Annotated in this window: 42 protein-coding genes, 1 pseudogene and 2 riboswitches; of the genes and pseudogenes, 20 read left to right on the top strand and 23 right to left on the bottom strand. The window is 64.6% G+C overall.

The genetic code is table 11. The annotated features are described in order from the left end of the window. The first annotated feature begins 293 nt into the window (after positions 1–293). The gene (locus tag V7P99_RS10335) at positions 294–1,283 is read left to right on the top strand and encodes a complex I NDUFA9 subunit family protein (protein ID WP_333794733.1); all 990 of its coding nucleotides are present in this window, start codon (positions 294–296) and stop codon (positions 1,281–1,283) included. An 88-nt stretch (positions 1,284–1,371) separates the two neighbouring features. Here the strand turns inward: V7P99_RS10335 and V7P99_RS10330 are convergent, their stop codons facing one another. Continuing rightward, the gene (locus V7P99_RS10330; protein WP_333794732.1) at positions 1,372–2,040 is read right to left on the bottom strand and encodes a tetratricopeptide repeat protein; all 669 of its coding nucleotides are present in this window, start codon (positions 2,038–2,040) and stop codon (positions 1,372–1,374) included. Between the two features lie 159 nt (positions 2,041–2,199). Here V7P99_RS10330 and coaBC point away from each other — a divergent pair, with 159 nt between their 5' ends. The 4 genes from coaBC to V7P99_RS10310 all read left to right on the top strand — a co-directional run bounded on the left by coaBC (position 2,200) and on the right by V7P99_RS10310 (position 6,699). Then, positions 2,200–3,468 (top strand): bifunctional phosphopantothenoylcysteine decarboxylase/phosphopantothenate--cysteine ligase CoaBC, encoded by a 1,269-nt coding sequence (coaBC, locus tag V7P99_RS10325; RefSeq protein WP_333794731.1) that lies wholly within the window; start codon positions 2,200–2,202, stop codon positions 3,466–3,468. Positions 3,469–3,589: 121 nt separating this feature from the next. Next, entirely contained in the window at positions 3,590–4,123 is a 534-nt protein-coding gene (dut, locus tag V7P99_RS10320) for a dUTP diphosphatase (RefSeq protein ID WP_333794730.1), read from the top strand. A 116-nt stretch (positions 4,124–4,239) separates the two neighbouring features. Next, on the top strand, positions 4,240–5,232 hold the full coding sequence (gene cysK, locus V7P99_RS10315; protein ID WP_333794729.1) for a cysteine synthase A: 993 nt from the start codon (positions 4,240–4,242) through the stop codon (positions 5,230–5,232). Between the two features lie 63 nt (positions 5,233–5,295). Next, positions 5,296–6,699, top strand: a complete 1,404-nt coding sequence (locus V7P99_RS10310; RefSeq protein WP_333794728.1) for a PDZ domain-containing protein — start codon at positions 5,296–5,298, stop codon at positions 6,697–6,699. A gap of 83 nt (positions 6,700–6,782) precedes the next feature. On the opposite strand, the gene V7P99_RS10305 is transcribed toward V7P99_RS10310, so the two are convergent. From V7P99_RS10305 to gloB, 3 genes are all read right to left on the bottom strand, one after another. After that, on the bottom strand, positions 6,783–8,768 hold the full coding sequence (locus V7P99_RS10305; RefSeq protein ID WP_333794727.1) for an NYN domain-containing protein: 1,986 nt from the start codon (positions 8,766–8,768) through the stop codon (positions 6,783–6,785). Between the two features lie 211 nt (positions 8,769–8,979). Next, complete coding sequence (locus tag V7P99_RS10300) at positions 8,980–9,399, bottom strand: cupin domain-containing protein (RefSeq protein WP_333794726.1); 420 nt, start codon at positions 9,397–9,399, stop codon at positions 8,980–8,982. 96 nt (positions 9,400–9,495) lie between these two features. After that, complete coding sequence (gloB, locus tag V7P99_RS10295) at positions 9,496–10,266, bottom strand: hydroxyacylglutathione hydrolase (RefSeq protein ID WP_333794725.1); 771 nt, start codon at positions 10,264–10,266, stop codon at positions 9,496–9,498. A gap of 120 nt (positions 10,267–10,386) precedes the next feature. Between gloB and V7P99_RS10290 the strand changes: the two genes are divergently transcribed. Next, positions 10,387–11,100: a methyltransferase domain-containing protein gene (locus tag V7P99_RS10290; protein WP_333794724.1), complete on the top strand. Its 714-nt coding sequence runs from the start codon at positions 10,387–10,389 to the stop codon at positions 11,098–11,100. A 155-nt stretch (positions 11,101–11,255) separates the two neighbouring features. Here the strand turns inward: V7P99_RS10290 and metW are convergent, their stop codons facing one another. Both metW and metX read right to left on the bottom strand, forming a co-directional pair. After that, positions 11,256–11,888 (bottom strand): methionine biosynthesis protein MetW, encoded by a 633-nt coding sequence (metW, locus tag V7P99_RS10285; RefSeq protein WP_333794723.1) that lies wholly within the window; start codon positions 11,886–11,888, stop codon positions 11,256–11,258. Then, complete coding sequence (metX, locus tag V7P99_RS10280; protein ID WP_333794735.1) at positions 11,888–13,075, bottom strand: homoserine O-acetyltransferase MetX; 1,188 nt, start codon at positions 13,073–13,075, stop codon at positions 11,888–11,890. The genes metW and metX overlap by 1 nt, the downstream gene beginning before the upstream one ends. A gap of 88 nt (positions 13,076–13,163) precedes the next feature. After that, positions 13,164–13,242: riboswitch (SAM riboswitch) on the bottom strand. A gap of 217 nt (positions 13,243–13,459) precedes the next feature. Between metX and V7P99_RS10275 the strand changes: the two genes are divergently transcribed. Further along, positions 13,460–13,753, top strand: coding sequence for a hypothetical protein (locus V7P99_RS10275; protein ID WP_333794722.1), 294 nt, complete (start codon positions 13,460–13,462; stop codon positions 13,751–13,753). A 100-nt stretch (positions 13,754–13,853) separates the two neighbouring features. Here V7P99_RS10275 and V7P99_RS10270 read toward each other — a convergent pair whose 3' ends face one another. After that, a complete protein-coding gene (locus tag V7P99_RS10270) occupies positions 13,854–14,618 on the bottom strand; it encodes a hypothetical protein (protein WP_333794721.1) in 765 nt (254 codons plus the stop codon). Positions 14,619–14,996: 378 nt separating this feature from the next. On the opposite strand from V7P99_RS10270, the gene V7P99_RS10265 reads away from it, so the two are divergent. Continuing rightward, positions 14,997–15,383 (top strand): hypothetical protein, encoded by a 387-nt coding sequence (locus V7P99_RS10265; protein WP_333794720.1) that lies wholly within the window; start codon positions 14,997–14,999, stop codon positions 15,381–15,383. Positions 15,384–15,416: 33 nt separating this feature from the next. Here V7P99_RS10265 and V7P99_RS10260 read toward each other — a convergent pair whose 3' ends face one another. After that, positions 15,417–16,379, bottom strand: coding sequence for a hypothetical protein (locus V7P99_RS10260; protein WP_333794719.1), 963 nt, complete (start codon positions 16,377–16,379; stop codon positions 15,417–15,419). A 544-nt stretch (positions 16,380–16,923) separates the two neighbouring features. On the opposite strand from V7P99_RS10260, the gene hisC reads away from it, so the two are divergent. The 4 genes and pseudogenes from hisC to crcB all read left to right on the top strand — a co-directional run bounded on the left by hisC (position 16,924) and on the right by crcB (position 20,455). Further along, positions 16,924–18,024 carry a histidinol-phosphate transaminase gene (hisC, locus tag V7P99_RS10255; RefSeq protein ID WP_333794718.1) on the top strand — a complete coding sequence of 367 codons (1,101 nt, stop codon included), beginning with the start codon at positions 16,924–16,926 and terminating at the stop codon, positions 18,022–18,024. Further along, positions 18,021–19,004 carry a prephenate/arogenate dehydrogenase family protein gene (locus V7P99_RS10250; protein WP_333794717.1) on the top strand — a complete coding sequence of 328 codons (984 nt, stop codon included), beginning with the start codon at positions 18,021–18,023 and terminating at the stop codon, positions 19,002–19,004. Before hisC ends, V7P99_RS10250 begins: the two co-directional genes overlap by 4 nt. 173 nt (positions 19,005–19,177) lie before the next feature. Further along, positions 19,178–19,762, top strand: a pseudogene (locus tag V7P99_RS10245) (gamma-glutamylcyclotransferase); the annotation flags it as partial. Between the two features lie 176 nt (positions 19,763–19,938). Then, positions 19,939–19,999: riboswitch (Fluoride riboswitch) on the top strand. Between the two features lie 75 nt (positions 20,000–20,074). After that, the gene (gene crcB / locus V7P99_RS10240; protein ID WP_333794715.1) at positions 20,075–20,455 is read left to right on the top strand and encodes a fluoride efflux transporter CrcB; all 381 of its coding nucleotides are present in this window, start codon (positions 20,075–20,077) and stop codon (positions 20,453–20,455) included. A 66-nt stretch (positions 20,456–20,521) separates the two neighbouring features. Here crcB and V7P99_RS10235 read toward each other — a convergent pair whose 3' ends face one another. From V7P99_RS10235 to ftsE, 6 genes are all read right to left on the bottom strand, one after another. Next, positions 20,522–21,004: a hypothetical protein gene (locus V7P99_RS10235; RefSeq protein ID WP_333794714.1), complete on the bottom strand. Its 483-nt coding sequence runs from the start codon at positions 21,002–21,004 to the stop codon at positions 20,522–20,524. A 260-nt stretch (positions 21,005–21,264) separates the two neighbouring features. After that, positions 21,265–23,721, bottom strand: a complete 2,457-nt coding sequence (locus V7P99_RS10230; RefSeq protein WP_333794713.1) for an adenosylcobalamin-dependent ribonucleoside-diphosphate reductase — start codon at positions 23,719–23,721, stop codon at positions 21,265–21,267. Positions 23,722–23,872: 151 nt separating this feature from the next. Beyond that, complete coding sequence (locus V7P99_RS10225; protein WP_333794712.1) at positions 23,873–24,607, bottom strand: lysophospholipid acyltransferase family protein; 735 nt, start codon at positions 24,605–24,607, stop codon at positions 23,873–23,875. 31 nt (positions 24,608–24,638) lie between these two features. Continuing rightward, a complete protein-coding gene (locus tag V7P99_RS10220) occupies positions 24,639–25,280 on the bottom strand; it encodes a YdcF family protein (protein ID WP_333794711.1) in 642 nt (213 codons plus the stop codon). Positions 25,281–25,573: 293 nt separating this feature from the next. Next, positions 25,574–26,719, bottom strand: coding sequence for a cell division protein FtsX (locus V7P99_RS10215; protein WP_333794710.1), 1,146 nt, complete (start codon positions 26,717–26,719; stop codon positions 25,574–25,576). After that, positions 26,703–27,359 carry a cell division ATP-binding protein FtsE gene (gene ftsE / locus V7P99_RS10210; protein WP_333794709.1) on the bottom strand — a complete coding sequence of 219 codons (657 nt, stop codon included), beginning with the start codon at positions 27,357–27,359 and terminating at the stop codon, positions 26,703–26,705. The genes V7P99_RS10215 and ftsE overlap by 17 nt, the downstream gene beginning before the upstream one ends. 324 nt (positions 27,360–27,683) lie before the next feature. Between ftsE and hpt the strand changes: the two genes are divergently transcribed. Both hpt and V7P99_RS10200 read left to right on the top strand, forming a co-directional pair. Further along, positions 27,684–28,235 carry a hypoxanthine phosphoribosyltransferase gene (hpt, locus tag V7P99_RS10205; protein WP_333794708.1) on the top strand — a complete coding sequence of 184 codons (552 nt, stop codon included), beginning with the start codon at positions 27,684–27,686 and terminating at the stop codon, positions 28,233–28,235. A gap of 43 nt (positions 28,236–28,278) precedes the next feature. Continuing rightward, positions 28,279–28,638, top strand: a complete 360-nt coding sequence (locus V7P99_RS10200) for a response regulator (protein ID WP_333794707.1) — start codon at positions 28,279–28,281, stop codon at positions 28,636–28,638. Positions 28,639–28,654: 16 nt separating this feature from the next. Here the strand turns inward: V7P99_RS10200 and V7P99_RS10195 are convergent, their stop codons facing one another. Continuing rightward, positions 28,655–29,776, bottom strand: coding sequence for a TRAP transporter substrate-binding protein (locus V7P99_RS10195; RefSeq protein WP_333794706.1), 1,122 nt, complete (start codon positions 29,774–29,776; stop codon positions 28,655–28,657). A gap of 144 nt (positions 29,777–29,920) precedes the next feature. Between V7P99_RS10195 and mobA the strand changes: the two genes are divergently transcribed. After that, complete coding sequence (mobA, locus tag V7P99_RS10190) at positions 29,921–31,141, top strand: molybdenum cofactor guanylyltransferase MobA (RefSeq protein WP_333794705.1); 1,221 nt, start codon at positions 29,921–29,923, stop codon at positions 31,139–31,141. A gap of 95 nt (positions 31,142–31,236) precedes the next feature. Here mobA and V7P99_RS10185 read toward each other — a convergent pair whose 3' ends face one another. Both V7P99_RS10185 and V7P99_RS10180 read right to left on the bottom strand, forming a co-directional pair. Then, entirely contained in the window at positions 31,237–31,557 is a 321-nt protein-coding gene (locus V7P99_RS10185; RefSeq protein WP_333794704.1) for a hypothetical protein, read from the bottom strand. 110 nt (positions 31,558–31,667) lie between these two features. Beyond that, positions 31,668–33,368, bottom strand: coding sequence for an OFA family MFS transporter (locus V7P99_RS10180; protein ID WP_333794703.1), 1,701 nt, complete (start codon positions 33,366–33,368; stop codon positions 31,668–31,670). Positions 33,369–33,585: 217 nt separating this feature from the next. On the opposite strand from V7P99_RS10180, the gene moaA reads away from it, so the two are divergent. The 3 genes from moaA (at position 33,586) to V7P99_RS10165 (ending at position 35,894) form a co-directional block, all read left to right on the top strand. Further along, positions 33,586–34,632, top strand: a complete 1,047-nt coding sequence (gene moaA, locus V7P99_RS10175; RefSeq protein WP_333794702.1) for a GTP 3',8-cyclase MoaA — start codon at positions 33,586–33,588, stop codon at positions 34,630–34,632. 196 nt (positions 34,633–34,828) lie between these two features. Next, positions 34,829–34,972 (top strand): hypothetical protein, encoded by a 144-nt coding sequence (locus V7P99_RS10170; protein ID WP_333794701.1) that lies wholly within the window; start codon positions 34,829–34,831, stop codon positions 34,970–34,972. Between the two features lie 325 nt (positions 34,973–35,297). Next, entirely contained in the window at positions 35,298–35,894 is a 597-nt protein-coding gene (locus V7P99_RS10165) for an NnrU family protein (RefSeq protein WP_333794700.1), read from the top strand. Positions 35,895–36,070: 176 nt separating this feature from the next. Here V7P99_RS10165 and V7P99_RS10160 read toward each other — a convergent pair whose 3' ends face one another. The 5 genes from V7P99_RS10160 to V7P99_RS10140 form a co-directional block, all read right to left on the bottom strand. After that, positions 36,071–36,886, bottom strand: coding sequence for a DUF4167 domain-containing protein (locus V7P99_RS10160; protein WP_333794699.1), 816 nt, complete (start codon positions 36,884–36,886; stop codon positions 36,071–36,073). Positions 36,887–37,424: 538 nt separating this feature from the next. Then, positions 37,425–38,333: a peptide chain release factor N(5)-glutamine methyltransferase gene (gene prmC, locus V7P99_RS10155; RefSeq protein ID WP_333794698.1), complete on the bottom strand. Its 909-nt coding sequence runs from the start codon at positions 38,331–38,333 to the stop codon at positions 37,425–37,427. Continuing rightward, on the bottom strand, positions 38,323–39,408 hold the full coding sequence (gene prfA, locus V7P99_RS10150) for a peptide chain release factor 1 (RefSeq protein ID WP_333794697.1): 1,086 nt from the start codon (positions 39,406–39,408) through the stop codon (positions 38,323–38,325). The genes prmC and prfA overlap by 11 nt, the downstream gene beginning before the upstream one ends. 30 nt (positions 39,409–39,438) lie before the next feature. After that, complete coding sequence (gene ptsP, locus V7P99_RS10145) at positions 39,439–41,700, bottom strand: phosphoenolpyruvate--protein phosphotransferase (protein ID WP_333794734.1); 2,262 nt, start codon at positions 41,698–41,700, stop codon at positions 39,439–39,441. 167 nt (positions 41,701–41,867) lie between these two features. Further along, a complete protein-coding gene (locus tag V7P99_RS10140; RefSeq protein ID WP_333794696.1) occupies positions 41,868–43,130 on the bottom strand; it encodes an aspartate kinase in 1,263 nt (420 codons plus the stop codon). A gap of 314 nt (positions 43,131–43,444) precedes the next feature. Between V7P99_RS10140 and ubiG the strand changes: the two genes are divergently transcribed. Both ubiG and V7P99_RS10130 read left to right on the top strand, forming a co-directional pair. Then, complete coding sequence (ubiG, locus tag V7P99_RS10135) at positions 43,445–44,230, top strand: bifunctional 2-polyprenyl-6-hydroxyphenol methylase/3-demethylubiquinol 3-O-methyltransferase UbiG (RefSeq protein ID WP_333794695.1); 786 nt, start codon at positions 43,445–43,447, stop codon at positions 44,228–44,230. Between the two features lie 250 nt (positions 44,231–44,480). Further along, a complete protein-coding gene (locus tag V7P99_RS10130; RefSeq protein WP_333794694.1) occupies positions 44,481–45,683 on the top strand; it encodes a pyridoxal-phosphate-dependent aminotransferase family protein in 1,203 nt (400 codons plus the stop codon). A gap of 49 nt (positions 45,684–45,732) precedes the next feature. Here V7P99_RS10130 and V7P99_RS10125 read toward each other — a convergent pair. Next, positions 45,733–45,992 (bottom strand): hypothetical protein (locus V7P99_RS10125; protein ID WP_333794693.1); only part of this gene is annotated, 260 nt, incomplete at its 5' end.

The following is a 45,992-nucleotide window of genomic DNA, read 5'->3' as shown; positions in this document are numbered from 1 at the left end:
GCCTCGCGGCGCTGCTACCTGAAAGCAGTGCGTCTACCAATTCCGCCATCTGGGCAAGCCGGTGAGCCGGCAAGCGCCTTGAGTTAGGGGGAGCCGCGGCCGTTGTCAATCGCGGCGCGCATCCCTGTCCGGTGCGCGATCACCGCAATGCGCTCGGTAGAGAGAGATTGGGCTGGCCAGGGTTCGGGCGCATGGGCTAGATCCTGCATGCGCGTCCAAGCCCGCCACCGCCGGCACGGCCGGGTCCAGGGTGCGCCATCTCTTGGCATGGGGTGCCAGGGCGGGAAAGAAAAATGGCGGCACAAGACAGCAGAAACGAGTTGGTTACGATATTCGGCGGATCAGGCTTCATCGGCCGCTACGCCGTCCGCGCGCTGGCGCGCAAAGGATACCGCATCCGGGCCGCCTGCCGGCGCCCGGACTTGGCGGGCTTCCTGCAGCCGATGGGGGACGTGGGCCAGATTCAGCCCGTGCAGGCAAATCTGCGCTTTCCTGATTCGGTGAACCGTGCCGTCGAAGGCGCTCATGTCGTCGTCAACTGTGTCGGCGTTCTTTCGCCAACCGGTGCGCAGACCTTCGACGCCGTGCACGACGAGGGCGCACGCGCCGTCGCCCGCGCCGCACGTGAAGCGGGCGCCCGCCGCCTCCTCCACATTTCGGCGATTGGCGCCTCCGCCACGTCTCCGTCGCGCTATGCGCAATCCAAGGCCGCCGGCGAGGCAGCCGTGCTCGAGGAATTCCCCGACGCCATCATCCTGCGGCCCTCAGTCGTGTTCGGGCCCGAGGATGACTTCTTCAATCGCTTCGCCTCCATGGCGCGGATTTCGCCGGTGCTGCCGCTGATCGGCGGCGGGCAGACGCAGTTTCAGCCGGTTTTCGTGGGCGACATCGCGGCCGCGCTCGCCGCGGCGGCCGAGGCTGATGGTGCCGGACGCCCGGGAACGATCTATGAGCTTGGCGGGCCGGAGGTACTCTCGTTCCGTGAGCTCCTCGAGCGGACGCTCGAGTATGCGGGGCGCCGCCGCGGCTTCCTTCCGCTCCCATTCTGGCTCGCCAAGCTACAGGCGCTGCTCACGTGGCCGCTGCCCAACACGCTGCGCCCGATCACGGTGGATCAGGTGCGCCTACTCCAGTCCGACAACGTGGTCAGCACGTCCGCCCGCGATGAGAAGCGCACCCTCGCCAGCCTCGGCGTCACCCCGGCCCAGTCGATCGGCTCAATCGTGCCGGCTTATCTCGAGCGCTTCAGGCCGAAGGGGCAATATTCCCGTTATAGAGGGTAACAGGCACCCGAAGCCCACTACAGAAGCCCGCGGGAGCACCACAGGCTCTCAAGGCGAAGCGAAGCTGGGATCCTAAGAAGCTGGGATCCTAAGATGTAGCGGCCCGGCATTCCTCGTCCGCCGGAAGCGGATCGCACGTCTTGGATGCGACACAGACTTCGAGAGCACGCCGCACGTCGCGTGTGTAAAGCCCATCGATGGGCCCCGTGTACACGCCGTTGGCCTCGAGCCCGCATTGATAGAGCTTGACCAGGTGCTCGCCGCCAAACCGCATGGCCTGCTCATAGTCGCGCAGCGCCGGACGAAGCTCGCCACGGGCCTGGCGAATGTGGGCCCGCGTATCGTGAGCATGCGGGCTCGCCGGCGAGAGCTCGAGTGCACGCTCCACGTCGGCCAGTGCGTCGCCCAGCCGGTCGAGCTTGTAGAGCACCCAGGCGCGATTGTTGAGCGCCATGGCGGAGGCCGGATCCAGCTTGATGGCCATGTCGTAGTCCGGCAGCGCCTGCGTCAATCCGCCCTCGAGCGAGAGAGCGAGCGCGCGCATGGCGTAGGCGAGGCTGCGGGTGCCGTCATCGAGCTGCGGCGTCTCGATCAGCGCCGAGCAGCCAGCGATCCGCTTCTCGTTGTTCTCGCTGAAACACTCCGCAATGGTGCTGGCCGGCGCCGCAACTGTCACGGAGTACGCTGCGAGAAGGATCGCAGCAACGCTGAGAGCTGCCAACCACCGATGATAATGATGCCGATCCCGGAGCGTCATTCGGTAACCATCCGGTTCCGCCCCCCGGAAAGATGAGGTGGCGATGTATGATATCATGGTATGATTTGAGTGAGCCGCAATTGCGGCACCCCACGGCAGCAGCCATACCTGCTAGCGATCAACCGATCTTTAACGACGCACTCCCTGCCTGAGATCCCTATGAAGCGCGTTCTGCTGGTCATCGGTGGTGGCATCGCCGCCTACAAATGCCTCGATTTGATCAGGCGTTTGCAGGAGCGCAGGATCGCCGTGCGCTGTGTCATGACCGGCGCGGCGCAGGCGTTCATCACGCCGCTCGCTGTCGGCGCCATCAGCAACGAGCGGGTCGCGACGGATCTTTTCGATCTCGAAGGCGAGCGCGAGATCGGGCACATCCGCATGGCTCGCGAAACGGATCTCATCGTCGTCGCGCCGGCGACAGCCGACCTTCTCGCACGCATGGCACACGGCCACGCGGACGATCTGGCGACTGCGGTGCTGCTCGCCACGCGCGTGCCCGTCCTTGTCGCCCCGGCCATGAACCCGGCGATGTGGGATCACCCCGCCACCCGGCGCAACGTGGCCCGCCTCGAAGCCGACGGCATCGCGTTCATCGGTCCGAACGCCGGTGAGATGGCGGAGAAGGGCGAGGCCGGCGTCGGTCGCATGGCCGAGGTTTCCGAGCTGGTGGCGCGCATCGAGAATCTCCTGACACCAGGCGCGGGCGGCAAGGGGGAGATCGGTTTTCTCAGCATCTCGGCGGCGAAGGGTGCGCGGCCCCTGCTCGCCGGGCGTCACGTGCTCGTGACCAGCGGTCCGACGCATGAGCCCATCGATCCCGTGCGCTACATCGCAAACCGGTCCTCGGGGAAACAGGGTCACGCCATCGCAGCCGCCGCACACCGGCTCGGTGCACGCGTGACGCTCATCTCCGGGCCGGTACAGATTCCCGTTCCTGAAGGCGTCGAGGTGCGCCACGTCGAGACAGCCTCCGAGATGCTCGACGCCGTCGAAGCCGCCCTTCCCGCCGACATCGCCGTCCTCGCCGCAGCGGTCGCCGATTGGCGCGCGGCCGAGCCCCAGCGCGGCAAGATCAAGAAGCGGCCAGACGCCCCGCCCCCGGCTTTGGCGCTTGCGGAAAACCCGGACATACTCGCCACCATCGCCAAACCTGGCCCCCAGCGTCCGCCGCTCGTGATCGGCTTCGCGGCCGAGACGCAGGACGTGATCGGGAGCGCCAAGGCCAAGCGCACGGCGAAGGCGGCCGACTGGATCGTCGCCAACGATGTGTCCGAGGCGAGACACGTGTTCGGCGCCGAGCGCAACACGGTGCACCTCTTGACGGCAGACAACGTCGAAAGCTGGCCCGAGCTGAGCAAGGCGGAAATCGCGGAGGCCCTGCTCCGCCGTGCGGCCCAGCACCTCGCTGCGCGCCGGGAAACGGCGTGACGCCCATGTCTGACGCACTCACGACCGAGCCCCATGGCACCCCGCACCCCTATGAGCAGGCGTTGCTGACCAAACGCGCTGCCGGCACCCACCATTCCTCCTGCTCCGCACCGAGGCGCGCATGACCGGAACACTCCCTCTCACGGTTCGCGCCGTCATGCTGCCGCACGCAGAGGGCCTGCCGCTGCCGGCCTATCACTCGGAGGAAGCCGCGGGCCTCGATCTGGCGGCCGCCGTCGGCGCGGATGAGCCGGTGACCATCGCACCCGGCGCGCGGGCACTCATTCCGACTGGCCTCACGCTCGAGCTTCCCGCGGGCTTCGAGGCGCAGGTCCGGCCGCGCTCGGGGCTTGCCCTGAAACACGGCATAACGGTTTTGAACAGCCCCGGGACGATCGATTCCGATTACCGGGGCGAGGTGAGCGTCATCCTCATAAATCTCGGAGACGCGCCGTTCGCAGTACGCCGCGGGGAGCGGATCGCGCAGCTCGTGGTCGCACCCGTGACCCGCGCGGAGCTGGTGCCGGCAGAGGCCCTTGGCGCCACTCGGCGCGGCAGCGGCGGCTTCGGCTCGACCCGCCTCGGCACGGCCCCCGCAGCCGCAGCGAACCCGGAAGATGCCGCGCATTCCGGCGCCGGGCCGCCACGAAAATAAGCCTCGAATCGCCCCGGCGATCACGGCGAAATGTGCGCCGCCGGCCTTTGGGCGCGTCTGAAAATATGCGACAAGAACGTGTTGAACATCATGACTAATCAAGGTGGAGTGCAACGATGACCCAGACGGCGGAGATCAGAACCCTGAACGCAACGAAGAGTTGGGGACGCGGAAGGGTCTACAATGACATCACAGAAACCATCGGGCACACTCCTCTGGTCCGCTTGGCGCGCATGGCGAAGGATGCCGGCGCCAAGGCGGACGTGCTGCTGAAGCTCGAGTTCTTCAATCCGCTGTCCTCGGTGAAGGACCGCATCGGCGTCGCCATGATCGACGTGCTCGAGGCCGAAGGAAAGATTGCACCCGATAAGACTGTCCTCGTCGAACCGACGTCGGGGAACACGGGCATCGGCCTCGCTTTCGTGGCGGCCGCGCGCGGCTACAGGCTGCTCCTGGTGATGCCGGAATCGATGTCCATCGAGCGGCGCAAGATCCTGACCCATCTCGGCGCCGAGCTGGTGCTCACGCCGGCCGCCGGCGGCATGGCAGGCGCCATCGACAAGGCCAATGAGTTGCTGGCCTCGATGCCTGGCGCGGTCCAGCCGAGCCAATTCGAGAATGAGGCCAACCCGCTCGTGCATCAGGTGACCACGGCCGAGGAGCTCTGGAACGATACCAACGGCAATCTCGATGTACTCGTCATCGGCGTCGGCACCGGTGGCACGCTGACGGGCTGCGGGCGGGCGCTCAAGCCGCGCAAGCCGTCGCTCAAGATCATCGCTGTCGAGCCGGAAGGAAGCGCGGTGCTCTCGGGTGGCGCACGCGGGCCTCACAAGATCCAGGGCCTCGGCGCCGGTTTCGTACCCAAGGTGCTCGATACGCAATACATCGACGAGGTCGTGCGCATCTCCAACGAGCAGGCCTTTGAAACGGCCCGGCTGCTGGCCCAGAAGGAAGGCATTCCCGGTGGAATCTCGACCGGCGCCAACGTTGCGGCGGCGCTCGAGATCGCATCGCGCGAGGAGCTTGCCGGCAAGACGGTGGCGACCGTCGCGCCATCGTGCGCGGAGCGCTACTTCTCGAGCGAGCTATTTATCGATCCGAAGTAAAAAGCGCCGCAATACGCAGTAAAGTGTGAGTCGTTTCATCCTATCGAACGGGGGGAAATACGGGTGAAGTCGTCACTCATCCTGAATGTCGTGCTCCTGACAGCGGTTTGCAGCGCCGGAAGCTCCGCCCTTGCGGAGGGTCCGCGCTGGACACCGCTGACGGGCCTTCTCGTGCCGGAGGGCGCAAGCGAGCCCGGCATGAAGATGTCCATCCCCACTGAGACATCCTCCACGCAGAAGCCGGAGGCGCCCGCCGCGCGCGAAGCACTGGCGGCGCATTCCCTCAAGGCCGTGCTCGAGAGTGTCGTCACGGACGGCCGGATGCACGGCGGTCTCGGCGTAGGGACGGTTGCAATCGACGCCGATCTTGCCGCAGCCCTCGATCTCGGCAGCGCACGTGGCGCCCTAGTCACGGACGCGGGCTCACGCGCGGCCGCCTCTGCCGGCATCCGTGTTGGCGACATCATTCAGAAGATCGATCGGCGCACCGTTAGCGACCCTGCGGCACTCGCACGGGAGCTGTTAAGCTTCCGCCCGGATCAGCAGGTGACGATCGACATCCGCCGCGCGGGCGATGGCGCAACGGATCTGAAGCGCCTCCTTGTCGAGCGGGCGGACGCCGGTAACGTCGCGGCGGCTGCGAGCCTCGGCCGGCTGCTCGCTCTGGGACACGTCTTCGGTTCGAAGCACTACGCCGAAGCCGCTACGTATTACCTCAAGGCAGCGGAAGCCGGACACGCCGCCTCGATGACGCGTTATGCGCTGTTCGCCAAAGACGGCGCCGGCATTCCCAAGGACGAAGCGCTCGCGGCCGAGTGGTTCCGCAAAGCGGCGGAGGCGGGACAGGATGCGGCTATGACCAACCTTGGCTCGCTGTACGAAGCCGGGCGCGGCGTGGAGGCCGACCTCACCGAGGCAGCGCGCTGGTACCGGGCGGCCGTGAGCAAGGGCGACAGGTTCGCCATGCACCGCCTGGCGCTTCTCTATGAAGCGGGCCGCGGCGTCCCCAAGGACGATCGGGAAGCCATACGTCTGCTGAACCAGGCATCCGAGCAGGGGCTTAGCGAGGCCACGTCTTGGCTTGCGGAAAAATACGAGCTCGGGCGGGGCATTGCCAAGGACGAGGCCGAAGCGAAGCGGCTCAACGCGCGCGCCGCCGAGCAGGTTCGCCATGCAGCCAACCAGGGCGACGCCGTGGCCACGTTCAACCTCGGCATCCTCTATCGCACTGGCCGGGGCGTCGAGCGAAGCGACACGGAAGCCACCTACTGGGTGCTCCGCTCTCTGAGGCTCGGCGATGCCTATCTGGTCTCCGAATTGATGCGCAATCCTGACCTGCTCACATCGGCCGACCGCAAGTGGCTTCAGGAGCTGCTGCGCAATGAAGGGACGTACAGCGGCCCCATAAACGGGACGTTCTCGCCCGAGATGCGCACCGCCATGGAAGCACTGGCAAGCCGCGCGTAGGCACATCTATCAAGCATTAAAAAAAACCGGCGACCTCATCGAGGCCGCCGGTTTTTTATATCCGAATATCACGGGTGGCTCTGCTATCCGCGCAGGCGAGACCGGATGATGCGCGGGAACTCCTCTTCATCTTCCGCATCGAACAGCGGCGGCGACTGCGGGGCTTGTGCCGACCAGCGGTCCGCCGGCTGCTGCTGGGCCGACGCCGGCGTGCGATAGCCTTGTGGCTCGGTCGCAGCCGTACGTACAGCTGGAGCCGAAGCGGGGGACGCCTGCTGCGCGATCCGCTGCGAAGCCGGCGCACCGCCGAACCAGGCGTCAATCAGATCGATCTCGTCGGCAGAAAGATTGAGCCCCTGCGTGCGGCAGCGCGCCACCACGAAATTGCGGAAGCGGCTGGCGAACAGGTTGGCGGAGGCGCCCTGCTCGAACCATGGGTCGGCTTCGCTCACCACCTCCAGCACGAAACGCGCGTCGTCGCGGCGCACATCGAGTCCCATATCACGCGCCCGCTCGGCGATGTTGATCAGGGTCTGCTGGCCGGACAGGTTGTTTGCTGTGATCTCCTCGGCCATCACCTCGAAGAGCACCCGATATTCCGGGGGCGAAAGAGGCGGCGCCTGGCAGGCTTCGTGGATGCGCGCGATCGATTGCTGGATCTGCGAGGCCTGATCGGCCGTTGCCCGCGCCACGGGCTGCGCCTGTGCCGGCTGGCGTGGCGGCGGGGGTGCCGCCTCGGCCCGCGGCATCGGCATGCCCAAAGGTGCGCGGTCCGGCGGCGGAGCAAAGAAACCGGATTGACCATAAGGGGCTGATGCAGGCGGCTCGGCCGGACGCGGCGACGGTGCGCTGCGCGGCTCCATGCGGGACAATGCGGGCGCGGCCCGCTCGTCGCGAGTCGGCGAGAAGCGCGGATCGTCGTAGCGGGGAGACGCCGCCCGCTCAGACTCCTGCGCCGGCGCCGGCGCTTCCCGATCGAGCGGCGGGCGCTCCGCGCGCTGCGGCTCGTAACCGGGCTCCGGACGGGTATCGCGGATAGGGTTGGCCCGGCGCTCGAGGCGCGGCGCGGCCGACTGAGGGGCCGGCGCATCGAAGCGAGCATCGTAGCGCTCGTCCTGCGTCTCGGGCCGGCGCTCACGCACGCTTTGAGGCTGCGCGGGCTTCGCCTCGACCGTCTGCGCGAGCTGGCGTGTTGGCTCATAGACGAAATAGGGCGGCTGATCCGTGAGCTTGATGTCCTTCGGCAAGGCACGGCTCAGGAGATCACGGAAGCTCCCGGCACCGCCCCATCCCGATCCGACCGTCTTATCGTGGCCGAGCGTGCGCACGGCGCGATCGGCCAGCGCCTCGAGCGGGACCGGCTGCCCCGCCGACCGCACGGTGCCCGTCACCTCGGCGACGATCGACTTGCGCATGGTCTCGAGTTCGGCCGACGTCGGGTCACGCAGCGCGCCGCCGGGCTTGGCCTCTCCGTCGATGCGTCCCTCGAGAAGCAGCGAGATGAGATCGGCCTCGCGCACCTCCCCGTCGCTAATGGCGGTGTAGGGCTGGGCGGTGTGATCATTGGCAAACACGACGGTGCGCCGCGCGTGCGCGCGCAGGCGGTGCAGCACCGGCGTGAAATCCGCATCTCCCGAAAGCAGGATGAACTCGTCGAAGCGCGTCTCGTGGTTGAGCACGTCGCGCACGTCCATCACCATGCGGATATCAGCCGAATTCTTGAGCTGAGCCGTGAGCGGCGGGCAGTCGACCACCTCGAAGCCAGCGCGTAGAAAATGATGGCGCACGAACGGGAAAGAATTCATGTCCGTCGAGTTGTCGGTCGCATTGCGGCGCGGAACGGGATTGCCGTAGCAGCGGCTCATGACGATGCGGCGCCGCCCGGCGGAGAAGTCCTGCCCGTGGGTGGGTGTGATCAGGCGTCCGCTTTCGATCTCGCGCAGCCAGAGCGCGGCGTCCTTCGCGAAGCGCTTGGCCGCTTCTTCATTTTTCCGCTTCAATGACAGATAAATGTTGTCGTAATCAACGAATACCGTACTGAGGACAGCTCCGGTCAACTCAACTTTCATCTTCTGCAACCCCCGCTGCGCGCACACTTTTTCTGAATCGAGTCGCACTGTCCCCGAGTCGTATTTGAGCGGCAAGCGCAGGCCGGACCCGGTCCCCAGGAATTGCGCGAAAACTTGATAAAACAAGCGCGCTGATGCCTTCGCGCACCCCATTGAACAGTGGAAAACCCGGTGCTAGCCGCGAAGCCGCCGTTCATGGGTGCAAGCGGCGTCAGCCTGGCTCAAACCCAGGCTCGGCGAGTTCGAACCCGGCGAAGTCGAAGCCCGGCGCCACCGTGCATCCAACGAGCGACCATGCACCAAGCGAGCGAGCCCGCTGCCAATGCCCCTTGGCTACAACGCCTTGCGGACGCTCGCCATCGAGGACAGCCGGGCCGAGCCGCGTTGCCATCTTCGCGCCAGCGGGTGCTGCCGTGACGAGCTCTAGAGGCGCGCCCGCATACCAATGCCAGACTTCCGTCGCATCGACACGATGCCAGCGCGAGACCTCGCCAGCCTTGAGCAGGAAATAGATCGCCGTGGAATAGGCTCGTCCGCCGTTGGGCTCGGCATCGCGGAACGTTTCGCGGAAGTAGCCGCCCTCGGGATGCGGCTCGAGCCCCAGCTCAGCGATGATCCGGTCGGCGTCCATACCTTGCCTCTCTGCATGAATGTGAGTTGAGTTGCGAAGCGCATCGGATGCGTCCCCCCCGAGCGCATGGCCGCGGCCCTATGAGCGGCCGCGCTGTCAGAACCGATTTTTGAGCTCGCGCAGATGAGCGAAGACCTTCCACGCCGGCGCATCCGGCAGCCCCACGCGGGCGCGGATGGCCTCGTTATCGGCACGCAGAAACACATTCGTGTCCAACTCAGCATCGAGCCGCGTCGGAAGCGTCGGCCGTCCCGCGGCGCGCGCCGCTTCGGCTTCGGCAAGCCGCTCCGAAACACGCGCATTCTCCGGCTCGACCGAGAGCCCGAACCGGGCGTTGGAAACGGTGTATTCGTGGCCGCAATAGATCTGCGTCTCCGCCGGCAGCGCCGCGATTTTCCTGAGCGAGGCCCACATCATCTCGGCGGAGCCTTCGAGCACGCGCCCGCAGCCCATGGCAAACAGCGTATCGCCGACAAAAGCCACGCCGGCCTCGGGCAGCCAATAGCTCACGTGGCCCATGGTATGGCCCGGCGTATCGAGAACCCGCACCTGGATCGCGCCGAGCGTCAGAACCTCGGGCTCACAAACACCGGTGTCGAGACCGGGAATACGCTCTGTTTCGCCATTCGGGCCGATCACCGTGCACCCGGTTTCCTTCTTGAGCGCCGGGATGCCCGCCGTATGATCAGCGTGATGATGCGTGACGAGGATATGCGTCAGGCTCCAGCCTTGCTGATCCAGCGCACGTCGCACGGCTGCCGCCTCAGGCGCATCGATCGAGAGCGTCACGCCCCCTTCCGCGTCATGAACGAGGACGCCATAATTGTCCTTGAGGCAGGGAAATTGATGAATTGCGAGCAGGGTCATATCCTTATGCAACCTGCCCGCGTCGGTCGCGGCAGGTCACCCACAGGCTAGCGGCGCGCCCTTGCCATTTCAATGCCGGCCGGGCGAAATGAATGACAAGCCTGCAACCCCTTGAGGCGAATGTATACGGACGTCGCAACGTTGAGGGATTTCTACGCGACGCCGCTCGGGCGCATCGCACGCCGCCTGCTGGCGCGCCGTGTCCGCGCCGTTTGGGGGCCGGCTGCCGGCGAGACGATCGCGAGTCTCGGCTTCGGCACGCCGTTTCTTGCGGCCTACCGCAGCGAGGCGCACACGCTCGCGGCCTTGATGCCCGCCCGCCAGGGCGTCCTGATCTGGCCGTCCTCGGCCCCCGCGCTCTCTGCGCTCGTCGAAGAGGACGAGCTTCCGCTTCGCGACAATTCCATCGACCGCCTGCTCGTCGTGCATAGCCTGGAACTTACGGAGCGGACAGCGCCCTTGCTGCGGGAATTATGGCGCATCCTGAAGCCGGAAGGGCGGCTGCTCATCATCGTGCCGAACCGTCGCGGACTGTGGGCCCACGTCGATACGACACCGTTCGGACGCGGCTGCTCCTACAGCCGCTCTCAACTGGACAAGCTTCTGCACCAATGCCTCTTCACGCCGCTGGCATTCGGCAGCGCGCTGCATTTGCCGCCGTTCGATCGCGGCATCGTGGTGCGATCTGCTCTGGCCTGGGAGCGGCTTGGCATGCGCGTGTCGCCGGGGCTTGGCGGCGTGCTGATCGTCGAGGCACGGAAAGAGATGATGGCGCCGATCAAAGGCACGCCGGCCCGTGCCAAGGCGCTGCAAGCCTTGGCACCGACGCGATGATCTCTCCGTCGGATGGGTGTTCCAGACCACGTGCAAAGCGCCTGCGCCGGCTAGAGCCGTTCCGGCTTAAGTGGAAGCGGGGAACGGCTCTAAGATTTTGTTTCTTCGTGCTTCTTTCCGGAAAACCGGTTCCCACTTTCCGGAAGCACTCTAAACTAAGCGCGCCGCCTGAGCTTGAAGACGGCTTTCTCGCCGAGCAGGTTCTGCAGCGATATCGAGTGCCGGATCGGCAGCCGCCGGCCCTTACTGTTGAACGCGACGGCCTCCTCCACCTCCGCATCGACCAGCGACACTAGATCGACGAAATCGGTGATGGTGCACAGGTGCGCATCTGCCGTGGAGTACCAGGGCTCGGGAAGGTTCGGCGTCACCGGCATGCGGCCTTTGAACAGCAGCGCCGCACGAATGCGCCAATGGCCGAAGTTGGGAAACGAGACGATGGCGTGGCGGCCGATGCGCAAAAGATTCTCGAGCACGGTCTTCGGGTCCCGCGTCGCCTGGATCGTGAGCGACAGGACGGCAACATCGAACGCTCCGTCCGGATAGTCCGCAAGGTCGCGGTCGGCATCGCCCTGGATGACCGACAGTCCGCTCTTCACGCACAGATTGACCTTCTCGCGCGAAAGCTCGACACCGCGCCCATCCACGTTCTTGGTTTCGGCGAGCAACTTCAGAAGCGCGCCGTCGCCGCAACCGACATCGAGCACCCGCGAGCCCGGCGCCACCATCTCGGCGATCAGCAGATGATCCGCCCGTAGGTCGCCCGTCAAAGGAACGACTTTCTGCATCAGCCAAGCCCCCGCTTGGCCGCGGCCGCTGAAAGGAAGCCGCGCACGGTCGCATGGAACTCGGGCTCCTCGAGCAGAAACGCATCGTGACCCTTGTCGCTCTCGATTTCGACGAACGACACGTTGGCCGCGACCGCATTCAGCGCCTTGACGATCGTCTTGCTGTCGCGCGTCGGATAGAGCCAGTCGCTGGTGAACGACACCACGCAGAATTGCGTCCGCGTGCGAAGGAACGCGTTGGCAAGCTTGCCCCCGTGCGCCGCTTCGAGATCGAAATAATCCATCGCCCGCGTGATGTAGAGATAGCTGTTGGCGTCGAAGCGGTCGACGAACGTCGAGCCCTGGTAGCGCAGATAGCTCTCGATCTTGAAGTCCGCATCGAACGAGAACGAGCGCGCGGCCCGGTCCTGCAAGTTGCGGCCGAACTTGCCCTGCAGCGCTCTTTCGGAGAGATACGTGATGTGCGCGGCCATACGCGCCACCGAGAGGCCGTTCTTCGGAACAACGCCCTGCTCGTAGTAGCTGCCGCCGCACCAATCGGGATCGGCCATCACCGCTTGCCTGCCGACTTCGTGGAAGGCGATGTTCTGCGCCGTGTGCCAGGGCGCCGTCGCGATCGGGATGGCGGTCGCCACCCGCTGCTTCTGGCGGGAGGCCCATTCGAGCACCTGCATGCCACCCATCGAGCCGCCGACCACCGAGAACAGCACATCGATGCCGAGGTGATCGATGAGACGCACCTGGGCGTCCACCATGTCGCCGATGGTGATCACGGGGAAGTCGAGCCCATAGGGCTTGCCCGTCTTCGGGTTAAGCGAGGCCGGCCCGGTGGAGCCCATGCAGCCGCCGAGGATGTTCGGGCAGATGATGAAGAAACGATCTGTATCGATGGGCTTGCCGGGCCCGACGAGCTTTTCCCACCAGCCAGGCTTTCCCGTTACTGGGTGGATGCTCGCCGCATGCTGGTCGCCCGTAAGCGCATGGCAGACGAGAATGGCGTTCGACTTGGCGGCGTTGAGGGTGCCGTACGTGTTGTATGCAATCGTCAGCGGCGCGATGAGCTGCCCCGATTCGAGCTTCAGGGGCTCGCTCTCGGGGAAATCAACGGAGAGGCTGGACGGGCTCAATACCTCCGGACGGCGCGCGATGCCCGCCGAGCACTGCAGCTTTTCCTCTCCGGTAGACATCGCGGTGGGCGCACCCATAGATCGTGCTCCGGCCCGCCGGACGTGCGGGCTTTCGAACACCGGCCTCGTCAAGCCGGCTCACCGAAATTTTCCGGGTGCGACGGCCCATTTAGCGACTTGTTTAACGTGGCTGCAAGCCGGCCGGCCAAATCACCACGATCGGAACGATAGGCCAATATCGGAGGTTGTCCGCAAGCGGTCAAGGCGCTTGGCATGCGGCGTGTTGAGCGGTTAACGGAGATTCAACGCCTTTCGAGCGATCTTGGCCTGGCCAAACCACCGGCTCTTGTAAGCGGGTGCCCGGCAGGTTCCGAAAGACACACCCCGGAGCCGAAAGCACGTCTCCACATCGACAGCCTTCCGGACCTGAGCTAAGTTAGCGCCATGAAAAAACTCGGTCTCTTCAAAATCGTGGCGGCTGCGGCCCTGCTTGCTCTGCCCCTGGCTCCGGCGCCCGCTGTGGCTCAATCCGGCGCCAAGACGAAGCCGTTGCGCGGCGTCGTCCGGCCGGCGCCCCGGCAAGGCGGCTATTCGTACAAATACTTGCAGGGTACCGATACCCGCAAGTTTACCGACCCTACGATGAGCAGCCAAACCCGATCGGGGCCGTTCGATAGTGGCTTCTTCTTCTCATCGCCCAACGCCCCGCAGGGCGGCGACAGTCCCTACCTTCAATAGGGGCGTGATGCGCCATTCCTGGCGCTGACTTTTTGATAAGTTCTTACGTCCAAGACGGAAAACGCCGCGTGCCCAGTCCTGATCAGCTCGGCGCGCGTCCCTACGATGTCTCCCCGTTGACCGCGAAATACACGCTCGCCGAGCCTTCCCACCGTGCACCCGCCGACGACATGATGGTGGCCGAGAACACCATGTAGCCCTCGACGTAGTTGAAGCTTTTCCAAAGCTCCTCGAGCGGCAGGAACCTGAAAGATATTTTTCGGCAAGAGTCCTCGAATTTGACATATTCGAGGAGTTGCCGATACGTCGCTTCAACCTCGCACGCATAGGACTGCGCCTCGGCCCCCGGCGCATAATCAACCGTCAGTTCTCCTTCTATCGGGCTCGCATTGCCTTTTACGAAGCGGAACGGCCTGTCCGGCGCCGTCAGCCCGATAATACCGAGACCATTATCCGCCCTGGTGCCGGCCGGTGTCGCCGAGCCACCCTTGATCAGGACGCCCGCGGCAAGCCCCAGCACCACGCCGACAATGAGAAAGATGAGGTCGCGCAAGCTCGGGCGGGGCAGACGCAGGCCGCCGCGACGGCCGTCGCCGCTCGGCTCCTCGCGCCGGCCCGGATCCAATGCTGGACCGGCCGCCGGGCGCCGCTCGAAACGCGCCTGCTGCTCGAAAAGAACGCGCGAGGCCGCCTCGTCGAATACCGCAAGGGTCTGCAGCCGGATTTGCTCATCGTAAGCGGGGTCCGCAACGATCCGCTGCCAGAGGGCATTCCGCTCGGTATGAACGAGATGCTCGACCTGGGCCAGATCACCGGCGGATGCGGCCAGCAGCCTCCCTCTCAGATACTCATAGTAGGTCGTCATTCACTCGCATGCCGTTGGCGGGCCGGGCCGCGGCCAACTTCCACCCGCCTGCTGCGGATACGGCGGCCCAACATCAGAAGCCGTAGAATTACGACAAAATTCGGAGAGGATTGGGTCCGCGTGGCGCGACATTCAGCCGTTGCAAGGCTGCCATGCCCACGGTGACCGGGTGCCAACAGCAGGCGCCGGCATGGTCCTAAAACGAAAGTTCCGACGCGTTATAATGTGAATACGTCATATTATAAATTCCACACCCCACCGATCTGTATGTTTCACCCTTAAAGCCCGAATATTTTGTGGGTCACTTTCAATTGAGATACGGAATTGGCGTCCGAATATCGGCGAGGAATATCAATTCGTTTTAAAGGAGTTTCCAGGATGAAAACGGCAGGCATTGCTTTTGCTGCAACTATCGCGTTGGCCATGTCGGCTCCGGCCGAAGCCGGCAGCCGCAGCTTCGGCGGCCACGGTGGTCATGGCGGCAGCTTCGGCAAACAGATCGGCCACGGTAGCGGCTTCGGTAAGCAAGTGGGATACGGGAAGGTCAGCCACGGCAAGCAGGTTGGTCACGGCAACAGCCATGGCGGGCATGTCAACAAAGTGACCAGCCATAGCAAGCAGGCGGCTGCCAAGCCGGCGAGCGGACCTGCCATCGGCGCCGCCGCCGGTGCCCAGGCTGGCGCCAAGCTCAACGTGCTCAATCTCGTCAAGCTGAACGCTGGCGTGGGTCTCGGCCTCGGGGTCGGCCTGCTCGGCGGCCGCTGATCTTCACCGGGCAGGCGATGACCTCGCCTGCCCTCATTGAACGGCAGCATAGGTGAGCCCCAGAGAAGCCGAGAAAGCATCCGTGCTCACGTCGTCGAAGCTGCTGCGATAGTCGAGATAGCTGACACGGGCGTTCATCGTCGTGCTTTCAGTGATCGGCAACTCTCCCGACAAAGCCATCTCGAACTTGCGATCGGCGCGCTCGATGAACATGAGATCGAGATCGTCATAGGTGCGCCACGTCTCCGACACCGCGAATGAGAGCGTCCCCTTTCCGACCGAGAGCGTCAGGCCGCCCACGGCTACCGCCTCGTAAGCCGAGCTTGCGACGAGAAAGTCGGTTTCATAGAAGCCATAGCGCACAGCGCCAAAGGCTTTGAGATCACTGGAAAGCTGTGCGCCGCCCTCCAGCGCGAAGGCATGCTTCCATCGGGATCGGAAGAGATCCTCTTCGTACGTTCGCCAGAGCGGCATATAAAGACCGCTCAGCGTAAAGGCCGTGCCGGTGTAGGTCAGTCCGATGACCGGAAACAGCGACACATTCCCTCTTCGCACGCCGAAGTCGTCGTATGTGTCGAGATAGCGCTTGCTGTCGGCACCCGCTCCGACTTCCATCTCTATATGATCCGTCAGCGTCAGCCGCAGACCGATCTGGGCACGGGACGAGATCCGGTCTCGATCGTCCTGATTGCTGAACGGGAGAAAAGCCCCCGGCACATCGTCGTAGTTGAGCAGTGCCACCTCGCCTTTGAAATAGGGCTTGGCCTGGCCGCTGGTCCACGCATGTGAGAGCGCAAGGCCCGTCTCCAGGATGCGTTCCTCCACGTCACGAGTCTTCGACATTGCGAAGGACAAGAGCGTTTGCTGGCCGCCCCAGTCCTTGGTCAGGTTCATCGCGAGGCCGCCAGATGCCTCATTCGCCTCGTCAAACGCGGCATACAGGCGATCGGAGAGAGTGACGCTGACATCCAGCCGCCCGAGCTCCGTCGCCCGCACGGCCGCAAAACCGAAAATACGGTCGATAAAGATACTGGATATCTCAGATAAGGTCGGCCCGGCGTTGGTCGTTGCGCCAATGTTGCTTCCGATTAGAAATGCCGAAGCCGCGTCCGTCTCGCTTGTAATTCTTCCTTTAAGCACCGGCTGTGTGGACGGCAGATTGCTGCCGCCGATTTTATCCGCCCAAGCCCCGGAGCCCCACGTGCCGGACGTTACGAGAGCAATCCAGGAAAGCCGATAAAATCCGGCGATGAAAGCGTGCAATTTCGTAGCTCCCCGGAACCGTATCCTTTAATGAATAAAGAACGCGTAGAAATCGATTTCCAGATGAGTATCGAAATATTACAACTAAGAGTTAGTAAATTTAGCTTCGTCACACGTTAGACGTGCTCGCTAGAATTGCTTCCAGCTAAGCTCGAGCCGCTCGCCGCCGCGCTTAAACCTTTGCGCTTTCGCGGTGCCCTCGGTATCACCACGACGCCGACGCGAAATGCCGGCAAACACCTCAATTTTCATCCGATCATCGTTGGCAGCCGAACCCATGGCCCCCCTTACTCTCAAGCCCCGCCCCGGCGTTCTCGATATCGAGGCCTATGTGCCGGGTGAATCACACCTGCCCGGCATCAAAACGATCAAGCTCTCATCCAACGAAACCCCGCTCGGGCCGAGCCCGAAGGCGGTCGCGGCATTCTCCGCCGCCGGCGCGGAGCTCGAGCGTTATCCGGACGGCCAAGCCACAGCGCTGCGCGCGGCCATCGCGCGCCGCTTCGGGCTCAATCCGCAGCACATCGTCTGCGGCGCCGGATCGGACGAGTTGATCAGCCTCATCGCGCACGCCTACCTGGGGCCGGGCGACGAGGGCATCTACACAGAGCACGGCTTCCTGCTGTACCGCATCGTGATCCTGGCGGCCGGCGCCACTCCGGTCGTGGCTCCCGAAACGGACCTCAGAACCGATGTCGATGCCATCCTGGCCCGCGTGACGGAGCGCACGCGCATCGTTTTCCTCGCCAACCCGAACAATCCCACGGGCACGTACCTCTCCATCGCCGAGGTGCGCCGCCTCCGCGCTGCACTGCCGGGCAATGTACTGCTCGTTCTCGACGCGGCCTACGCGGAATACGTCCGCAGAAACGATTACGAGGCCGGCCTCGAGCTCGTCGCCACCACCGAGAACACGGTGATGACGCGAACGTTCTCGAAGATCTTTGGCCTCGCTGGCCTGCGCATCGGCTGGGCGTACTGTCCCGCGGCCGTTGCCGATGCGCTGAACCGCATCCGAGGTCCGTTCAACCTCTCCGTGCCATCCATCGCGGCGGGTGCCGCCGCCATGGAGGATTGGCCGCACATCGAGGCTGCCGTCCGCCACAACGAGGAATGGCTTCCATGGCTGACGGGAGAGATCGAGAAGCTCGGCCTTGTCGTCACGCCGAGCGTCGCCAATTTCATCCTGGTGCACTTTCCGTCCACGCCGGGGCATGACGCGGCGGCATGCGATGCGTTCCTCAAGGAGCGCGGCATCATCCTTCGCCGCGTCACAGGCTATGGGCTGCCCGGCGCCCTTCGCATCACCATCGGGACAGAGGCCGAGAACCGCCAGCTCGTTGATGCTCTGGCCGCCTTCGTCGGAGCGCGCCCATGACGAAACCTCACGTAACGGCCTCGCACCACTCGTCGCAAATGTTCGAACGGATCGCGCTGATCGGTGTCGGCCTCATCGGCTCGTCAATCAGCCATGCCTGCCGCCGGGCAGGCCTTGCCGGCGAGATCGTCGGCTCGGCGCGCACGCCCGCTACCGTCGAGACGGCGGTGAAGCTCGGCCTGATCTCGCAAGGCTACGTCACGGCCGCAGAGGCTGCGGAGGGTGCCGATCTCGTGATCCTGTGCACGCCGGTCGGGCTTTGCGGGCCGATCGCCAAGGAGATCGCACACAGTCTCAAGCCGGGCGCCATTCTGACCGACGTGGGCTCCGTGAAGACAGCGATCGTGAACGATGTCGCGCCCCACGTGCCGGAAGGCGTGCACTTCGTGCCCGGACATCCGATCGCCGGCACGGAGCAATCTGGCCCTGAGGCGGGGTTTGCCGAGCTGTTCGACGGGCGCTGGTGCATTCTGACGCCAACGCCCAACACCGACGGCAAGGCCGTCGAAAAGCTCACCGCGTTCTGGGAAGCACTCGGCTCCAAGGTCGAGATCATGACGCCCGAGCACCATGACCTCGTACTCGCGATCACCAGCCACGTTCCGCACCTCATCGCCTACAACATCGTCAACACGGCCGCCAACCTCGAGCGCGTTACCGACAGCGAGGTGATCAAGTTCTCGGCTGGCGGCTTCCGCGACTTCACGCGCATCGCGGCCTCCGACCCCACGATGTGGCGCGATGTGTTCCTAAACAACAAAGACGCCGTGCTCGACATGCTCGGCCGCTTCACCGAGGATCTCACCGCGCTCCAGCGCGCCATTCGTTTTGGTGAAGGCGACACGTTGTTTGACATGTTCAGCAATGCGCGGGCCATTCGCCGTGGCATCGTTCAGGCGGGACAGGATACAGCCGCGCCCGATTTCGGCCGTACGCCCGCGCGAAGCGAGCCAGCGACCGCCAAAAGCAAGAGAGCTTAGAGCCTGATCGTTCGAGGTGGATGCAGACACGCACCCACCGAGAACGAGAATCCGTCTCTCAAACGCAGAAGCTCTTCGGAAACGAAGCAAGCGATCTGCTCTTGCCGCAGGCGAGCGGATTGAGCACGCTTGCATCGAAGGCGTGCATGCGTTCGAGCTTGGGGAGCAGCACGATGCCGGTCACCGCGGCCGAAGCATGGATATTCGGCTACGGGTCTCTGATGTGGAACCCGGGTTTTCCCTTCATCGAGGCGCGCCGCGCCCGGCTCACCGGCTATCATCGCGCTTTCTGCATCTATTCGATCCATTATCGCGGCACCGAGCGCCAACCCGGCCTCGTGCTCGGCCTCGATCGGGGCGGCGTGTGCGACGGCATGGCCTTCCGGATCGCGCCCGAAAAGCGGGATGAAGTTTTGGCCTACCTGCGCCGGCGCGAGCTGATCTATGGCGTCTACCGAGAGGCGCTCGTGCCGCTCGATCTTCACCACGAGCCAGCTTCGCCGCCGAGTGGCGAAGGACACAGCACCATGCCTCAACCCGTCGAGGATGCGCGCACGGTATGGGCCATCGCCTATATCGCCGAGCGCGCGCACCCCGCCTATGCCGGCATGCTGCCGCCTCAACAAGCGGCCAGCCTGATCCGGCGCTCGGCTGGCCACGGCGGCACGAACCTCGACTATCTCCTGAGCACGCTTTGCCATCTCGAGACGCTCGGCATTGCCGAGCCGCGGCTTTCCCGTCTGCTCGCGCTCACGGGCGCACAAGCTGCGCGCCGGCGCACGGTGGCAGGGGGCGCCCACGTGCCAACGATCGCTCTAACGCGGGCCTGGGCCAAACGCCCGCTCCTCGCTCCGCGCCCGGTTCGGGCGAACCGCTTCGGCTACCGTGCCAAGCTCGGGTGAGGCTTGCCAGGGCCGCGCGCACGGGCCAAATTATGTGAGATGGGAATGGGGCCTCCCGACAACCGCCGCAAGGCTGATGGCACCTACCGGGCGCTTTCGCGCGGGTAGGAGTATGTCGTCTTATCCTCCGAAGAACGCCATAACGACAACCAAAATGCGGAGGTGCGCATGCCGTCGTCCATGATCGTGTTCCTGGGTGCAGGTCTTGGCGGCGTGCTCCGGCACGTGATGAATATTTGGATCACCGCGCTGCTCGGCAGCGGGTTCCCCTACGGCATTCTAACCATCAACGTCCTTGGCTCGACGGCCATGGGACTCGTTGCCGGATGGTTTGCATTCCGCGGCGGTGGCCCGTCCGAGCTGAGCCTGTTCCTTGCCACCGGAATTCTCGGCGGCTTTACGACGTTCTCGGCGTTTTCACTCGACACCGCGCTGCTGATCGAGCGTGGCGAAACACTTGCCGCCGCCGCTTATGTGATCGGCAGTGTCGCTCTCTCCGTGCTCGGGCTCTTCCTCGCACTTTGGGCGATGCGCGCGGCACTCGGATGAGGAATATAAATCGCGCCGTCTCCGAGAGATCGGCGCGACTTTGAAATGGCGTGGGCGGCGTTCGGTTCAGTGCCGCGTCGCCGAGATGATCTCATCCGGATCGCAATCGATGCGGCCGGCGCGAAGGTCCAACTCGACCATGCAGCGCTCGTGCGCCGAGAGCGCCAGCAAATGGACATGAACCTCGTTGGCGCCAAGCCGCGCCGCGCGGTGGCGGATCTCGGCGAGATTGAGCGACGCCGCCTTATGCTTCAGGTGGCCGATGGCCAGGACCGAGCGATCGCCTGAGCCGTCCCGGCGGACGAGCAGAAAATTTGCCGCAGGGATCTCGGGGCAATCGAGAAGATCGTAGACCGTGTGAACGTAGCGCCGGCCTGACGCACCACTCCAGAACTGGAAGCGATCGCGGCCTCCGGCCCGGTCGTCCGCCTCGTCTCTCACGTGCAACGGCTCGAGCTCGGGAGCCGGGTTGCGGCGGGCTCTGACATCAGCGAGTTGAATGACGCGCGCTCCCATCTCGGTGTTCCTGCCGTTTACGCGGCTCTCCATGCAACCGAACTCATGCCTCGAGAATGCTCAATGTTTTCAGCCTAAATATGGCTCGATCTCAGTGATTTTGCGGCATCTCTCCTTGTGTGTTGCGTACTGACCCAAGCGCCATCGACGCGCGCCCGCTAAAAGAAGCGCACTGAGGAATCAGTGCCTTAATCGGCCGGAGCTGTCAGCTTCCGAAACATGACCCGATGCGCCAGATCTCGGCCGTCACGAAACCGACACGTTCGAGGATCGATGGAGACACGCCTCTTGCCTCAGTCGCAGCGGGAGAAGCCGCACGCCCGGCAGGTCCAGCACCCTTCCTCGTTCACGAACGCCCGCACCGCACAACGCGGGCAGCTGCGGCCGAGGGACCGGCTCTCGCCCGCCAGCGCTTCCGGGACGAGGCCCTGGCCTTCCGCGCCCTCGCCCCCGGTGCGCGCGACCGCCACAGAGGAAGCGAGCGGTTCCGCGATCGCATCAGGATCGGAAAGAAAACCGATGCGCTTCATGTGCGCCTCGATCACCTCGCCGATGGCGGCGAGCAGGCTCGGCACGTAGCGCCCTCCCATCCAGCGTCCGCCCTGCGGATCGAATACGGCCTTCAACTCTTCGGCAACGAAGGCCACGTCGCCCCCTCGGCGGAATACCGCGCTGATCATGCGCGTCAGCGCCACCGTCCACGCGTAGTGCTCAAGGTTTCGCGTATTGATGAAAATCTCGAAGGGGCGCCGCCGGCCATTGCTCTCGATATCGTTGATCGTGACGTAGAGCGCATGATCGCTCTCCGGCCATTTGAGCTTGTAAGTATAGCCTCCGAGCACGGGATCACGGTCGAGGGGCTTCGCCATATAGACGACGTCGCCCTGGCGCGCCGCCACGGCTTCCATGTGCGGAGCCGCCCCGGATGCGGGCGCCGCGGCAAACTTCTGCTCGGCGGCAGCGACCTCCGATTCGGCTTCCGTATCCGCCTCTGCCCCGGCCGCAGCGTTGCCGTTCGTAACCGGAGCCGTCGCCAGCTTGAGCGCCGACAGCACCGCGCCCGTCACCGGATTTGGCCTATAGGCCGTGCAGCCTTTGAGACCGAGATCGAAGGCTTCGAGGTAGACCGACTTGAACGCGTCGAACGAAATGTCTGCCGGGCAGTTGATCGTCTTCGAAATCGAGCTATCGACATGCCGTTGCAGCGCGGCCTGCATCACGAGATGCTCACGCGGCGTGAGGTCCGCAGCTTTGACAAAGGCGTCCGGAAGCGGCGCATCCCGACCGGCAAGACGGCGGAAGCGCGCATGCGCGAGGTCCTCCACCTCCTCGATCGCCGCCGTCCCATCCCGGCGAAGAACACGGCGCGCGTAGCGGAAGTCGAACACCGGCTCGACGCCTGACGACACGTTGCCCGCAAACAGCGAGATGGTGCCCGTAGGCGCAATCGAGGTGAGGCAGCCGTTGCGGATGCCCTTCTCGGAAATGGCGTTTCGCACATCCGCCGGCAGCCGCTGCACATTGGGCGAAGCAAGAAACTGCTCCCGATCGTAGAGTGGGAAAGCCCCCTTTTCCGCCGCGAGATCGGCGCTCGCCAGATACGCCATGCACTCGATGGTGCGCATCCAGCTTTCTGCAAGGCGTTCCGCCTCCGGCGAGCCATAGCGCACGCCGAGCGCGATCAACGCATCCGCCAGTCCCGTCACGCCGAGCCCGATGCGCCGCTTGGCCATGGCCTCCTGCCGTTGTGCGGGCAGGGGATAGCCGGACACGTCGATGATGTTGTCGAGAAAGCGAACCGCAATCCGTGTCCGCTCCTCGAGACGCGAAAAATTGAGGCTCGCGGTCTCCGAGAACGGCGCCTCCACCAGCTCGGCCAGATTGATGGAGCCGAGCAGGCATGCGCCATAGGGTGGCAGCGGCTGCTCGCCGCAAGGATTCGTCGCGGTAATCTCCTCGCAGTAGGCGAGATTGTTCCGCGCATTGACGCGGTCGATGAAGATCACACCCGGCTCAGCATAATCGTAGGCCGCACGCATGATGCGATCCCACAGCGCGCGCGCCTCGACCGTTCTGAACACCTTGCCGCCGAACACGAGGTCCCAAGGCTTCCCGGCGCGCACGGCCGTGATGAAGGCATCCGTCACCAGCACCGACAGGTTGAAATTGCGCAGCTTCAACGGATCGGCCTTGGCGTCGATAAAAGCCTCGATATCCGGATGATCGCAGCGAAGCGTGCCCATCATGGCGCCGCGGCGCGCGCCTGCCGACATGATTGTACGGCACATGGCATCCCACACGTCCATGAAGCTCACCGGCCCGGACGCATCCGCGCCGATACTATGTACGAGCGCCCCTTTGGGCCTCAGTGTCGAGAAGTCATGGCCGATGCCGCCGCCCTGCTGCATGGTGAGGGCTGCTTCTTTCACGTTCTCGAAAATCGAGCCGAGATCGTCCTCGATCCGGCCCATGACGAAACAGTTGAACAGCGTGACGGCGCGCCCCGTACCCGCTCCCGCAAGGATGCGTCCCGCGGGCACGAAGCCGAAATCGGCCATCGCTTCGTAGAAGCGCTCGGCCCATCGGGCGCGCCCGCGCTTGCCGCCTTTCTCCGCGGAGGCCGCCGCGCCGGCCACACGGCGGAAAGTATCGGCCAGCGTCTCGTCTCGAGCCGCGTCGCCCTCGAAGCGGTACTTGCGCTGCCAGATCTCCTCAGAAATCGGTGCGAGAAATGTGGGGGCATCCCTCATCGCGGCCTCAACCAGCCCTTCAGAGCGGGCGAATGAACTCACTCCCTTGCGCGTACAATTATGCGTGTCGAGCGTGAACGCGCTTAAGCCAATGGCTTGTAGATATAGGTCGCCTGACCGCGGCCGTCAATGAAATGTTCTCTTTTAGTTCTCATTTGTTCGCGTCGAGTTGCCGGCGCCCTTCCGCGACCAGCTGCGTCGCGCCCGCCTCGAGGCGCTCCTCCAGAAGAGCCCGGAATTCCTTGCGCGAAAGTCCTGGCTGGATGGGATCGAGGAACTCGACGATGATCGTGCCCGGCAGGCGGAGAAGAGAGCGACGAGGCCAGAAGAGGCCGGAATTGAGCGCCAGCGGCACGCACGGGAGCCCCAAGGCCTCGTAGAGGGCCACATAGCCGGGCTTGTAATCCGGCGGTGCGCCCGGCGCCTGGCGCGTGCCTTCGGGAAAGATCACGATCTCGCGCCCTTGCCCTGCACGCTGTTGCGCATCTGCGATCATCGCCTTGAGCGCTCTGGCCGCCTTGTCGCGCTTGACGAGGATGTGCTCGAACTTGACGCAGAACCAGCCATAGAACGGAATCCATTTGAGCTCGTCCTTGAGCACGATAGCCGGATCCCGGAACAAGGGCACGAGCCCGAACGTATCCCACGCGGACTGATGCTTGGAGACAACCAGCACGGCGCCGCCTGGCAGCTTTTCACGGCCGCGCACCTCGAGCTTCGTTCCAGCGATCATCTTGAGCAGCCAGACGGAGACGATAGCGTGGGTCCTGAGGCCCGCCATGGCCCAGCTTCGCGGCCCGAGCAGCAGCCACGAGCCGAGCACGAGGAACAGCGCTGTCGTCACGTAGAAGGCGAGAGTGAACAGCAGGGAACGGAGGAGAAGCATCGCGGATTTGCTAACGATTGAGGAAAAGGGGTCAGGATTTCGGTGGTGTGCCGGACGCGGCGGTAACGGGCGCTGCTTGCCATGGAGCCATCCCGCGTGCCACGGCCAGCCGCACGGCCGCAGGCAGGAACTTGATGTACTCGGAGGCGAGAAGCCGCGCGGCCGCGGGATCAAGCCACCAGGCGCCCCGGCGCACGGCATCAGGGGCCACGGGATGAGGGATGAGTTCGATTCCCGGCATGGCACGGGCAAGCTCCGCGAGGCTCCGCGGCATATGATAGCTCGCCGTGACCACGATCAGCCGATCGTAACCGAGCGCCTCCGCCCAGCGCCGCGTCTCATCCGCGTTGCCGACCGTATTCAAGGCTTCATAGCCAAGGTCGACGCAGCAATTGAAGGTTTCCTCATCGAGCGCCGAGATTCTCAATAGCGACGCGCGGCCGATCTTGGGATTCACGCCTGAGATCAGGAGCCGCGCACCGCGCCTCTCCGCCAGCAGGCGCGCGGCCTCCGAGATCCGTATCTGGCCACCGGTGAGCACGACGATGCCGTCCGCGCTGGCGTACTGGGGATCGGGCTCGCGCGTGACGGCGTTGGCGAAGACGATAAAGCCGAACGCCACGATTGCCATCGCGCCGCCGGCCATGCCGATAATGATGCGTCTCAAGACCATGTGCTCGTCCGGCCCAATGGAGGCTCGGCCTCGTCGCCAGCATGAGGCCGGTCACCGAGCCCCAGCAGGAGACCAGTGTCCCTCATGATTCCGAAGATCGCCAGTGTTCGCGGCGAGGCCCCGGAGCGAACTTCGGAATCATGAGAGACACTAGAACCTTAGACTTGCTAGGAGGTTGTTTCAGATCGATGCGGCGAATTTTTCGATCATCACACTAGCTGATTTAGCCTTGGCTGTGTCCGGTCGTGCTTGGCGGCGGGGCGGCGGGAACGCCCTGGCGCTTGCCCGGCATCCTAATGCCGGCTGTTCAGAATGCGGAAGACGCCCACGCCCGAGGTCAGCATACAGAGCGCCGAGATCACGACAACGACAATTCCCATCAGAACGAACCCCGCCGTGTCGAGCGTGCCGGCGCCGACGAGGCGGTGAAGCTCCGTCAGGGTCATTGCCCCGCCGCCCATGATCTGGATAGCGGCCGGCATGGAGACGAAGACGGCGATGGCGAGGGCCGCCCCCACGAGCCCGGCGCGCACCCCAAGGCGCAGGAAGTGCTTTTCGAACTCGCGCGCGATGAAGCGGTCGGTGGCGCCCACGAAGTGCAACACCTCGACGATCTCGCGATTGGACGCCATCGCGCTCCTGGTCGCGGAGACGATGATCGCCGTCGTCGCCATCGCGACGAGCGCGAGGATCGCCACGCCGCCGAGCGCAAAGCTGTTGGTGATGGTTGCGATCTGCTGTCGCCAGCGGCGGTGATCGTCGAGCGTCGCGCCCTGGAACTGGCTTGCGAGACCGGCCCGGACGGCCTCGATATCCGGCGCACTCGCGCGGTCGAGTTCGAGCGCGATCAGCCGTGGCAGCGGCAGCGCCTCGAGACCCTCGATCTGGCCGAGCCAGGGCTCGAGCAACTGAGCCGACTGCGCCGCGGACATGACCGTCACCTTGGCGATCCCGCTTTGCCGCCCGAGATAGGTTGCCACGTCCTGCACCACGCGATCCGTATCGGTGCCATCCCGGGCCTGCACCTGAACGGTGACCTCGCTGGCGATGTCCTTGAGCCAAGCATTGGCGGACTGGCGGATCATATAGACGGCGCCCACCGTGAGGCAGGCGAGGAAGCACATGATCGTGATCACGAGGGTTAGCGAACGGCCGGTCACCGAGCCTGCGGGCACGATCGGCGCGGCCAGCGATTCCGTTTTGCGAGCCTCACGCGGCGGCGTATGGGCGGCATGGGACGCATGATCATAGTCGCTTGCCGGCCCCGCATCCGCGCCCGAAACGCCCTCGGGCTCATAGGCCGTGTAGTCGCCATGCGGCGGCGCGGCGGCACGGCCTCCCTGCGTCACCGCGTCCTCATAGGGCCCATAATCCGGCATGCGATTGGGATCGGGCCCCCGCATCGGAGGACGATCGGGTCTGTCATACGATCCGGACATGGCCCTCGTGCAGCTCCAGTCGTGGGGCTTTGAACTGACGCATAAGCTGATGGTCGTGCGTGGCGATCAGCACCGAGGTGCCGAGCCGGTTGAGTTCGATGAAGAGGCGCAGCAGGCGCCGCGCCATCTGCGGATCGACGTTTCCCGTCGGCTCGTCCGCGAGCAGCAGCTCCGGCTTGCCGATCACCGCACGGGCGATGGCCGCGCGCTGCTTCTCGCCGCCCGACAGCACGGACGGATAGCCATGCATGCGGTCGCCGAGGCCGACCCATTGCAGGAGATCGGTCACGTCCTCTTTGTAGTCGTCGACGCGCTTACCGATCACGCGCAGCGGAAGCGCGACGTTCTCCCATGTCGTCAAGTGCTCGAGCAGGCGGAAATCCTGGAACACGATGCCGATGCGGCGCCGCAGTGGGGCCCGTTTGCCGGTGGTGATGTGGCTCACGTCCTGGCCGAAGAGCTGGATCTCGCCGCGCGTCGGATGCAGCGACATGAAGAGCAGCCTGAGCAGCGAGCTCTTGCCCGCGCCCGATGGGCCGGTGAGGAAGTGAAACGAGCCGGGCCTCAGATGGAAGCTGACATCGGACAGAACCTCCGGGCCCCGATCGTACTTGAGACCGACATTCGTCAATCGAATCACGGGACGGCTGGCTCCGGGATCAAGCTCAAGGATTCGGGTGTGTGGCCAAGCGCTCTATATGCGGGAAGGCGCGGCCAGTATCAATCTGCTATGAATATGGCGGGGGCATGTACACATCTTCCGTGCGGCATCGTGCGGGGCGGCGGCTCGCCGCTCCGGAATGCCGGTTTGCCCCGGAAACGGAGCCAAACGCCTGGCCGCGAACGTGATCGCAGGCAAGGACGTTGGGCCAGATACATGATATCCGGCCGAATTTGGCCTAAGGTGCGGCCCCATGACAAATTCGCATGACAAGTTCGCCACCGGGAAGACAAGGACGCCAGAATGACGGAACGAGACGCCAGTGCGCCACCCGACGTCGAGATCATCCACTCGGCGGACGCCATCGCCGTCCGCCTTGAGGGTCTGGCCAAGGAGATCGCCGCGCGCAAACTCGAGCGGCCGCTGGTCGTCGCCGTGCTCAAGGGCAGCTTCGTATTCGCGGCCGATCTCATTCGCGCGCTCTACCGGACCGGCCTCGAGCCGGAGGTGGATTTCCTCGCCCTGTCGAGCTACCGCAAGAGCCGGACGTCTCTCGGAAAGGTGGAGATCCTGCGTGATCTCGACCTCAGCGTCGAAGATCGCAACGTGATCCTCATCGACGACGTTCTCGATTCCGGGCGCACGCTCGTATTCGCCAAGGATCTCATCGCCGCCCGCGGCGCGAGCACGATCCTGACCTGCGTCCTGATCGACAAGAAGGTTGCGCGCGCGGTCGACGTGGCGGCCGATTTTCGCGCCTTCGAAAGCGACGACGAATTTGTCGTCGGTTACGGTATGGACGTCGCCCACCGCTATCGCGAGCTGCCGTTCGTCGGTCGCATGGCCAAAGAGTAATCGCATCGGACGCAAGGCCTGACGGCCGCTTGAGGAGAACGGCATGGCGCGCATTCTTCTTGCTGACGATGACCAGGCGACCCGCGATCTCGTCCGGCGCGCACTCGAGTCGGACGGCCATGAGCTCACCGTCACCCAAGATGGCGCGGAAGCGCTGGAGACGCTGACCTCCGATGCATCGTTCGATGCGCTTGTATCGGACGTGCACATGCCGGGGCTGGATGGCATTTCTCTGGCACGCCACGCGCTCGTCAGCCGACCGGCACTGCCACTTCTTCTGATGTCGGGCTTTGCCGAAGAGCTGGAACGCGCAAAGGCGCTCGCGGCGCCCCGCCTTGGCGTTCTCATGAAGCCGTTCACGCTCGAGCAGGTCCGCTCGGCCGTGCGCACGCTGCTCAGGTAGGGCGAAAGGTCGAGGGCTATAGCGCATCCTTGCGCTGCTGGATCATCATATACGTGTCACTCGTGTGCTCTGCGACCTGGAACCAGAGAAAGCCTTCGGCGCGCACGGCGGTCATCGCATCATATATTTTCTTGAAGTTGGCGTTGCTGGCGCAAAGCTCCGCATAGATCTCGTTCGAGGCCTTGAAGCAGGCATCGAGAACCTCCTCGGAAAACGGCCGCAGAATGGCGCCTCCCTGCACCAGGCGCCGCAGCGCCGCCGGGTTCTGCATATCGTAGCGCGCCGTCATCACCGTATTTGCCGTCTCTGCCGCAGCACGCACGATCGTTTGATAGGATTTGGGCAGGCGGTTCCAATTCTCCAGATTGATGAAGAAATGCAGCATCGCCTGGCCTTCCCACCAGCCTGGATAATAGTAGTAGCGGGCCACACGGGAGAAGCCGAGCCTCTCGTCATCATAAGGCCCGACCCATTCTGCGGCGTCGATGGTGCCTTTCTCGAGCGCCGGATAGATGTCGCCGCCGGCGATCTGCTGGGGCACCGCGCCGAGCCGCGACATGATCGCGCCGCCGAAACCGCCGATGCGGATCTTGAGGCCCTTCCAATCCTCCGGCGTGTTGATCTCCTTCCGGAACCAGCCGCCCATCTGCGCACCCGTGTTGCCGCCCGGCAATGCGAAGAAGTTGTAGGGTTTATAGAAGTCGTTCATGAGGTCGATGCCGCCGCCCTCATACATCCAGGCGTTCTGCATGCGGCAGTTCAAGCCGAAGGGAATGCAGGTGGGAATGGCGAACGTCGGATCCTTGCCCCAGTAGTAGTAGGACGCCGTATGCGCGGCCTCCACGGTGCCGTTCGACACGGCATCCGCGGCCTGGAGGCCACCCACGATCTCGCCCGCGGCGAAGACCTGGATATTGAACCGCCCGTCCGTCATCTCCGCCACGTAACGGGAGAAGATCTCGGCTGCTCCGTAAATGGTATCGAGCGATTTCGGAAAGCTCGAGGTCATGCGCCAGCTGAGGCTCGGCATGCTCTCGACGATCGCCGGTGCCGCCGGCGGCTCGCAGGCGGCGACCGCCGAAGCCGCGCCTCCGGCGCCTGCGACCTTGAGGAACTTCCGGCGGTCGAATTTTTTCATCGGCTTCCCTGCCCTGTTTCGGCGGCGGACTATAGACGCGCCCTGCCCGCAAAGACAATGAAGCGGGCCGGGGCCTTCGCGAGCCGTTGCGCTCACGCATGCGTTGAGTAGGTTTTGCGTGTCGCCGTCACCAAAGGAGCCTCGATGAAGAGACCTCAGAAGGAACCCGAAAGCCGCTCATCCATGAGAGAGACGGCAGGCGTTCTGCTCGCTGGAGGGCTCGGCCGCCGCATGGGCGGCGTCGACAAAGCGCTCGTTTCACTTGGCGGACGCGCGCTCGCTGCACGCGCCGTATCCCGCCTTTCGCCGCAGGTTGGAACGCTAATCCTCAATGCCAACGGCGATCCTGCACGCTTCGCCCATCTCGGCCTTCCGGTCGTCGCGGACGAGACCACGGATTTTGCCGGCCCCCTCGCCGGCGTACTGGCGGCGCTTCATTGGTTCGCGCGCGAGAAGCCCGAGGTGCGCGCCGTCCTCAGCGCCTCGGTCGACGTCCCATTTCTGCCGGGCGATCTCGCGTCGCGGCTGCATCAAGCCTTGCATGCGGATAGCTCGGCAATGGTGGCGGCCGCTCAATCGCGCGGGCAACGCCACCACGTGATCGCCCTATGGCGCATGGAAGCGGCTGCGGAGATCGAGGCGGCGCTCGCCCAGGGACTCCGCAAGGCCGAGACGGTGGTGGACCGCCTTCGCGCGGTGGCCGTGCCGTTTACTGATCTCGAGATCAACGGCCAGGCGATCGATCCGTTTTTCAACATCAATACGTCCGAGGACCTGGCGCTTGCTGAAACGATGCTGGCGGAGACGTCCGATTCCGAATCCGGCGGCTCTCCATTCGTGATCGGCGTTGCCGGCTGGAAGAACTCGGGAAAGACCACGCTGGTCACCAAGCTCGTTACCGAGATCGCCCGCCGAGGCTATCGGGTGGCGACGATCAAGCACAGCCATCACGACATCGAGCAGGAAACAGAGGGCACCGACAGCGCGCGCCATCGCAGCGCCGGCGCGACGCGGGTGGCGCTCGTTTCGCCCCAGCGCTGGACCGTGATCCACGACGCGTCCCCGCTTGCATGGCGAAAGCAGCCGGACCCGCCCCTCGCCACCATCGTGACCGCGCTGGCGCCAGTGGACATCATCATCGTTGAAGGCATGAAACGCGCCACCATCCCCAAGATCGAGGTGCGCCGTACGGGCCAGAGCGAAGGGCCACCGCTGGCCGCCGCGGATCCGCTCGTCATCGCTGTTGCAACAGACACCCCCGAGACGGTTTCACACGTCCCGTCATTTGCTCTCGACGATGCGCCAGGGCTCGCTGATCTGATCATCGCCATGGCGACGCGGAAGGATCCTCCCCAGACGGCCTGATAGATACGCCGACGGGCGCTTAGAGAAGCGGTTCTAAGCTTTTGTTCGGCCCTGCTTCTTACCGGAAAACCGGTTCCCACTTTTCCGTAAGCACTCTAGCGGCGCTCAGGGGTCAAGCGGCGGCGGGCGGAAAACCACAAGGCGAGGCACGCGATCGACAGCGCTGCGGTCACCCCGCCTGCGCGGAAAACGCCGTTATGGCCGAGAGACAGGCGAAGCCCGGCTGACGCGGCGCTGTTATCTTTTGCGTGTTTCTCGTCCGCACTCTCGCGTTCATCGAGCCGCACGAGGAGCGCGCGCTGCGGCGAAATCGGCGCCGGTCTGGCCGCTGAGCTCGCGTTGCGCTCAATGGCGCGTCCGTCCGCGACACTGAGGAGGAGCGCTGCGATCAGAGCCGCAACGCGTCCTCCTGCCATGGCCGTCTTTCCACGCTGCACCGGACACTCTCCTCGATTGCCCTTATCGTCATGGGTGGGAGGAGAAAGCCTAGTGTGTCAGACCCGATTTTTTCGGATCGGACGGTGCGCTAGTTAAGAAACACCAGCGCCTTCTCGAGCGTCTGCCAGACGCCCCAGACGATGGGCACGCCAACCAGGGTCCAGAAGAGAGCTGCCTTGCCATCCAGGCCCCCTTTGCCAATGCCATAGGAGCCTCCCGTGTCCGGACCGTCGGCCGCAACCTTGAGCTTGGCCTGCTCGGCCGCAACCTCTGTTTCGCTCATATGCCATTTCGGATCCACCGGCCGCACCAGAAGGTTGGCGATGAAGCCGATCACGAGCATTCCGGCGAGGATGTAGAAGATCGCGCCGTAAAGCTGGTCAGCCGGGATGCCCTCGGCATGACGCGTATCGTGCAGATAGTTGACGATCACCGGGCCGACGATTCCTGCCGTCGACCATGCGGTCAGCAGCCGCCCGTGGATCGCTCCCACGAACTGAGTTCCGAAGATGTCGGCGAGATAGGCTGGCACCGTGGAGAAGCCGCCGCCGTACATGGAGGCGATGACACAGAAGCAAAGCACGAACAGTGCGATGATCTTCCAGTCTGCGGCGAAGGCCGCGAGCACGTAGAGGGCCGCTCCGAGAACGAAGAAGATGAAATAAGTGAGCCTGCGGCCGAGATAATCCGATGACGTCGCCCAAGCAAAACGGCCGAAGATATTGAACAGCGAGATGAGGCCGACGAAGCCAGCGCCCACGGCCGCCGCGGCCGCAGCGAGCTCCGCATTCTGTTTCAGGTCCTCGTAGCCGAGCCCGGGCGCGCCAGCCAGCGCGCCGCCAAACGTCTCCTGCAGCATGGGCGAGGCTGCGCCGATGATACCGATGCACGCCGAGACGTTGACGCAAAGCGCGGTCCAGATCAGCCAGAAGGCGGCGGTTTTGTGCGCATCTTTGAGATGGACATGGTTATCGGTAACCATGGCCCGCCCGTTGGCGGCCTGCCATCCCTCAGGCTTCCAGCTTGCAGGCGGCAGGCGATAGCCGAACGACCCGATGACCATGAATACAGTGTAGATCGCTGCCATGGTAACGAAGGTCTGCCAGACTCCCGGATCGGCATCCGTCTTGTAGACGCTGTCCATGAGGAAGGTCGCAAGCGGCGAGCCGATCATGGCCCCTCCGCCGAAGCCCATGATGGCCATGCCGGTGGCCATGCCGCGCCGGTCCGGAAACCATTTGATCAGGGTGGAAACAGGCGAGATGTAGCCGAGCCCGAGGCCGATGCCGCCGATAATTCCAGAGCCCACCCACATCAGCCACAACTGGTGGGTGTAAACGCCCGCGGCGGCGATCAAGAGGCCACCGCACCAGCAGAGCGTGGAGACGAGCCCGGCCTTCCGCGGTCCCGCGCGCTCGAGCCAGCCACCCCAGATGGCGGCGGAGACGCCGAGCAGCACGAAGAAGAAGGTATACATCCAGCCGAGATCGAACTGGCTCCAGTTACAGTCCGTAGCCGTGAGCGCGCGTAGTGTTCCGGCCGCCTTCTCGGCGAAAGTGACCGCGCCGGCCGAGCACTCGGCGATCGGCGTGCCATCGGCCCCGACGAGCGCGCCTTGCAATGGCTTCCAGAAGACGGAGAAGCCATAGGCCATGCCGATGCAGAGGTGAATACAAAGCGCCGCCGGTGGAACCATCCAGCGGTTGAACCCCGGTTTGGCAACGATCGCTTCACGATCAAGCCACCCCGGCACAGGTCGTGCAACCGAGGCATCATCGATGCTCGCCATAAGCGTTTATCCCCTAAGCCATGTTATAGCGCCCTGTTTTTCGGGCGTTTGGCCGTACCTCTATCGCGGGCCGGGTGGTGACACAAGTACACACAGGACTTGATGCCGCCGCCAATGGCGCTAGTTTAGGTAACGAGGCCGCGATGCGGAATGGCGGCAGCGTTCCCAATTATCCGAACGGCTTGCCGCCCACGGATAACGAAGGTGGCGAGCCAGAATGAGCGTCACGACCCCCCTCCCCTCCGGCGAGAGCCAAGCAGCAACCCCTGCCGCGCTCATCGACCCGTTCAACCGGCACGTGACCTATTTGCGTGTTTCGGTGACGGACCGTTGTGACTTTCGCTGCGTCTACTGCATGAGCGAGCATATGTCCTTCCTGCCCAGGAAGGACCTGCTGACCCTCGAGGAGCTGGACCGGCTGTGCTCCGCCTTCATCAGCAAGGGCGTCAGGAAGCTGCGCATTACAGGCGGCGAGCCGCTGGTGCGCAAGAACATCATGTCCCTGTTCCGGGCCCTCGCCCGGCACCTCGAAACCGGACGCCTGGAGGAGCTGACGCTCACCACCAACGGCAGCCAGCTCGAAAAGTACGCCGGTGATCTTAAGGCGGCGGGCGTGCGCCGCATCAACGTCTCCATCGACACGCTCGATGCCCAGAAATTCAAAGCCATCACCCGCTGGGGCGATCTTTCGGCCGTCCTGAAAGGCGTCGACGCCGCACGGCGCGCCGGGATCTCAATCAAGATCAACGCTGTGGCGCTCAAGGGCGTCAACGAGGACGAGATCGACGACCTCCTCCGCTTCGCCCACGGCAACGGCCATGACCTGACGCTGATCGAGACCATGCCGCTTGGCGAGATCGAAGGCGATCGCACCGATCAGTACCTGCCGCTGTCCATCGTGCGGGCGCGGCTGCTTGATCGCTGGACCCTCGAGGACATTCCGTTCCGCACTGGCGGCCCCGCCCGCTACGTCCGCGTCAAGGAGACCGGCGGGCGCCTCGGCTTCATCACACCGATGACGCACAACTTCTGCGAAAGCTGCAACCGGGTGCGCGTCACTTGCACCGGCACCCTCTACATGTGCCTCGGCCAGGAGGATGCAGCCGACCTGCGCGCGCCTCTCCGCGCAAGCCCGGACAATGGCCCCTTGTTCGAGGCCATCGATGCCGCGATCGCCCGCAAGCCAAAAGGGCACGACTTCGTCATTGACCGTCGCCGGAAGCAACCTGCTCTCGGGCGGCACATGAGCGTCACCGGCGGCTGACAAGACAAGCAAAAGGCGGGAAGAGGCTTCAGTCGAAGCCAGGAGGAACGACCGCCAGATAACGCCCAGCAATGCCAATGATCGAGCCAGCGATGACGAGCGTCGTCATCCAAGCGCAGGCCCTGAGCAGGCGAGTTCGTCTTCCGCGCCGCGCAGCCCGGAGCCAAGGTGGCGGAGAAACGACGCCGTCGTCCTGATGCAGGGGCGAGACCACGCTGTCATCGGCCGGCTGCGCAAGAAACAACCGCCAACGGGACCGGCCGCTGATCAGGGGAGCAAGATCTCGGATCTCGGCGTCGCCGGCGCCGCTTCCGTCACGGTCGACAGCTACGATATCTGAGCCGGGACGTTTGACCGGCCGCGGCTCGGGCGCCGCCTCGGCGAATCCGGCCTGCCGCAAGGCAGCACCCAGAGAGCGTGGCCGAGCGGGCGACCGCAAGCCTTGCGTTTGGCGCCAAGACGGCTCTGTCCAGCCGTTGTCCACAGAAGGAGCCTCTCCGAGGCGCGTGTCCAGGCGCATGTGCGCCCCCGAAACAATATGCTAAGCAGCAGCGGCCCACTTTGCGCCGCATCGCCCTTCCCTTTGAACTGCTGCAGGGATAAGTCCGGCACGATCAACGCGCGCCCGGCGCCTCCAGTTCCATGACACGACGAGGATTATCCGCATGCTTCCCTTGATTCTCGGCCTCATCCTTTTTTTCGCGGCCCACTTGGTACCGACTTCTCCAAGCCTGCGGGCGGGCCTCGTAGACCGGTTCGGCGCGACGGCTTATCGGATCGGCTTCTCGGCTCTTGCTCTGGCCGGCTTCGTCCTGATCGTCATCGGCTATCACAAGCTTCAGATCATGCCGGGCAAGAACCCTGTGCTTTGGGATCCTCCGGCCTGGACGCGCCACATCGCGTTCCTCCTGATGGTTCCGGCAATGATCCTGATCGTCGCCGCCTTCGTGCCTTCGCGTATTCGCTCGGCGGCCAAGCATCCGATGCTCGCGGCGATTAAATTTTGGGCCTTGGCGCACCTGCTCGTGAACGGCGATCTCGGCGCCCTGGTCTTGTTCGGCAGCTTTCTCGCCTTCGCCGTGTACGACCGGATCTCGGTCAAGCGCCGCCCAGGCGTGACGCTCCCCGCCCCGCCGGCCGGCGTCATGGGTGACGTGCTCGTCGTCGCAGGGGGCCTCGCGCTTTATGCGCTGATGCTGATCTGGGGTCATGGCGCACTGATCGGCGTGCCGATCGTCAGCTTCGGCTACGGCGCGGCCTGATCGAAGCAAATTAAAGCTGGAGCCGCTTCCGTCAAACCGGGATGGCTCCAGAGGGCTTCCCGAAAAGCGGGGCCGGATTTCTGGAGAAAAGCAAGTTTCCGCAAAAGCTTAGAGCCGTCCCCGGGTTCCACCCGGAACGGCTCTAAGACACGAAGCCTGAGGCGGTCTCTTGAAATTTAGTCGCCGCTGCTCTCAACGGCCGGCGTCGGAGCGGGCGCCGCTGCGGCGCTTTCACCTTCGCTGACCGCAGCAGCCTCGCGCCGCGGACGGCGAACCGGCCGCCGCAGGAACTCGGGCTGCTCATGATGCGGCACAGCAGCCTGGCGCTCGCGACGTGGCGGTGTCTCTACGGCAATGTCCGGCTGCGGCGCCCGGTCGGGCCGGTCCGCACGCTCGATGCGCTCCGGACGTTCGGCACGCGGATAGCGCTCACCACGCTCCCGGTCGCCTCTCTCGGGCCGATCGGAGTAGCTCCGCTCGCCGCGATCTCCACCCTGGCGCTCGCGGCTGTGGAACGGTCGTCCCCCGCCCTCGTAGCGCGACGATCCCTCATAATGGCGCGACTGGCCCCCTTCACGCGCCTGCAGCGGAAAGGCCGCCTGCGGCTGGGCGTCCGAACCGAGATCGCCCTCTTCCTCGCCAAAATCCTCGCCCATCGGCGCCTCGCCGAGCCCGGCCGGGCGCGGACGTCCGACGCCATTCGGCATCTCTCCGCCCTGGGCCATCTGCTGCTCACGATAGGCCATGATGATGCGGTTATAGTGCTCGGCGTGCTGCAGATAGTTCTCGGCCAGCACCGGATCGCCCGAGGACTGCGCGTCCCGTGCGAGGGCGATGTATTTCTCGGCGATATGAGCAGGCGTGCCGCGCAGCTTGACGTCGGGCCCCGTACTTTCGAAGCTTCGCGTCAGCGGATTCTGACCCTTACGGTTCTGATTATTATTATTATTGCTGCGGCCGCGTCCTCTGCGGTTCTGCTGTCCCTGCCTCATGGGCTCCATTCTCGACACGTTGTGAAAATTGAGCACTGCCGCGCGCGCACGCTTGGCAGCATGTTAGCCAGTCCCTCGCGGCCTCAGCCGCGTTCTTTACCCACCATGACGGTTTCGGACCTTGCAGCCCGAGGCCAGCGCCACGATGCGAAGGCCAAGCCGGTCGCCCGGCGCGCACATGGCCTCGTGACAGCGAACGCCAACCGCCCACTCCACGAAGACAGTGTGCGCAACGATCTGGCGCCATGCGAGCTCCTGCGCCCGCCATCCAGATCAATCTCTATTCATTTGCCCGAACGACAGCTGCATGTCCGAAAGGGAGGAGCGCTAGCGCAATCGGCTCTTTGCATTGCCGCCACGCGCCTGCTGTCAAGCAGCGCCAGGTGACAGTCATCCGCCCGTCTTGCACCGGATCATGCGCGTAAATGATGACAGCCTGTTATCAAGCCGTTGTCAAACGAGTTGCGCATGAAGCTAAACTTTCTGCCGCTACATTAGCGCCACTGCGCATCAAATCCAAGCGTTTTTACCGTCATCCCTAACAATGTGTCCGCACCGCCACACAGCGGACATGGCCGCCGAGATCGGTCCACGTCCTCGTTTCCTGCGGGGCATTCGGGGCCCCGATCCGCCGGAACAGAGCCTCGACGGCAGCGGCCTGTCCAGCGCCCACTTCGAGGAGCGCCCAGCCTTCCGGCACGCAGCGTTTCAGCCCTCCGGCAAGCTCCCGGTAGAAAGCGAGGCCATCCACCCCGCCGTCAAGCGCCGCAAGCGGATCGAAGATTTTAACTTCAGGCTCGAGGCTCGTGATGTCGCCCGTCGGGATGTATGGCGGATTGGAGACCATAATGTCGAAAGGGCCGTCCACATTTTCAAGCATGTGGCGGTTGAGAAACCTCGCCCGCGAGGCAACGCCGAGACGCTCAGCATTCTCGCGCGCCATACCAAGCGCCGCATCGCTGATGTCCGTACCAACGCCGATCGCCAGCGGCAGTTCCGCGAGAAGCGTCACGAGAAGCGCTCCCGAGCCCGTTCCGACATCCAGGATCCGAATGGGTTTGCTCCGCCATCCCTCCGCCTCGGCAACCTCGAGCGCGGCCTCGACAACCGTTTCCGTGCATGGGCGCGGATCAAGAGTCGCCGGCGAGATGCGGAACGTGCGCCCATAGAACCCGCGCTCGCTAAGAATGCGTGACACCGGCTCGCGCGCCGCCCGTCGCGCCGCGAAGCCGTCAAGGCGCGCGCCGTCCTCCTCCGAAAGCCGCCGCTCGGGCTCCCGAAGGAGATCCGTGCCCGATATGGCGAGTGCTTCGAGCAGCAGCAGGCGCGAATCCCGCGCCGCACCTTCGATCCCAGCGGCATCGAGCCGTTGCGTCACCGCGGCCATCGCCTCGCGGGCCGAAAGGCCGGCGAGCGGCACGAAGCCGGCCTCCGCCTCACGCGCCATGGCTTTCCATGGCCGCCAACGCTTCGGCCTGATGCTCGGCGATGAGCTGATCGACGATCTCATCGAGCCCGATGCCTTCCATGACGCGGTCGATCGAATGCACCGTGAGATTGATGCGGTGATCGGTGACGCGCCCCTGTGGAAAATTGTAGGTGCGGATTCGCTGCGAGCGATCGCCCGAACCCACCTGGCTCTTGCGCGCCTCGCTACGCTGGCTGTCGGCACGTCCCCGCTCGAGCTCGAACAGGCGCGAACGCAGCACCTGCATGGCGAGGCGCCGGTTCTGATGCTGCGACTTCTCGGCCGAGACGACGACGATCCCGCTGGGCAGGTGCGTGATGCGCACCGCGCTGTCGGTCTTGTTGACGTGCTGCCCGCCGGCCCCGCCCGCACGCATGGTGTCGATGCGGATGTCATCCGCCTTGATGTCGATATCGATGTCCTCGGCTTCGGGCAGCACGGCGACCGTTGCCGCCGAGGTGTGGATCCGTCCGCCGCTTTCAGTGGCCGGGATCCGCTGCACACGATGCACGCCGCTTTCGTATTTCAGGCGCGCGAACACGCCCTTCCCCGTGATCGAGGCAATGATTTCCTTATAGCCGCCGAGATCGTTCTCGGAGACGGAGATGATCTCCGTCTTCCATCCCCTGGCGTCCGCATAGCGCTGGTACATGCGAAAGAGATCGGCCGCGAACAGCGCCGCCTCGTCACCGCCGGTGCCGGCGCGCACCTCGAGGATGGCGCTCTTCTCGTCGGCCGCGTCCTTGGGCAGGAGCAGCACACGCAGCCGGTGTCCGATCGCCTCGATGCGGGCGCCGATCTGGTCCAGCTCCTCGCGGGCCATCTCGGCCATGTCTTTGTCCTGGCCGGGGTCGCGCACAAGCGCCTCGAGATCGCGCTGCTCCTGTTCCGCAGCCTCGAGCTCGCGCACAACCGCGATCAGCGGCTGCAGGTCCGACAGCTCCTTGGTCAGCTTGACGTAGACCGCCTGCGACGCGCCCTCGTTGAGCTCGGCCTGGATGGTCTCGTAGCGCTCGATCAGCCGCGCCAGCTTTTCTTTCGGGATGAGGCTCATGGGTCCTTATACGGCAGTCGATCGCCTGATCTATAGTTCGATGCCGTGACGGTCGGCGAAATCCTCAAGGTCCTGGCGCAGGCTGCCTGTCCGCCCCGCAAGCAGCTCATCGAGAAGGGCTGTGATCGCACCCGCATCGAGGGCCCGGATCATGGTCTTGACGGGCCCGATCGACGCCGGAGCCATCGAAAGCGACCGGAAGCCGAGACCAATCAGCGCCATGGCCTCGATGGGGCGCCCCGCCATCTCGCCGCAAAGCGTGAGTGGCGTCCGATGCCGGCGGCAGGCGCGCGCAACGAGCTTCAAGGCGCGCAGTGACGCCACCGACAGAGCGTCAAACCGGTTCACCATGCGCGCGTTGGACCGGTCCGCGGCGAAAAGAAACTGCGTGAGATCATTGCTGCCGACCGATACGAAATCGACACGCGCGAGCAGCTCATCGAGCTCGAACAGCACACTCGGCACCTCGATCATGGTGCCGATCTGGATCGTGGCGGGCAGCGTGCCGCCCCGCTTGACGGCGAGCTCGCGCTCCTTGTCGATCAGAACCTTGATCTCGTCCATCTCGGTCGCCACCGAGACCATGGGGATCATCACCTTGAGATCGCGCCCGGCGCTCGCCCGAATGAGGGCGCGCATCTGCATCCGGAACAGCGCCGGCCGGTCGAGCGACATGCGCACCGCCCGCCATCCGATCGCAGGATTCTCCTCGGGCACGTGCGACAGATAGGGCAGCACCTTGTCCCCGCCGATGTCGAGCGAGCGGAAGACCACGGGCTTGCCGTCGGCCTCCTCGAGGATCGCCTGGTACGCCTGCGTCTGGCGGTCCACCCGCGGCAGGCTGTGCGAGAGCATGAACATCAGCTCGGTGCGGAACAGTCCGATGCCGTCCCCGCCCGATTCCCTGAGATGCGGCATATCGGCCAGGAGCCCGGCATTGATGTGAAGCGCAATGCTCTCGCCGTCCATCGTCACGGCCGGTAGGTCGCGCAGCGCCTCATACTGCTTCTGCCGGCGCGCACGGAAGCGCACCTTGTCCGTATACGCCGAGATGACCTCGGTGTCGGGGCGTACGTGCACCTCGCCGATCACGCCGTCGACGATGATGGCATCTCCCGCCGACACGCGTTCGACGATACCCACCGCTTGGCCCACGGCCGGAATGCCGAGCGCTTTGGCGACGATGGCCACATGGCTTTGCCCGCTGCCATCCTCGAGGACGAGGCCACGCAATCGCGTGCGGTCGTAATCGATGAGTTCCGCCGGCCCCATGGTCCGCGCCACGAGAATGGTGTCCGCTGGCATTTCCTGCGGGTCGAGCGGCCCGGATGACGCACCCGCAAGAATGCGCAGCAGCCGGTCGGAGAGATCGTCGAGATCGCGCTGCCGCTCCCGCCAGAAGGGATCCGGGCGGGTCAGCATACGCGCCCGCGTGCCGTTCTTCACGCGCTCCACCGCCGCTCCCGCAGTGAGGCCGCTCTGCACGGCCTCCCGCAGCCGCCGCTCCCAGCCGCGGTCGTGCGCGAACATCCGATACGCCTCGAGCACGTCCCGGTGATCGCCGGCCCCCGAAAGGAGCTCATGGCTCAGCATATCGTCGAGCGAGGTCTTGAGCTCGAGAAGCGCATCATCGAGCCGCCTCAGCTCCGTCGCCGGGTCGTCCGAGACGAGCTTCGTCACCACGATGCGCGGCTCGTGCAGCATGGCATGGCCAAGTGCGATGCCGTCCGAGATCGGCTCGCCGTGAATGACGCGGGAGAGCTGCCGCGAAAGCTCGATCGCCGAACCGACACCGGAAACGGCGCCCGACACGAGGTGCTCGGCGACGACCATGGCCGTCGCCTGCATGACCTCCACGTCCTCCTCGGAGTATTCCCTGGCGGCGCGGTTCTGCACCACCAGCACGCCGAGCACGTCCCCGCTGCGCTGGATCGGCACTGCAAGGAGGGAATGGTAGACCTCCTCGCCCGTCTCCGGCCGGTAGGAGAAGGCCGGATGCTTCGCCGCATCCGGCTCGTTGATCGGCACCCCGAACTCGGCGCAGCGGCCGACGAGCCCTTCGCCGCGCTTCAGCATGGTCGTGTGGACGGCCGCGGGGTTGAGACCCTCGCTCGCGAACAATTCGAGCGAGCCGTCCTGACGCCGCAGATAGATCGAGCAGACGTCGGCGACCATGACGCCGGCGATCTGGCGCACGATCCCGTCCAGCCGCTCCTGCCCATCCACGGCGGGTTCGGCCATGATGTCGCGCAGCCGGCGCATGATGACACGCAGCGCCGGCTCGGAAGGCATCATACGGGGCTCGTCGCCGCGTCTCGAGTGCATGAGCGGTGGCCGTTACATTGAATCCCGGCGCCTCCGGAGGGAGACGGCCAAGGGCCGTTATACGTCAAATCGAGCACGAATGCGGAGAGGGCTGCCGAAACAGGCAGCCGGATCTCGACGCATCCCACGCCACATCAGGCCGCGTCGAGCCCGTACACGCTGTGCAGCGTCCTGACCGCAAGCTCCGCATACGCGGCATCGATCAAAACGCTGATTTTGATCTCGGACGTCGAGATCGCAAGAATATTGATGCCCTTCTCAGCCAGCGCCTTGAACATTTGCGCCGCAACGCCGGCGTGGCTGCGCATGCCGATGCCGATCACCGACACCTTGGCGATGCCATCCGAGCTCTTCAGCTCGAAGTTGCCGATATCCTCCCTTGCCGCCTCGAGCACGCTGAGCGCGCGCGGCAGCTCGGCCGCTTGAACCGTGAACGTCATGTCCGTGTGCCGCCCATCGGCGGCGACGTTCTGGACGATCATATCGACGTTGATCGAGGCATCGGAGAGCGGGCCGAAGATGCGGGCGGCAATGCCCGGCTTATCCTCGACCTTGAGCATGGTGATTTTGGCCTCATCGCGCGCGTAGGCGATGCCGCTGACGACTTCGCTTTCCATAATCTCATCCTCGCCGCAAACGATTGTCCCAATATCCTCGAGTTCGCCAACCTTCACCGGAGCCATCTCCTCCGGCTTGGCGAAACTCGAAAGAACGCGCGTCCTCACGTGGTGCACCATCGCAAGCTCGACAGAGCGGGTCTGTAGGACCTTAGAGCCGGAAGACGCCATCTCCAGCATCTCCTCGTAGCTCACTCTTGGGAGGCGCCGTGCTTTAGAGACGATACGCGGATCGGTCGTGTAGACACCGTCCACGTCCGTATAGATGTCGCAGACATCCGCCTCCAGCGCCACCGCCACCGCCACCGCGCTGGTATCCGATCCGCCCCGTCCGAGGGTGGCGATGCGGTTGCTCCCGGGCTCGACCCCCTGAAAGCCAGTGATGATGGCGACCTCGCCTTCGTCCAGGGCACGCCTCAGATCCTCGCCGGGGATATCCATGATCCGCGCCGAGCCGTGAGCACCATCAGTCCGGATCGGCACCTGCCAGCCCTGCCACGAGCGCGCCTTGATGCCCATCGACTGCAGCACGATGGCCGTCAGCCCGGCCGTCACCTGCTCGCCTGAGGCCACGATGGCGTCATACTCGCGCTTGTCATGAAAGGGCGAAGCTTCGTTGGCCCAGGCAATGAGCTGGTTGGTGGCCCCTGCCATGGCGGAGACGATCACGGCCACCTTGTTGCCGGCATCGACCTCACGTTTAACGTGGCGCGCGACATTCCTGATTCGCCCGACGTCGGCGACGGACGTCCCGCCGAATTTCATCACGACAATAGCCATGGCCTAAACTGCCTCGCCCCCCGGTTTTGGGAAGCCGGTCCCTTGGGGGAACAGCGTCTCTAGAGTGCCTCCGGAAAAGCGGAGCCCGGTTTTCCGAAAGAAGCTCGATCAAACAAAGACTTAGAGTCGCCCCCGATCCACTTGAATGGGAACGGCTCGGAAGACGTACCCGGAGGCGAAGCGGCGGCCTGATAGCCGCTGGCCGCCAAAGGCGACAAGTGTCTACCCTTTGCGGCGTTCTATTACCGGGAACGGGACATAGCCGCAACTCTCACGGCGTTGACAATCTCGCGCACCCTGGCACGTTCAAATCCATGATCGAAATCCCGAGCAAACTCCCCGAGACGGCCCCGTCGGGCAACATCGACGCGGCCGAGGTGGCCCGTTTTCAGGCCTTGGCCAAGGCATGGTGGGATCCGACTGGGAAATTCCGGCCGCTGCATCAGATCGGCCCGGTCCGGCTAGCGTTCATCCGCGAGGAGCTGGAGCGCCATTTCGGCCTCGAGGCGCGCGGCCTCCGCCCCTTCGAGGGACTTTCCGTGCTCGATGTGGGCTGCGGCGGCGGCCTCGTGTCGGAGCCGCTGGCTAGGCTCGGCGGGCGGGTGACCGCCATCGATCCGGGCGAACAGAATATCGCCATCGCCCGCGCCCATGCCGAGCCGCAGGGGCTCGCCATCGATTACCGTACCGCCACCGTGGAGGATCTAGCCGCGGAGGGTGCTGAGTTCGACGCGGTAATCTCGCTCGAGGTGGTGGAGCACGTGCCCGACGTGGCGGCCTTCGTCACCGCCTGCGCCGGCCTCGTACGCCCGGGCGGGCTGCTCATCCTGTCCACCATCAATCGAACCATGAAGGCCTACGCGCTGGCCATCGTCGGCGCGGAATACGTGCTCGGCTGGCTGCCCCGCGGGACGCACCAGTGGGAGAGGTTCGTCACGCCGGACGAGCTTGGCAGCCATATGGCGCAAGCGGATCTCGCCGCGCCGCGCTTCAAGGGTTTCGTCTACAGCCCCCTGAGCGATACATGGCGTCTGTCCTCCGACACGAGCGTGAACTATCTCGTTTCGGCCGCGCGTCCGAACCCTCACTTGAGTTCTTAGAATAATTTTCCCAAAATACTACCTGAACAGAAATTCAATCTCATCAAGATCAGTGCAACCGCACCCTGATGAAAAAATGTCCGCCATGCCGCACCCTTGCCTGCATGATCGCGCTTGACGTGTTTTTCGGTCTTCGTTCCTAATGGCCACACTCGCATGAACCAATAGATCGGCAAATCCCTTCGCCTCGGAGCCGCCTCTCCGCTGGCCAGGAGGCGCTGTGCGGCGAGTGGAGAAGGGATACCGACCTATGTCGAACGAGCCACGCCAGCCGGGCCGCCACTTCCTTCAAATCCCCGGTCCGACGCCTGTCCCTGAACGCATCATCGCCGTCATGGCGCGCCAGATTCTGGACCACCGCGGCCCGGAGTTTCAAAAACTGGGAAAGCGCGTCCTCGCCGGGGTCAAGACGGTGTTCAAGACCCGGAACCCGGTCATCATCTATCCCTCGTCCGGCACGGGCGCGTGGGAGGCTGCCCTCACCAACACGCTATCGCCCGGCGACCGCGTGCTGCTGGTCGAGACAGGCCAGTTCGCGGTGCTCTGGAAAGAGATGATGGACCGCCTGGGACTGCGCGCCGAGGTGATCCAGACGGACTGGCGCACCGGAGCCGACGCCGACGAAATCGAAACCCACCTGCGGAGGGACGACGCGAAAGCCATCAAGGCCGTGTGCGTTGTCCATAACGAGACCTCGACCGGCTGCATGACGCGGCTCGATGACGTCCGCCGTGCCATGGATGCGGCCAACCATCCGGCGCTGCTGATGACCGATTCTGTCTCCGGTCTCGCCGCCGCCGACCTGCGTCACGACGAGTGGGGCATCGACGTGACGGTCTCCGGATCGCAGAAGGGTCTGATGATGCCACCGGGCCTCTCCTTCACGGCGGTCTCGGAGAAAGCCCTTGCCGCTTCGAAGACGGCGACGCTCGCCCGCTCCTATTTCTCGTGGGCGGACCAGCTCGCCTTCTACGACGACGGCTTCTTTCCGTTCACGCCGGCGACAGGCCTCCTTTACGGCCTCGATGAAGCGATCCGCCTCCTTCACGAAGAAGGCTTCGAGAACGTGCTCGCCCGCCACGCGCGCCTAGCAGAGGCCACCCGCATCGCCGTGCGGGCGTGGGGGCTCGAAGTGAACTGCCGCGAGGCAAAATACGAGAGCCCCGCCGTCACGACCGTGCTCGTGCCCGATGGCCACAACGCCGACCACCTGCGCAAGATCGTACTCGAGACGTTCAACATGTCGCTGGGCACTGGCCTCAACAGGCTGGCCGGCAAGGCATTCCGTATCGGCCATCTCGGCGACACGAACGATCTCACGATCCTCGGAGCCCTGTCCGGCGTCGAGATGGGTCTCGAGCTGGCTGGCATTCCGCACCGGAAAGGCGGCGCCCAGGCCGCAATGGCGTACATCGCGGATGCCTGCCAGCCAGCTGCTGCCAAGGCCGCGTGAAGCGCCCGCCGTGCTTAGGCTACGGCTCAGTATGCCGGGCCGGGCGTGCTTATTGCTGTTCGGCGATATCGAGCTTGCGGTTCATGCGGCGAAGAAGCTGACCGACGTTGGCCAGGAGATTGTGCTCGATGGCGAAGTAGATGCGCTCGCCCTTGAAGCGCTTCTTCACGGCGTCCCACGGGAACAGCAGCACAACATCGAACTCGACCGGCTGCCCGGTGGATGGCAACCCCATCAGCTCGCCGTGATGCACCCCGTTGAAGTGCGCTTCCTCGACGACGCCCTGCGGCCCGATGAAGACGTTGACGA

The organism is Hyphomicrobium sp., from assembly GCF_036780825.1.
In the GTDB taxonomy this organism is placed as follows: Bacteria; Pseudomonadota; Alphaproteobacteria; order Rhizobiales; family Hyphomicrobiaceae; genus Hyphomicrobium_C.
This window is presented reverse-complemented; position numbering and strand designations above follow the sequence as displayed.

Coding starts and splice junctions, on each gene's coding strand:
- ubiG (WP_333794695.1), top strand. CDS start 43,445: ATGATCGAAATCCCGAGCAAACTCCCCGAGACGGCCCCGTCGGGCAAC.
- gloB (WP_333794725.1), bottom strand. CDS start 10,266: ATGACCCTGCTCGCAATTCATCAATTTCCCTGCCTCAAGGACAATTAT.
- V7P99_RS10300 (WP_333794726.1), bottom strand. CDS start 9,399: ATGGACGCCGACCGGATCATCGCTGAGCTGGGGCTCGAGCCGCATCCC.
- coaBC (WP_333794731.1), top strand. CDS start 2,200: ATGAAGCGCGTTCTGCTGGTCATCGGTGGTGGCATCGCCGCCTACAAA.
- metW (WP_333794723.1), bottom strand. CDS start 11,888: ATGCAGAAAGTCGTTCCTTTGACGGGCGACCTACGGGCGGATCATCTG.
- V7P99_RS10195 (WP_333794706.1), bottom strand. CDS start 29,776: ATGAAAAAATTCGACCGCCGGAAGTTCCTCAAGGTCGCAGGCGCCGGA.
- V7P99_RS10290 (WP_333794724.1), top strand. CDS start 10,387: ATGTATACGGACGTCGCAACGTTGAGGGATTTCTACGCGACGCCGCTC.
- moaA (WP_333794702.1), top strand. CDS start 33,586: ATGAGCGTCACGACCCCCCTCCCCTCCGGCGAGAGCCAAGCAGCAACC.
- hpt (WP_333794708.1), top strand. CDS start 27,684: ATGACGGAACGAGACGCCAGTGCGCCACCCGACGTCGAGATCATCCAC.
- prfA (WP_333794697.1), bottom strand. CDS start 39,408: ATGAGCCTCATCCCGAAAGAAAAGCTGGCGCGGCTGATCGAGCGCTAC.
- V7P99_RS10185 (WP_333794704.1), bottom strand. CDS start 31,557: ATGGCAGGAGGACGCGTTGCGGCTCTGATCGCAGCGCTCCTCCTCAGT.
- V7P99_RS10200 (WP_333794707.1), top strand. CDS start 28,279: ATGGCGCGCATTCTTCTTGCTGACGATGACCAGGCGACCCGCGATCTC.
- metX (WP_333794735.1), bottom strand. CDS start 13,075: ATGTCTACCGGAGAGGAAAAGCTGCAGTGCTCGGCGGGCATCGCGCGC.
- V7P99_RS10160 (WP_333794699.1), bottom strand. CDS start 36,886: ATGAGGCAGGGACAGCAGAACCGCAGAGGACGCGGCCGCAGCAATAAT.
- V7P99_RS10235 (WP_333794714.1), bottom strand. CDS start 21,004: ATGGAGAGCCGCGTAAACGGCAGGAACACCGAGATGGGAGCGCGCGTC.
- mobA (WP_333794705.1), top strand. CDS start 29,921: ATGAAGAGACCTCAGAAGGAACCCGAAAGCCGCTCATCCATGAGAGAG.
- V7P99_RS10165 (WP_333794700.1), top strand. CDS start 35,298: ATGCTTCCCTTGATTCTCGGCCTCATCCTTTTTTTCGCGGCCCACTTG.
- V7P99_RS10335 (WP_333794733.1), top strand. CDS start 294: ATGGCGGCACAAGACAGCAGAAACGAGTTGGTTACGATATTCGGCGGA.
- V7P99_RS10220 (WP_333794711.1), bottom strand. CDS start 25,280: ATGGTCTTGAGACGCATCATTATCGGCATGGCCGGCGGCGCGATGGCA.
- ptsP (WP_333794734.1), bottom strand. CDS start 41,700: ATGCCTTCCGAGCCGGCGCTGCGTGTCATCATGCGCCGGCTGCGCGAC.
- prmC (WP_333794698.1), bottom strand. CDS start 38,333: ATGGCGCGTGAGGCGGAGGCCGGCTTCGTGCCGCTCGCCGGCCTTTCG.
- V7P99_RS10270 (WP_333794721.1), bottom strand. CDS start 14,618: ATGACGACCTACTATGAGTATCTGAGAGGGAGGCTGCTGGCCGCATCC.
- V7P99_RS10305 (WP_333794727.1), bottom strand. CDS start 8,768: ATGAAAGTTGAGTTGACCGGAGCTGTCCTCAGTACGGTATTCGTTGAT.
- V7P99_RS10130 (WP_333794694.1), top strand. CDS start 44,481: ATGTCGAACGAGCCACGCCAGCCGGGCCGCCACTTCCTTCAAATCCCC.
- V7P99_RS10250 (WP_333794717.1), top strand. CDS start 18,021: ATGACGAAACCTCACGTAACGGCCTCGCACCACTCGTCGCAAATGTTC.
- V7P99_RS10225 (WP_333794712.1), bottom strand. CDS start 24,607: ATGCTTCTCCTCCGTTCCCTGCTGTTCACTCTCGCCTTCTACGTGACG.
- cysK (WP_333794729.1), top strand. CDS start 4,240: ATGACCCAGACGGCGGAGATCAGAACCCTGAACGCAACGAAGAGTTGG.
- V7P99_RS10265 (WP_333794720.1), top strand. CDS start 14,997: ATGAAAACGGCAGGCATTGCTTTTGCTGCAACTATCGCGTTGGCCATG.
- V7P99_RS10215 (WP_333794710.1), bottom strand. CDS start 26,719: ATGTCCGGATCGTATGACAGACCCGATCGTCCTCCGATGCGGGGGCCC.
- V7P99_RS10140 (WP_333794696.1), bottom strand. CDS start 43,130: ATGGCTATTGTCGTGATGAAATTCGGCGGGACGTCCGTCGCCGACGTC.
- V7P99_RS10230 (WP_333794713.1), bottom strand. CDS start 23,721: ATGAGGGATGCCCCCACATTTCTCGCACCGATTTCTGAGGAGATCTGG.
- V7P99_RS10275 (WP_333794722.1), top strand. CDS start 13,460: ATGAAAAAACTCGGTCTCTTCAAAATCGTGGCGGCTGCGGCCCTGCTT.
- V7P99_RS10170 (WP_333794701.1), top strand. CDS start 34,829: ATGCAGGGGCGAGACCACGCTGTCATCGGCCGGCTGCGCAAGAAACAA.
- V7P99_RS10180 (WP_333794703.1), bottom strand. CDS start 33,368: ATGGCGAGCATCGATGATGCCTCGGTTGCACGACCTGTGCCGGGGTGG.
- hisC (WP_333794718.1), top strand. CDS start 16,924: ATGGCCCCCCTTACTCTCAAGCCCCGCCCCGGCGTTCTCGATATCGAG.
- crcB (WP_333794715.1), top strand. CDS start 20,075: ATGCCGTCGTCCATGATCGTGTTCCTGGGTGCAGGTCTTGGCGGCGTG.
- V7P99_RS10330 (WP_333794732.1), bottom strand. CDS start 2,040: ATGACGCTCCGGGATCGGCATCATTATCATCGGTGGTTGGCAGCTCTC.
- dut (WP_333794730.1), top strand. CDS start 3,590: ATGACCGGAACACTCCCTCTCACGGTTCGCGCCGTCATGCTGCCGCAC.